Here is a 55159-nt window from a genome sequence, read left to right as displayed (position 1 = left end):
TGGCGTCAGCTCGGCGCAGCCTGAAGGCCGACGTTGACAGCCAATCTGAGACTGGTTCGCATTCGTCTGACACCACCATGAGACGGTCAGGTTCTGGTGGAACAGGTTTGGCCCGATGTTCGCCGCCGAGATCCGGCGCAAACGCATTGACCGGATGCGCGCTTTCTCCGCCTCGCGCTGGCACGTCGACGAGGTTTTCGGGAAGATCAACGGCGAACACCACTACCTATGGCGCGCCGTCGATCACGAGGGAGAGGAGCTCGAAGCCGTCGTCACCAAGCGCCGGAACAAAAAGGCGGAATTGAAATTCCTCCGGAGATTGATGCGCCGCCACGGCCGGCCGCAGGAGATTATCACCGACCGGCTCTCATCGTGCCGCGCGGCACTGCGTGAGCTCGGTGGGACAGATCTGCAGGCGACGGGACGCTGGTTGACCAACCGCGTCGAGAACTCGCACTTGCCACTGCGACGACGGGAGCATGCGATGCTGCGGTTCACACGGATGCAAACCCTGCAACTCTTCGCCGCCGTCCACGCCTCCGTCTACAACCACTTCAATCAAGAACGCAGCATCTCGAGCCGGCACATCTTCAAGGTCAACAGAACCGCCGCTCTCGAGGAGTGGCGTCAGTCGGCGCGATCTGATATCCGGCGCTCGCCGGCAAACTGAGACGAGTTCGCATTCGTCTGACACCACCGCCATAAACAATAATTTTATTATTAAGTTCAATTACTTAAAGAAACTCCGTGTCTTTTTCCCCCGAGATTTCCCCAGCACAACCTGACTAAGCGGCGTGCTGCGGATTAATGCGCGCTAGCCACGCGCCTCTTCCGTCTCGCCTGCGCCGCCGCCTTCCTGCATCTCGGCGTTCTCGCAATCCGCCACGATACGCCCATAACGATCCCGATCCACTGCGCGGCAGGTGATTGGCTTGGGCTCCACAATGGCCCGCAAAACGTCTCGGGCCTCACGTCCGCGCGGCTCGTCTATCTCTGGCGCGTGCAGCGCGTGAAGCCGGATGCGCGTGTCCCAAAGGGCCAGCGTGTCACCGTCAACCACGCGCGCCACGCCACGCAGATCGGCGGCCAGGGCAAGACTAGGAATAAAACGAGAAAAAGAATTATGAGGCGCATAGTATGCAGTTAGCACGCTAAGTGGCTCGCCACAAAGGCGCCATGCAGCTGCCCATCATTCGACATGCGGATTCGACGAAATAAGCATGCCACCATGTTGCTTGCTCCGCAGGTGGCGAGTTCTGCTCGTTTAGCGTGTTGCGGCTACCCTCGACCTACGGCAGGTTAGCCGCGCTTACGCTCTCTCACGGAGTCCTTAACGGCAGGTTAAACGACAAACGCCGCCGCTAATACCCAGCGGCGGCGTCTACGGTCTTTGTTGTGGCGTAATCCTGCGTCTGCGTCTTCGTAGCGTGTGGCGTAACTCTGCAGAGAGACAACACCTAATTCCGAAACTGGTTCCGACCGGTGAGATTTTTTCTCAGTTAACGTCTGCCGCATCAAGATCAAAGGCGGATGGAAGGCGGCCGTCCCGCGCGCTTACGCGCGAGAACAACCGCCAATTTGCCTGGTCAGCTTAACATTGAGCACGCGAAATCTGAGTTTCTCTGCTTTCTCAGAAGCCTCCGCCGATCCACGGAGGATGCGCCCCGAGGATCGAAGCCGCCCGCCCCGTCGAGCCCCGCGATGCCGGGGAGGCTCGATCTAGGGCGGCTCGGGAGTATATTTTCGAATAAAGCTCACCCGGTCGCTCAATCATCTGCCATATCTTTTTTTACGGATACTATATTACTCGACATGGCAGCAATAATCCCGCAGATTCAACGATTGCGGATTTTTTCAACAAATTCGGCGGATGATTGATATTCGCTGCGGTTCGCACGAGGGTCTCCTCCGAAGAACAGATCGGCCGTTGAGTTGTTCACCCAACGCGGCAACGTGACCTCGATCTCGCGAACGCCAGCCGGCCGTGCTGGCATTGCCCGCTGGTTCAAGGACTACAACGCCGCGCGGCCGCACTCGGCGAAAGGCGCCTGCCGATGCAGCATGTCATCGCGGCACTGCGCGGATCAGCCCAAGAGCGCGGCAGGTTCCGCCGAAGAAGACCACGATTTGAGCGTTGCCTTTCAGATACATACGAGCAGGTGCTGATGCGGACGGCTTGCCAGAGTCCAATTGCCATGTGTTTTATGTGCATTGCTGCTTCGCTCAGCATGTCATCGCAAGTCCGCAGGGGGTGGAACGGTGAGCGCAGACTTCTGGCGTTATGGACATATCGGGCTCGCGGTCTTGCTGGCCAGCGTGAGCGCGGCCGCGTTGGCGCAGGATGCTTCATCCACGGGTAGCGATTGGGACCTCGACGCCCGGCTGAGGGCAGGCGAGAAATACGACGACAACATCTTCTCGACCGAGAACGACAAGCGCGGTGACTTCATCACCGTGATCGAGCCCGAGGTGACGGTCGAAGGGGGTAACGAGACCTATCGCCTTGGCCTGACCGCCGCGGCCGACATCGGCGTCCATGCCCGCGAGTCGGGCGAGGACTACGAGGATTTCCTTCTGGGTGGCGAAGGTCGTGTGAACCTGGGCGAGGAGAGCTTCCTGTTCGGCGGCGCCGACTATGCCTGGCTGCACGAGGAGAGATCCTCGGCCGACGACGTCGACGGCACCAGGCCCACGAAGTACACCGAAGCAAGCGGCTTCGTGGGCGCCTCGCACGACTTCGGCGATGTCGGCCTGCGCGTCGGCGCGAACCTACGGCGCTTCGACTTCGGCAACGTCCCCGCCGCCGGCGGGGGCGTCATCGACAACAACGATCGCGACCGGCTGATGGGCGAGTTCGGCGCGCGCCTGAGCTATGACATCGACGACCAGCTCGAGGTCTTCCTGCAGGGCCTCTACGACCTGCGCGAATATAAACGCAGGTTCGACGATGCGGGCTTCCAGCGCAGTTCGGACGGCGTTCAGGCGGCGGTCGGCATCTCGGGCCAGCTTGGTCCGGTGCGCGGCGAGGCGCTGATCGGCGTTCTGTCGCAGGGCTATGATGACGCGCGCTTCGACCGAACGACCGCGGTGGATTTCGGCGGCAAGATCACCTGGCGCCCCGGGCGGCGCACCACCGTCACCGGGCTGGTCGAGCGCACGCTCGAGGAGACGACCATCACCGGCGCGTCGGGCTATCTCTCGACGGCGTCGGGCCTCAATGTCTCGCACCGCATCGCGCCCGACCTCTCGGCGATCGGCTATGCCTTCCTCACCAAGAACGATTATCAGGAGAGCGGCCGCACGGACTACATCACCGAAATCGGCGGCGGCCTGCGCTACCACCTGACACCGAACTTCTTCGTCGGCGGCGACTATACCTTCGAGCAGCGCAGCTCGGACGTCGCGGGCGCAGATTATGACGGCCACACCTTCATGATCAGCCTCGGCGCGGCCCTCGACCCCGCCTACACCACCGATACCGGCTTCGCGTCGGCCAGCGGCGAGGGCCTATATGGCGGCGTGCAGTTCGGGCATGGCGCGCTGGGCACGGCGCTCGAGGGGCCGCGCGGCAACCCGCAGCAGGGCGGCAGCCTCGCCGCCGACTTCGCGGGCTCGGGCGTGCTCGGCGGCGCCTTCCTCGGCTATCGCGCCGATATCGGCAGCATCCTGCTGGGCGTCGAACTCGAAGGCGACATGGGCGCGGCCGACTGGCACCACGCCTCGAACCGCAACTTCGGCGTCGAGCGCAAGGACGGCATCGGCGGCAGCGCCATCCTGGGGTTCCGCACGCGCAACGACGTCCTGCTCTACGCCCGCGCAGGCGCGGTCGGCACCAGTTTCGAGACGACCTATGCCACCGGAGGCGCGGCGGCCTCGGACACCGAGCGGCGCCTGGGACTGCGCGGCGGCGCCGGTGCGGAATTCCCGATCGGAAACGGTTTCTCGGGGCGGATGGAATACGTTCTCACCTCGTATGGCGACTACGACTTCGGTGTCAGCGCACCCGGCGACAACTTCGCCAACATGGAATCGGTCGCGCGCATCGGCCTCGTCTACAGCCTTGGCGAGCGCGAGGCGCGTGCGCCCCAGCCGGCCGACTTCACAGGCTTCTATGCCGGCGCCCGGGTCGGGCATGGCGTGATCCTGACCGACACCGCCGGCGAGCGGACCTCGGGTGCCGGGATCACCACGCTGCGCGAGAGCGGTCAGGGCAGCGGTGGCGTCTTCGGCGGCCTGATGGCTGGTTACGGCCACAGCTTCGATGCGTTCTACCTGGGCGCCGAGGTCGAGGGCGAATTCGGCACCGCCAACTGGAACATCGAGCGCGACCCCTCGGGCAGACTGTTCTCGGCCCAGAAGCGCGGCGCGGTCGGTGGCGCGGTGCGGGCGGGCTACATCGTGAACGACGCCGTCCTCGTCTATGCCAAGGCGGGCGTCGTGAACACCTGGTTCGAAGCGGACTACAACTTCGCAGGCAACGACGTGTCGAGAACGCGCACGGAGGTGGGCCTGCGGCTTGGCGGCGGCATCGAGTTCCCGGTCACGGACGATCTGCACGTGAACCTCGAATACACGCGCACAGACTACGATGCCTTCACGGTCGATTATGGCGCGGGCATCGAGAGCTTCGATCCGGCCGAGAACCAGTTCGGCGTCGGGCTGACATACAGGTTCTGACCGCCGCGTCCCGGATAAAAACCACAGGGAATATGTGGTTCTTTTGACGCTGATCAAGGAAGCACCCGCCGCGCCGGGTCTTCACTGTCGGGTGTCCGGCCGAAGCGAATCGATTCGCCGAAAGGGTGGGTATTGGCAGGAAGCCGTGACGGACATTCCAAGGGAGTAGGGCCTCATGACGATCGAACGTTTCATTCCCGGGCTGACCGGCATCCTGATGGCAGGCACCGCTGCCGTGGCGCTGTCGCTGACCGCGCCGGGCGACACGGCATTCGCCGCCGGCGGCCAGGGCGCGGGCGGGCAGCAGAAGGGCCAGGGTGGCGCTCACGGCAAGGGCGGCGCCGGCGCGGGCGAAGGCAGGGGCGGCGGCCTCGGCGGCATCTTCCGCGACATCACAGGCGCGGAGGAAGAGGATTCCGATCGGCCTGACTGGGCTGGCGAGAAGGGTGGAAAGGCGGGCGCCGGTGGCAAGCCGACGACGGCCGGCTCGAAGCGGGGCGACCTGTTCGGCGACCTGTGGGTGATCCTGCGCGACGAGGATGGCGTCCCCATCCTGACGCCCGAGGGCTTCGTCCAGCCGATCGATGCCGAGGGTAACCTGATCCCGCTGGACGAGGAAGGTGCGCCGATCGAAGAGACGCTGACCCAGGAGGTCGAGCTTGGCCGCCTCAACGTCGGCCGTGCGCCGACCAAGGTGCTCGACCGGCGCGCCGACGAGGTGATCCTGCTTCTCGAGAGCGCGACCGCGCTGGCGCTCGATCCGTCGGGCCGCCTCACCGTCACCACGCTCGTCGACGGCGTCGAGACCACCAAGACGATCGACTCGCCGCTCGAGAACCTCGCGATCTATGTCGCGCTGATGACCACCGGCAGCATCCCCGACATGACGCCCGATGACCTGGTCGGAACCGAGTTCGACTTCATGGTCGATGGTGCGCTGACGATCGAGGACCTTCAGGCGGCGCCGGCCTTCCTCGCGGCGGCGACCGACAAGACCTCGCCGTTCTCGGTCGACGAGATTGCCTATATCGACGCCTTCCTCGACATCCAGACGGTGACGGTCGGCAGCGTGACCTACACGGACATCGACTATTCGAGCTTCAGCTACGACCGCTCGGATACCTTCGGGGACGCGACGGCGACCGTGCTGATCCAGCAGACCGACGGCAGCTGGGAGGCCACTGAGGTGAACATCTACGAGACGGTCTTCGCCAGCACCGACCTGACCGCGAGCGGAACTCTCGAGGCCTTCACCGCGGCGGCCGAGGATGCCCGGCAGGTGCTCGAGTACATCCACGAATACGCCGTGCCGATCGACCAGCTGGCCGCGAACTGAGGGCGCTCTGCGCGAGAATGGGTGAGCGCGGACGGAAGCTCCGCGCCCCCTTCCGGTTCGAGCCGGGGAAGGGAGGCTCTCATGGGCATGACGGCACCGATCACACGGCGAAGGCTTGCGCGGCTGCTGGGAGGCACGGCGCTCACGGTTCTGGTCGCAACGCTCCCCGCGGAGGGAATAGCGCAGACCCACTTGGGCGGCGGCGGCGGCGGCGGCAAGGGTGGCGCCGGCGGAGGCCACCTCACCACCGGATCGCACGACACCGGCCATGACACCGATCACGCGACCGGTGACGACCACGCCGCCTCCGATGGCAAGGGCAAGGGGCCGAAATACATGGGTGGCCGCGACGGCGCCAGCGGCGGCCACGACAGCGGCGAGGATCACGACCACACCGATGGCGATGATCATGACAGTGCGGATGGCGGGCACGAGAGCGGCGGCGGCAAGGGGCCAAACTACATGGGCGGACGGGCGGCCGGCGGCCGGCTCGACCGCGGCGGCGGTCACTCGCTCGAAGAGCGGGTGTTCAGCGACGCTGGCGGATGAAGATCGAGAAATCGCCATCCGTCGGACAGGAGGGATGACCGGCCGCAGCATGCTGGTGCCCCTCACACAATACCACCGGTGGGGAGGAACCTGCCCGCCAGCAAGCGCGGACAACCACAATCCATCACCGTGCGGCCGCATTTCACTCCGCTGAGCTACGCCGGCGTCATGCCCTTGTTCATCTCCCGAACGACTTCGCGCACGACGTTCGAGACGAGCTGCTTGTGCTTCGAGACGGACCTGGTGTTGTGCTTCTCGCTCGCCTTCACGCGGCCGGTCAGCGCCTTGAGCGGATCCCGCTCGATGAGGCTACTGCTCCGTGTTTTTCGGCGACATGTCTTCCTTCTTGGCCGGGCCTGGCGCGCGGCGGCGCGGCGGGGTCCGCGCAGTGGATGAATAATCGGATCGCTTAGGGCTCACGATCCACGTGTGATCAATTTGTTGCGGTCCCCGAAGATCATCCAGCCGAAACCGAAGCCGGGGCGTCACTCTGGAGCTGTCGCGCCGACGGAGCAACGGGCGGCATACGCCGCTGGCGTCTGGCAGCCGATCACAGAACGGGCATCTCCGGGCGTCAGGTCGCCTTCTCGAGGGAACAGTTTCCGAAGCACACCCCGACCTTGATCGGGGTGATCGTGTCGTTGCCCTGGGTTCCGCCCTTGCTGCTGTTGCATCGCTTGTGCATCGGAACGAGGTTCCGCTTGTCCTGGTAGGCCGTTAGCATCGTGTCGACGAAGACGACTTCCCAGTGCACGTCGTCCTTGCAGACGGTCGCGGTCTCCAAACCGATCCGGACGTCCGCCCAAGGCGTGACGTGATCGATGCTCCGCTCGTCCTCGGCGATCGGGTCGCCGCATTTGGCGCATGGGCTGTTGGCATGCTTGCGCCAGAACCGTTTCCTGAAGGCGGGTTCGAAATCCATCCGGTCCTTGTTGGCGATCTTGCGCGCGCCGCATTTCTTGGGCGGCTTTGCCTGCCGGTCGCGCTTTTCCATGTCCTTGATGGCCTTCTTGATGGCCTTCTTCTGAAGCGCCTCGAGTTCCTCAGGGGACATGCCCTCGTTCGTCTCCCGAACGACCTCGCGCACGACGTTCGAGACGATCTGCTTGCGCTTCGAGACGGACCTGGTGTTGTGCTTTCCGCTTCCCTTCACGCGGCCGGTCAGCGCCTTGAGCGGATCCCGTTCGATGAGGGTACTGCTGCGAGTTTTCGGCGGCATGTCTTCCTCCTTGCCTGGATCGGGCGCATGGGGGCGCGGCGGCGTGGCCCTCGCGGTCGCCGCAGAATCTGATCGGCGAGGGCTCCGGATCCGCGTTGGCTCAGTTCACCCTGCCGGCTGACGACACATCGATCAATGCAACACAGTGCAAGCAGCCCGCTGTGGTGGCGGGTGGATGGTGTCTGGCCACATGGATCCAAATCTCGCTCGCGGGGCGCCGCTACACCCGCTACATCCGCAACACGCAGTACCGACGCGGGCGCCGCGGATCCGCCCGAGGCGGAGAGGGAGGACTGTGCAAATGTGCGGAACGGCGCGCCGGTCAGCACGAGTGACGGGAGACGGCGAATGCGATGTCCAATTTGAAAAGAGTCTTTCCCCCATTCCGCTGGCTCGCAGACTACCGGGCCGCGGACCTTCCCTGTGATCTGCTGGCCGGCGTGACGCTCGCGGCTTATGCCATTCCGGTCTCCCTGGCCTATGCGACGCTCGCCGGCCTGCCGCCGCAGGTGGGGATCTATGGATATCTGCTCGGCGGGCTGGGATATGCTCTCCTTGGATCCTCGCGGCAGCTCGCGGTCGGGCCGACCTCGGCAATCTCGCTGATGATCGCCAGCACCGTGGGCGCGATGGCGGGGGGTGATGCGACCCGTTACGCCCAGATTGCGAGCCTCGCCGCCTTCACCGTGGCGCTCCTTGCCCTTCTCTCATGGCTCCTGCGCCTCAGCGTGCTCGCAAAGCTCATCAGCGACAGCATTCTCGTCGGCTTCAAGGCGGGAGCGGGACTGACCATCGCCATGACACAGCTTCCCGGCCTCTTCGGCGTCGGGGGTGGAGGTCACAACTTCGTCGAGCGGGCGGTGCTCTTCGTCGGGCAACTCCCCGATTCTCGCCCCGCGGTGCTGGCTGTCGGAATCGTCTCCCTCGCGGCACTCTCTCTCGGGCAGCGCTGGCTGCCTGGAAGACCCGTGGCGCTCGGCGTCGTCGCCACTTCGATCCTGTTCGCGCCGCTGTTCGGCCTTCCGGCGCTCGGCGTGCCGATCACCGGGCACATCCCCGCCGGACTGCCAGAACTTTCCCTGCCTGGCTTGCGCCTGCGCGATGTCGAGGGGATCGTCCCGCTCGCCGCCGGATGCCTGCTGCTGGCCTACATCGAGGGAGTCTCGGCCGCGCGCAGCTTCGCAAGCAAGCACGGCTATCCGCTCGACCCGCGGCAGGAGTTCCTCGGGATCGGCGCCGCGAACCTGGCAGCCAGCCTAGGGCAGGGCTATCCGGTGGCGGGTGGCTTATCGCAGTCCGCAGTCAACGACAGTGCCGGCGCGCGGAGTCCGCTTGCCCTCGTCTTCGCTTCTGGCGCTCTCGCGGCCGGCCTCCTGCATTTGACGGGCCTCCTCGAGAACCTCCCGAAGGCCGTCCTCGCCGCCATCGTGCTGACGGCCATCGCCGGTCTCATCGACATCGGCGCCCTCTACCGGATGTGGCGGGTGAGCCGCTTCGATTTCTGGGCGGCGGTGATCGCGCTCTGCGCCGTCCTGTTCCTTGGTATCCTCCAGGGCATTCTGCTCGCCGCCCTCGCCTCTTTGGTGCTGGTCCTGATCCGTGCCTCCCGGCCGCATGTCGCGTTCCTCGGACGGATTCCCGGCACGCGGCTCTACTCCGACCTCGAGCGGCACCCCGAGAACGAGGAGCCGCCCAACGCGCTCGCCTTCCGGCCGGAGGCATCGCTTCTCTATATCAATACCGAGCACGTGCTCGCCGAGGTTCTCGAACGGATCACGGCACGTGGGACGGCGGACCTGAGGCTGGTCATCTGCGACCTTTCGGCCTCTCCATTCATCGACCTCGCCGGTGTCTCGATGCTCCATGCGCTGCAGAAGGAACTCGCAGCGCGGAACGTCCCGCTGCGGCTCGTCGGCGCGCATGGCTACGTCCGCGACGTCCTTCGTGGCGCCGGCATCATCGATGAGGTCGGCGGCGTGTCGCGCGAGGCGAGGATCGAGGAACTTCTGGGAGGTGACCGGAGTTGACTGGGCACTGCCAAAGGAGGTTCGCTTGAGGCGGGATAGCCGCGTCCCTACCCTTGCGGCATTAGCCGACGCAGGCCGCTTCCGCTACTTCGAGACGTCGCCTGAGATCATCCGTCTGGCCGTGATGCTCTACGTCCGGCTCCCGCTCTCGCTCCGGAACGTCGAGGATCTGCTGCACGAACGCGGCATCGACGTCAGCCACGAGACGGTGCGGTTCTGGTGGCACCGGTTCGGGCCGATGTTTGCCGCCGAGATCCGGCGGAGGTGCGCGGACCGGATGCGCGCCCTGGGTGGACGGAAAGATGCGGCGACCGACCACAACCCGGGTGTCGGACGGCTATGCCGCCGTCCGACATCAGCCGCATCAGGCCGCATTCGGCCGGCGCATCGTTTCGGCTCTCGCCGTCGTGCTGCGCGCCCCGGAGGTTCGCTGAAGCGGGATCACCTGCGCATGCCCGCCGGGAGCTTCGCCGCCCCTGAGTTCAGCAATCGTGAGCCCAACTTCGGGATCGGCCGTCCCACCGAGCCTGGCGACCATGCCGATCTCGTCCCGGTTCAACCCGATATCCCGAAGCGCCCGATCATCGAGCTCGGAAAGCGCCCGGTACGTTCGTCGCGTTTGCTTCGCACGGCGACAGACGTCGGTCACACCGCGAACAACCGAGGAGACGCGGCCGGCCGCAGCACGGAAGAGCGCGTAGACTACCGCGGCGCGCGCCTCGTTCGCCTTGCGCAGATGAGCCTCAAGCGCCGGATCGTTGCTCAGCCAGAGACGATGGAATCCCATGATCGGCCTCCTTCTCCCGAGACGGACATCGCCCGCCATAAGATAGATTTACTTGACCACGTCCGCTTCTCGCCAAGCGCAGCCGGTTGACACCTGGATATATCTGCTTGAACAATCGCATCTACAAACGAGATGTTCTGGCTGAACCCGATAGCTTCGCTAATTCGTCAGGGAGACTCGCCTGCACCGTCGCCTTCCCCCGCTGAACAGTCTGCGCGCCTTCGAGGCGGCAGGCCGGCACCTCAGCTTCAAGAAGGCTGCGGAAGAGCTTCACGTCACGCCGGCGGCGATCAGCCAGCAGGTCAAGGCGCTCGAGGAGTACTGTGGCGTCGAACTCTTCCGTCGCCTCACCCGAGCCCTTCAACTGACCGAAGCCGGACGAGCGGCGCTCCCCCTGCTTCGCGAGGGCTTCGACCGCCTCGCGGACGGCGCGCGGGCGCTGCAAGCCGGACGCAGGGGGGCGATCCTGACAGTGAGCGTCGCACCCTCCTTCGGCGCCAAGTGGCTGGTCCCCCGGCTTGATCGGTTTCGCGAGTCGTATCCGCAATACGACGTGCGGATCGACGCAACAGACCGCCTCGCCGACTTCTCCGGCGACGATGTCGATGTCGCGCTTCGCTATGGCCGGGGGAACTACCCGGGCCTGCGTGCCGAATGCCTTTTGACCGATGTCGTCTATCCGGTCTGCAGCCCCAAGCTGGTGAAGGGGGACAGGCCCCTGCGCCGACCCGAGGATCTGCGCCACCACACCCTGCTGCATGTCGACTGGCAGATGGAGGAGGAAGCCGCTCCGAACTGGCGGATGTGGCTGCGGGCTGCTGGTGTCGAGGGCCTTGACGCCAGCCGCGGGCCGCGGTTCAGCGCCGACAGCATGGCCGTCGAGGCCGCCGCTGAAGGCCACGGCGTGGCGCTGGCGAGCGAGGCACTGGCCGAGGGCGACCTGAAGACCGGCCGGCTCGTTCGGCCCTTCCCGCCATCGATCCGCCAGGCGACGATGTTCTGCTATTACCTCGTCTATCCCGGCGTGCGCGCCGGCGACGCCAAGGTCACCTGCTTCCGCGACTGGATTCTCGCAGAAATCGGTGGGAGCGACGCCCAACCCCGCGACCCGTCAGGCCAATCATGACCCGGCATCGCCGATTGCCCAGATGGCCGTTTACTGTTCAAACTGACCTGCTCCACGTGGGTGATCCGGTTGACCTGCCCCAATGAAGTGGTCGGATTTGAATCTTTGTGCATGACGGGTCTGGGTGCCACGGTCGGGGTAGCCAGCGAAGCGGCTCCGGATGGTGGAGCCGGCCACTGCACGACCACTGGCGGTGGCGGTCGATAACCCATCGACGAGTGTAGGCGCATCGTGTTGTAGTGCTGGCACCAGCATTCGATGACGATCTTCGCCTCGGCGAGACTGTGGAAGATCTCGCCGTTCATATTGGGTTGCGAGCGCGATGGTGAGGGCGTTCCTTGCCGAACGATTTGCGGCAATGACAGGTGTGGTTGAGCTAGGCTCAATTTCGGGGCAAGGGCGAAGCCGCTCCACGGTGCGTCCGGGATCAGGGCAGCCCAGCGATCACGCGATGCCGAACCGCTTGCGATAGGCCGTCGGGGTTTCGCCGGTGAGGCGGTGGAAGAGCTTGCGGAAGGCGGCTGGGTCGGCGTAGCCGACTTTCCAGGCGATCTGGTCCACCGGGTCGCGAGTCAGTTCCAGCGCCTCCCGGGCGCGAGCGACGCGGACCTGCTGGAGGTACTCGACTGGCCGAATCCCGGTCGCCTTCGCGAAGCGGCGCAGGAAGGTCCGCTCGCCCAGCCCGGCGATGGCGGCGAGTTCGGGTACGCCGGGCCCGTCGGCGGAGCGGGCCTGCAGGTGATGCTGGGCCTTCAGGACCGCCCCGTCACCATGATCGAAACGAGGCTGGAAGACGGCGAAGGGAAGCTGGCTGCGGCGGGGCGGATCTACGAGCAGGAACCGCGCCGTGGCCAGCATCACCGAGGGGCCCATCAGCCGCTCCACCAAGGTCAGGCCCAGGTCGGTCCACGCCAGGATGCCGCCGGCAGTCATCAGGTCGCCGTCCACCAGCACCATCCGGGACTCCGCGACCTGCACCGCTGGGAAACGTTCCGCGAGCGCCTGCGCGAAGGCCCAGTGGGTCGTCGCCCGCCGCCCATCCGCGAGACCCGTCTCGGCCAGCACGAAGGCTCCGGCGCAGACCGAGCCCAGCACCCCGCCCTCGGCGTGCCGCGCCTTCATCCAGGCGGCTGAAATGGGCATGGGCCGCATCTGGTCAGGCGCCACCAGCGAGGGCGGGGCGATCGCGTGGGTCAGCACATGCGGCGCGCCGGGATGGCTGTCCCAGGTGCACGCGACGCGGCCCTCGTCCTCCGACGCGGTCCAGTGGCTGATCCGCACGAAGGGCGCGGGCCCCTCGCCGGCCCTGCGAGACGCCCACTCGCCGGCTATCCGGAACAAATCCGTCAGCCCGTGCACCGCCGCGAGCTGGCAGTCCGGATAGATTAGCAGTCCGATCTGCGCCGCCGGCTTGTCCGCCATACCCATTTGTCAGTTCCGCCTCGAATGATGTCAGTTCCGCCAATCCCGCGCAGCGTCGGGCGCCCTTAGCTTTCTGTCCATCGGAACCGCGATGCAGAACGAGACGAAAGGAGAACCGATGACACGGACCGCTCCGACGAAATCGCCCGACCTCCCCCGGCGCGCGCTGCTCGCCGGCGCGGGCGCGGCGAGCGCCGCCCTCGCCTTCCCTATCCGGCCGCAGGACGCGGCCGCTCGCACAGGAGCTGAAACGTTGGCCACAATCGCCACCGACGACGGCGTCGAGATCTTCTACAAGGATTGGGGCCCGCGCGACGCGCAGCCCGTCGTGTTCCACCACGGCTGGCCGCTGAGCGGCGACGACTGGGACGCGCAGATGCTGTTCTTCCTCGGCCAAGGCTACCGCGTCATCGCCCATGACCGGCGCGGCCATGGCCGCTCGGCCCAGGTCTCGGACGGGCACGACATGGATCACTATGCGGCCGACGTCGCGGCGCTGGCCCGCAAGCTCGACCTGCGGAATGCGATCCATATCGGCCACTCCACTGGCGGCGGCGAGGCCGCCCGCTACATGGCCCGGGCCGAGCCCGGCCGGGTCGCCAAGGCGGTCCTGATCGGCGCAGTGCCGCCGATCATGTTGAAGACCGAGACGAACCCCGAAGGCCTGCCAATCGAAGTCTTCGACGGCTTCCGCGCCGCACTGGCCGCCAATCGCGCCCAGTTCTACCGCGACGTCGCCTCGGGGCCGTTCTACGGCTTCAACCGCGAGGGCGCGGAGATCAGCCAGGGACTGGTCGACAATTGGTGGCGCCAGGGCATGGCGGGCGGCGCGAAGGCGCAGTACGACGGGATCAGGGCTTTCTCTGAAACGAACTTTTCCGAGGACCTGACGGCGATCGAGGTTCCCGTCCTGCTGCTGCACGGCGAAGACGACCAGATCGTGCCCATCGACAATTCCGCCCGCAAGGCGATCAAGCTGCTGCGGGACGGCACCCTGAAGACCTATCCGGGCCTTTCGCGCGCTCCTTTTGCGACCCACCCCGATCTGGTGAACGCCGACCTGCTCGCCTTCGCGAAGGCTTGATCTGTTGCATCCCCGGCAGGCGGTGCGTTCCGGCCTCCGCGGCCACGCGGTCGACGAGGGCGACGGAGCTTTCGGTGTCGATCCAGCCTGGCGAGACTCTCAGAACCCGCACGCCTCGTGGCGCCGTTTCCTTGGACAAGCTCTTGGAATAGGTGGAGAGGGCCGCCTTGGCCGGGGCGTGGGCGGTGGTCGCCTCTGGCAGGGGAAGCCGGCTCTGAATCGAGGTGACGTGGATGACCACGCCCCGGCCCTGCTCCAGCATCCCCGGCAGCAGCGCCCGGTCAAGCCGCACCGCAGGCAGGAGGTTCAGCGCCAGCTCCCGGGCCCACTCAGAATCGCCGAGGGCTGCGAACCGACCGGCGGGCGAGGCGCTGCCGCCGAGGACGTGTACCAGGACGTCCACGCCGCCCAGCCGCCGGCGCACGGCGTCCGCCACGGCATTGCAGCCCTCCGGCGTTGTGAGATCGGCGGCGACGAACAGCTCCTCGGGCAGGCGCGGGGGGCGCTCCCGGGCGGTGGTCAGCACCCGCGCGCCGAGCTCGCGGAAGAGGGCTACGGTCGCGGCCCCGGCGCCGCGCGTGCCGGAGGTGATCAGCGCCCGCCGGCCCGCAAGGTCGGGAAACGCGCTCATGCCCCTATCTCCAGCCGGCGGATGCCGGTTCCCTCAAGTTCGAATGCGAAACGCAGGGTAGCGGCGCTGCCGGGGAAGTCGCCGGTCGCCCGGGCGCGGACGAGAACCCGGTCGCCTTCGTTGACCGCGTCCAGCGGCTCGTTGTCGAACTGGTATCGCGCCCTCGCCGCGCGCCACCACGCGCGGATCGCGTCCGCGCCGACACGCGTCCCGCCCTCATCCTTCACGGCGGTGCCGTCGGCGAAGCTGCCGGCGAGAGCCTCGGAGTCGCACGCAGCATCGGCGCCGAAATAGGCGGCGACGGGGGCGGAAAGTTCGGGCGAAATCTCGGCATCTCCTTTGCGTCGGGCCGCCGGCGGTAGGATGCCGCCAGCTTCAGCATCGAAATTGGCCACGCCTTTGCATCCTCATAAGCTGGATGATGCGGCACGAAATGATGAAGGACCGGGACGATGAAGAGCTTCGCCGAGATGGACGCCGCGATCGCCGGCGCCCGCCGCGGCAGCTTCCGCGCCGCCGCGGTCGATTGCGAGATGTTTACCACCGCGCTCAGCCATGCCGTCGCGTGACAAGAAGACTGCGCTGGAATTCCTCAGGAAGGCAGTGCGCGAGCACGGTCAGGTCGAAGTGATCGTGACCGACCGGCCAATGACATATGGCGCCGCGCTCAAGGCGCTTGGGGCTGAGGCGCGACAGAGAGCCGGTCGCTGGGTGAACAACAAGGGTAGAGAATTCACATCTGCCATTCCGGCGACGAGAGCGCGATGCTCCGCTTCCGGCGGATGCGAAGTTTACAGATGTTCCCCGCCGTTCATTCCTCGGTCGACAACCACTTCAACCACGAACGCAGCTCTCAAGCCGGGACGTCGTTAAGCTCAATCGCGCCCCTGTTCTTGATCAGTGGCGTCAGCTCGGCGCCGCCTGAAAGGCCCGTGCCCCGGCAGAACCGAGACTGGTTCGAGTTGATCCGACAGATCCCTCGGCGATGAAGCAGGTCCTTGCGCCGGCTCGGGGCGGCGGGAATAGTACGCCCGCATCTGAACAAGGAGACATCATGGCCCGGCCAGACCTGATCGCCATCGGCGCCTACAAGCCTTGGGACATCGAGGCGATGGAGTCCGACTACACGCTTCACCGCATCCCCGAAGCATCCGGGCTCGCCGGGCTGGCGCAGGAGCTGCGCGGGCGGGTGCGCGCGCTGGCCTATCAGGGCCACAAGGGCTTTGGCGGGGCCGAGATGGACCTTCTGCCGGAGCTGGGCGTCGTGGCCAACTATGGCGTGGGTTATGACGCGATCGACGTGGCGGCGGCCTCGGCCCGCGGGATCAAGGTGACCAACACGCCCGACGTGCTGAACGACGACGTGGCGGATCTTGCTGTCGCGCTCTTGCTGGCACAGGGGCGGCGGATCGTCCAGGGCTCGGAATGGGTGCGCTCGGGCCAGTGGGCGGCACGGGGCGAGATGGTGCTGAACCGCAAGATCAGTGGCGGGCGCGCGGGCATCCTTGGGCTGGGGCGGATCGGGCGCGAGATCGCCGACCGGCTGGCGGGGTTCAAGATGGACATCCATTACTGGGCGCGCAGCGAGAAAGAGACGCCGGGCTGGACCTATCACGCCGACCCGGTCTCGCTGGCGGGCGCGGTCGACTACCTGATCGTGGCCCTTGTGGGCGGCGCGGCGACGCGGGGCTTCGTGTCGCGCGAGGTGATCGGGGCGCTGGGCCCCGGCGGGGTGATCGTGAACATCTCGCGCGGGAGCACCGTCGACGAGGCCGCGCTCCTGGACGCGCTGGAGAGCGGCGCGATCGCGGGCGCGGGGCTGGACGTCTTTCTCAACGAGCCCAACATCGATCCGCGGTTCCTGAAGCTCGACAACGTGGTGCTGCAGCCGCATCAGGGCTCGGGCACGGTCGACACGCGCAAGGCGATGGGCCAGCTGCAGCGCGACAACATCGCGGCGTTCCTTGCCGGGCGGGCGCTGCTGACGCCGGTGAACTGAGGCGGGCGGCGGCGCGGGACGGGCGCGGCGCGGCGCGGGGCCTGACGCGTCCGGTGAGGCCCCGGGTCGAGCCCGGGGCAGCGAAGGGTGGCGCGCGCGGTCAGTATTGCGCCGCCTGCCCTTCGAAAAGATCGGGCGCGAGCGCGCCGCGCTTGCCGATCACGCGCGCGGCGAGCGTCATGGCGCGGGTCGCGGCCTCGTCGAGCGTGGCGCCGGTCAGCAGCGCCGCCAGCAGCCCCGCGTCGAAGCTGTCGCCGGCCGCGGTGCTGTCGACCACTTCGGCCACGTGGGGCGGAGTGAAGATGCGCGCGCCCTCGCGCGCCGACCAGAGATGCGCCGGCGCCTGGCCGTTCTTGACCGCGACGAGCGTGGCGCCGAGGTCGCGGTAGCGGGCAACCGTCTCCTCGGGCCGCGCGTCGCCGAAGAGGCCGGTCTCCTCGTCGAACGAGGGCAGCACGATGTCGGCGACCGCGGCCGCATGGGTCAGGCCCGCGCGCATCGCGGCTTCGCTCTCCCACAGCCGCGGCCTGAGATTGGTGTCTAAGGCAACCTGCGCGCCCAAGGCCCGGGCGCGCCCGAGCGCCGCCACCAGCGTGGCGCGCCCCTCGGGGCCCAGGATCGCCATGGTGATGCCCGAGAAAAACAGCAGGTCGCGGCCCGAGAGGATGCGGTCGAGCCAGTCGGCGTCATCGGCCAGCGCGCGCGCCGCCGACTGCCCGCGCCAGTAGGAGAAGCTGCGCTCGCCCTGCTCGAGCCGGATCATGTAGAGGCCCACGGTGCGCCCGGGGATGCGGCGCACGGTGCCGGTGTCGATCCCCTCGCCGCCCATGAATTCGAGCATCGCGCGCGAGACCGCGTCGTCGCCCACCGCCGTGGCATAGCCCACCGTCCATTCGGCGGGCAGCAGGCGGCGGGCATACCAGGCGGTGTTGAAGGTGTCGCCCGCGAAGCCCATGCGAAAAAGCCCGCCGGGCGCGGGCGCCATCTCGACCATGCACTCGCCGATGGCGAGGAAGCTGGGTCCGGGCATGCCGCCCCCCGCGCCGCCCGCGCCGCCCGCGCCTGCGCCCGCCCCTGCCCCCGCGCTCACAGCAGCCCTCGGCCCGCGAGGTTGCGCATCAAGGCCGCGGTGCCGAAGCGCCATTCGGGGCATTCGGTCGAGAGGCGCACGGTGTTGACCAGGGCGCCAAGGCGGGCTTCCGCGATCGTCACCACGTCGCCCGGCTTGTGGGTGAAGCCCTGCCCCGGCGCGTCGCGGTCCTGGATGGGCGCAAACAGCGTGCCGAGGAACAGCAGGAACCCGTCGGGATACTGGTGATGCCGCCCGATGGTCTGGGCGACGATATCCGCCGGGCGCCGGCTGATCTGGCGCATCGAGGAATCGCCGTCGAGCACGAAGCCGTCGAGCCCCTCGACCCGCAACGTCAGTTCGGCCGCCTCGACATCGGCCATGGAATAGCCGTCGTCGAACAGGCGCAGGAAGGGGCCGATGGCGCAGGAGGCGTTATTGTCCTTGGCCTTGGGCAGCAGGAGCGCCGAGCGCCCCTCGATATCGCGCAGGTTCACGTCGTTCCCCAGGGTCGCGCCAAGGATGCGGCCGCGGCTGTTCACCGCCAGCACGATCTCGGGCTCGGGGTTGTTCCAGGTGGAATCGGGGTGCAGGCCTACGGCCGCGCCCCAGCCCACCGCGCTCATCGGCTGGGCCTTGGTGAAGACCTCGGCGTCGGGGCCGATGCCGACTTCGAGATACTGCGACCAGAGCCCCTCGGCCTGGAGCGCGGCCTTGACGCGCGCGGCGCGGTCCGAGCCCGGCTCGATCCCCGCGAGGCTGCCGCCGATCGCGCCCTGCACGCGCCTGCGCACCTCGTCGGCACGGCTCGGGTCGCCCATCGCCTGTTCTTCGATCACGCGCTCGACCATGCTTTCGGCGAAGGTGACGCCGCTTGCCTTGATCGCCTGCAAATCGGCGGGCGCGAGCAGGCGGGGCGCGTCGTCGTCCGCGGCCGCTTCGGTCGAGGCGGCGGCGAGATCGGCGAGCGTGCCCAGATCCTCGCCGGGTGCTACGCGCGCGCGATCGGCCGCGTCGTCGCATTCAAGCAGGTCGCGCAGGGTCGGCGACTCGGCGCAGGTGATGTCGACGAGGCGCTCGCCGCGCACGGCGACCAGCGCCGGGCCGATGCCGGTGCGCCACACGCGGCCGACGAGGGCGGCGCCGGGTTCGGGGTTCGAGAGGGGAAGCATCGCGGTCCTCCGTCAATGCCCGGGGGTGGGCAGCATCTTGCCTGGATTGAGAATGCCGTTGGGGTCGAAAGCGGCCTTGATCGCCTGCATCCACGCCAGCGCGTGCCCGTGCTGGGCCTGCATGTAGCCGATCTTGCCAAGACCGATGCCGTGCTCGCCGGTGATCGTGCCGCCGAGGCTGAGCGCAGTCTTCGCGAGGGTTGCCGCGAACTCCTCGACGCGGGCGCGCTCGGCCGCGTCGTCGGGGTCGAAGCGCAGGCCGCAGTGGAAGTTGCCGTCACCGACATGGCCGAGGATCGCGGTGATGAGGCCCAGCCTGCGGCTTTCGGCCTGCGCGGTGGTCACGGCCTCGGCCAGCCGCGAGATCGGGACGCAGACATCGGTCGCGAGCGTCCGTTTGACGGGGTTGAGCCGGCTGATCGCATAATGCGCGTCGTGGCGCATGCGCCAGAGCGCGCGGCACTCATCGGCGCGGTCGGTCCAGCGGAAGCCGGTGGCGCCGAACTCGGCCGCGATCGCGCCGAAGGCCGCGGCCTGCTCGGCCACGGTCGCGGGCGAGCCGTGGAATTCGAGGAAGAGATGCGGCTTTTCCGGCAGGTCGGCGCCCGCGTGCAGGTTGAAGCCACGGGCCATCATCTCGTCGACGAGCTCGATGCGCACCACGGGAATGCCGGACTGGATGGTGAGGATGACGGCATTCACCGCGTCCTCGACCGTCTCGAAGCGGCAGGTGGCGGCCGAGACCGCCTCGGGCAGGCCGTGCAGACGCAAGGTGAGCTCGGTGATGATCCAAAGCGTGCCCTCCGAGCCGATCAGCAGATGCGTGAGGTCGTAGCCGGCCGCGCTCTTGCGCGCGGCGGTACCGGTGCGGATCACCGTGCCGTCGGCCATCACCGCCTCGAGCGCGAGCACGTTCTCGCGCATCGTGCCATAGCGCACCGCCGTGGTGCCCGAGGCGCGCGTTCCCGCCATGCCGCCCAGCGAGGCGTTGGCACCGGGATCGACCGAGAAGAAGAGACCGCTGTCGCGCAGAGCCTCGTTCAGCCCCTCGCGCGTGCAGCCGGGCTGGGCGACGGCGACCATGTCCTCCGCGCGGATCTCGAGCACACGCGCCATACGGCTCATGTCGAGCGAGATGCCGCCGGAGGTGGCCAGGTGCTGCCCTTCCAGCGACGTGCCCGCGCCGAAGGCTACGACCGGGCAGCGATGCAGGTTGCAGGCCCGGACGATTGCGGCCACGTCTGCGGTCGATTCCGGGAAGGCCACGGCATCGGGCAGGGCGCGCGGGAAATGCGCCTCGTTGTGCGCGTGCTGCTCGCGTGCCGCGGCGGCAGTGGTGAGCTTGTCGCCAAGGACAGGCGAGAGGTCCGCGATGGCGCCTTCGACCGGCATCACTTGCCCCAGCGCAGGACGAGCGGGTCGAGCGGGCGCAGGAGCTCGAGCAGCATCGACCGCGTGTCGGGGTGCAGCGGCGCGATCGGATGGCGGCAGAAGTCCGAGCCGATCACCCCGCCCGCCACCATCGCGGCCTTGGCGGCGCGGAACCCGCACTGGCGGTTCTCGTGGTTGACTGCCGGCAGGACGCGGGCATAGCCCTCGACCGCCGCCTGCCGCCGCCCGGCGAGGAAGTCGCGCACGACCGGACCGATCAGGTCCGGGATCATCGCGCTTGTCATGGTGCCGGTGGCGCCGGCGTCGAGATCGGCAAGGAGCGTGATCGCCTCCTCGCCATCGAATGGCCCCTCGATGGCATCGCCCCCCTCGGCGATCAGATCCCTGAGCTTGGCCGCGGCCTGCGGGCACTCGATCTTGAAGAGCTTGAGCATCTCGATCTCGCGCGCCATGCGCACCAGCAGGGCCACGGGCAGGTCGACGCCCGAGAGCGGCGCGTCCTGGAGCATGATGGGGATGCCGGCCTCGCCCACCCGTGCGAATTGCTGATAGGTCTGCCCGGCCGTGCCCTTCAGGAGCGCGCCGTGATAGGGCGGCATCATCATCACGATGTCGGCGCCCATCGCCTTGGCCCGCCGCGCGCGGGCGACCACGATTGGCGTGGCGAAATGGCTGATGGTCACGATCACCGGCACGCGGCCCGCGACATGTTCGAGCGAGAGGCGGGTCAGCGTCTCGCGCTCGGCATCCGAGATCAGGAACTGCTCGGAGAAATTGGCGAGGATGCAGATTCCGTCCACCCCCTGATCGATCATGCAGTCGAGCACACGCTTCATGCCCTCGAGATCGAGGCTGCCGTCGTCGTGGAACGGCGTGGGCGCGACCGGCCAGATACCGGAGTAGGGTCTTTCGGTCATTTCTTCAGGTCGTCCTTGCGGGGTCGGAAGTCGGGCCGCGCCGCGCGGCGTCGCGGCCACGGCAGGGCGGGCGCCGCGTTCAGCCGGCGGCGAAGTCGAGTTGCACCTTCATCGCCCGGCTGCGGTCGAGCGCGGTCCGGAACGCCGTCTCGTGCTCGGCCAGCGGGAAGCTGTGGGTGACGAGCGCGCGCACATCGATCAGCCCCGCGCGCATCATCGCTACGGCGGTGGGGAATTCCTCGTGGAAGCGGAACGAGCCGCGCAGATCGAGCTCCTTGGCCGTGATCTGCATCATCGGCAGCGCCATGTCGCCCGAAAGGCCAAGCTGCACGATGATGGCCCGCGGCCGCAGCGCCGCGATGCCGCCAACAAGCGCGGGCGCCGCGCCGGAGCACTCGATCATGAGATCGAAGCTCCCCTTGCCCGCGCAGTCGGGCCTCAGGGCCTCGGGGTCGGCGGCGGTGTTGAGAACGCGGTCTGCCCCCGCGGCCCGGGCATAGGCGAGCACCCCGTCGGCGATATCGGTCGCCACGATCTCGGCCGCGCCAGCCCGGCGCGCCGCCATGATCGCGAGCACCCCGATCGGGCCACAGCCGGTGACGAGGACACGGCGCCCAAGCACCGGGCCCGCGCGCTGGATGGCGTGGAGGGCTACCGAGAGCGGCTCGGCCATCGCGGCCTCGGCGGCGCTGAGGCCCCCGGCCTTGACGCATTGACTGGCCTCGGCCACCAGCTCCTCGCGGAAGGCGCCCTGGATATGGGGGAAGGGCATGGCCGAGCCGTAGAAGGCCATGTTCTCGCAATGGTTGGGCAGGCCGCGCAGGCAATACTGGCAGGCGCCGCAGGGCCGCGACGGCGAGACCGCGACGAGATCGCCCTCGGAAAAGCCCGTGACCCCTGCCCCGACGCCGATCACATGGCCCGAGACCTCGTGGCCCAGGATCATCGGCTCGCGCAGGCGCACCGTGCCGAATCCGCCATGGGCATAGTAATGCAGGTCCGAGCCGCAGATCCCGCCGCGCGCCATGCGGATGCGGAGCTGGCCAGCCCCCGGCTCGGCGGACGCGCAGGCGTCGAGCCGCAGGTCCTTCGCACCGTGGACGTAGAGCGCCTTCATCGTTGCCTCCCCAAGCGGGCATGTCAGTGACCCGGCCGCGCAGGCGCCCGAAGGCGCCAAAGCGCTCTTGCATGCCGGCGCAAATGGTATACCATTTTACGCCAGCATCAAGACGCACGTGCCGCCGCGCGGCAACGCGACACCGCGAACGCGATGCCGGGAGCACGGCGCAGGGGAGGTTCATGCAGCTCTTCGACCTTGGCGGGAAGACCGCGCTTGTCACCGGCTCGTCCACCGGCATCGGCTTCACGCTGGCGCGGGGCCTTGCCGAGCATGGCGCGCGCATCGTGCTGAACGCGCGCAACGCGGCGCGGCTGGCCGAGGCGGCAGCGCGCCTTCGCACGCAGGGTCACGAGGTGCTGGAACTGCCCTTCGACGTGACCGACAACGCCGCGGTGCGCGCGGCCATCGACGGTTTCGAGGCGGCGCATGGCCCGATCGACATCCTGGTGAACAACGCCGGCATGACCCACCGCGCGCCGCTCGAGGACTTCCCGCCGGAGAAGTTCGAGCAGATCATGGCGACGAATGTCGGCTCGATCTTCAATGTGAGCCAGGCGGTGGCGCGGCACATGATCGCTCGCGGGCGCGGCAAGATGATCAACATCGCCAGCGTGCAGACCGCGCTGTCGCGCCCAGGGATCGCGCCCTATTGCGCCTCGAAGGGCGCGGTCGCGAACTTCACCAAGGGCATGGCGACCGACTGGGCGCCGAAGGGGCTCAACTGCAACGCGCTGGCGCCCGGCTATTTCGAGACCGAGCTGACCGCGCCCCTCGTTGCGGATGCCGAGTTCTCGGGCTGGCTGCGCAAGCGCACGCCTGCGGGGCGCTGGGGCAAGGTCGATGACCTGATCGGCGCCTGCGTCTTTCTCGCCGCGCCGGCGTCCGATTTCGTGAACGGACATACGCTGTTCGTCGATGGCGGCATCACCGCCTGCCTGTGACCGCAACGGGAGCGAAAAGATGAGCGACAAGCCTGTCATCGGCTTCATCGGCGTGGGCCCCATGGGGCATGGCATGGCCGCCAACATCCTCAAGCACGGCTATGCGCTGCATGTGAAGGGCGGGCGCAGCCGCGCGCCGGTCGAGGATCTGGTGGCGCGCGGGGCGGTCGAAGCGCCGAGCCCGCGCGTTATGGCCGAGGCCTGCGACATCATCCACCTGTGCCTGCCGAACTCGTCGCAGGTCGAGGCGGTGATCCGGGGCGAGGACGGCATCATCGCCGCCGGCCGCAAGGGCCTGATCGTGATCGACGCGACCACCGCCGACCCGGTCTCGACCGTGGCGCTGGCGGCGGACCTTGCGGCCGCGGGGATGCACATGGCCGACGCCCCCCTGGGCCGCACGCCGAAGGAGGCCGAGGCCGGGACGCTGGACGCCATGGTGGGCGCGGACGACGCCGTCTTCGCCCGCATCCGTCCGGTGATCGACTGCTGGGCCGGCAGCGTCACGCATATCGGCCCGGTGGGTTCGGCCCACCGCATGAAGCTGATCATGAACTTCATCGGCATGGGCTATGCCGCGCTCTATGCCGAAGCCGTGGTGCTGGGCAGCAAGGTGGGCCTCGCGCCGCAGACCGTGCGGCAGGTGATTGGCGGCTCGCGGCTGACGAACGGCTTCTTCGAGACCTTCATGAAATACACCGTCGACCGCGACCGCGAGGCGCATCGCTTCTCGATCGCCAATGCCTCGAAGGACGTGCGCTATGTCGCGAGCATGGCCGCGGATGCGGGCGTCGTGAACATCATGGGCGCCGCGATCAAGCACTATTTCACCCATGTCGAGGCAATCGGCAGGGGCGAGGATTTCGTGCCCATGCTGGCCGACCATGTCGGCCGCCTGAACGGCATCGACATGGCCGAGGCGGTGCGCAGGGGGTCGGGCGATGCTGAGCGCTGACGAGAGGGCGTTCTACGCCGAGCACGGCTACCTGATGGTCGAGAACGCGGTGACGCCGGATCAGCTGGCGTGCGCGCAGGCGATCACGCGCGAGCTGATCGAGCGCTCGCGCCATGTGACCGAGAGCAACGATGCCTATGACCTCGACGCGGGCCACAGCCCCGCGACGCCGCGGCTGACGCGGATCAAGCTGCCGCACAAGCGCGACCCGTTCTTCTGGGATCTGCTGCGCAACTCGCGCATCACCGAGGTGCTGACCGACCTGCTGGGGCCCGACACCACGCTCCTGACCTCGAAGCTCAACACCAAGGCGCCGGGCGGGGGGGCGGCGGTCGAGTGGCATCAGGACTGGGCCTTCTATCCGCACACCAATGACGACCTTCTGGCCTTCGGCCTGATGCTCGAGGACGTGACCGAGGAAAACGGGCCGCTTATGGTGATCCCCGGCACGCATCGCGGGCCGATCCTCGACCACCGCGTCAACGGCGTCTTCTGCGGCGCGATCGACCCGAGCGACCCGCTTTTCGAGCGCAATCGGGCGGTGACGCTGACCGGCAAGGCGGGCAGCATGACGGTGCACCATGCGCGCCTCCTGCACGGCTCGGCCCCGAACCGCAGCGACCGTGCGCGGATGATCCTGTTCTACGAGATCGCCCGCGCCGACGCCTGGCCGATCCTGGGCTCGAATTCATATTTTCACGCCTTGGGGCAGCGGCGCTTCTGGGACGATCTGCAGGAGCGCACCATCACCGGCAGCCCCTGCCTGACGCCGCGGCTGGAGAAGGTACCGGTGAGCATGCCCCTGCCGCCCGCGCCCGACACCTCGTCGATCTTCCGGATGCAGGGCTCGGCGGGGGCGAAGAGCGCCTTCGGGTGACACGGGGCGCGGCACGCGAACGCGCACCCTGAAGACTGACACATGGCCACGAGATGACGGCCCGGGAGGACCTGACGACATGAGCAACACGCGGGCTGGCAAGAAATTCCGCTCACAGGAATGGTTCGACAACCCCAACAATCCGGGGATGACCGCGCTCTATGTCGAGCGCTACCAGAACCAGGCCTACACGCGCGGCGAGATCCAGGGCGAGCGCCCGATCATCGGCATCGCCCAGACCGGCTCCGACATCGCGCCCTGCAACAAAATCCACGTCTTCCTCGTGGACCGGGTGAAGGCGGGCATCCGCGACGCGGGTGGGATTCCGATGGAGTTTCCGGTCCACCCGATCCAGGAAACCGGCAAGCGGCCGACGGCGGCGCTCGATCGCAACCTCACCTATCTCAGCCTCGTCGAGGTGCTGCACGGCTATCCCATCGACGGCGTTGTGCTGACCACCGGCTGCGACAAGACCACGCCCGCCTTGCTGATGGGAGCCGCAACCGTCGATCTGCCCGCCATCGCGCTCAATGGCGGGCCGATGCTGGATGGCTGGTGGAAGGGCCGGCGGGCGGGCTCGGGCACCATCGTGTGGGAAAGCCGCCGGCTGCTGGCCGAGGGGCAGATCGACTACGACGAGTTCATGGACCGGGTCTGCGCCTCGGCGCCGTCGCTGGGGCACTGCAACACCATGGGCACGGCCAGCACGATGAACGCCATGGCCGAAGCGCTGGGCATGACGCTGACCGGTAACTCGGCGATCCCCGCGCCCTTCCGCGAGCGCATGGCGATGGCCTACGAGACCGGCAGGCGCATCGTCGCCATGGTGCACGAGGACCTCAAGCCCTCGGACATCCTGACGCGCGCGGCCTTCGAGAACGCGATCGTCACCAACTCGGCCATCGGCGGCTCGACCAACGCGCCGCCGCACCTTCAGGCGATCGCCCGCCATGCGGGGGTCGAGCTGAACGTGAAGGACTGGGAGACGGTGGGCTTCGAGGTGCCGCTTCTGGTCAACATGCAGCCGGCGGGCGCCTACCTGGGCGAGAGCTTCTTCCGCGCGGGCGGTGTGCCCGCCGTGATGGGCGAGCTGCGCAAGGCGGGACTGATCCGCGACGGCGCGATGACCGCCACAGGTCGGACGATGGGCGAGAACCTCGCGGGCTGGGAGAGCCGCGATACCGACGTGATTGCGCCTGTCGCGAGGCCCTTGCGCGAGAAGGCCGGGTTCCTCGTGCTCTCGGGTAACCTGTTCGACTCGGCGCTGATGAAGACCAGCGTGATCTCGGCCGATTTCCGCAAGCGCTTCCTGTCCGAGCCCGGGCGCGAGGGCGTGTTCGAGGCCCGCGCCGTGGTTTTCGAGGGCCCCGAGGACTATCACGACCGGATCAACGATCCGGCGCTGGGGATTGACGAGCGCACGATCCTGTTCATCCGCGGCGTGGGCTGCGTGGGCTATCCGGGCTCGGCCGAGGTGGTGAACATGCAGCCGCCCGACGCGATCATCCGCCAGGGCATCAACCACCTGCCGACGGTCGGCGACGGACGCCAGTCGGGTACGTCCGAGAGCCCCTCGATCCTCAACGCCTCGCCCGAGGCGGTGGTGGGCGGCGGGCTCGCGCATCTCAGGACCGGCGACTTGGTGCGGCTCGACCTCAACGCGCGCACGCTCGACGCGCTGGTCGCGCCCGCCGAGTGGCAGGCGCGCAAGGACGCCTGGGAGCCGCCCGTGATCGAGAGCCAGACACCCTGGCAGGAGATCTACCGCACCCATGTCGGCCAGCTTGCCGATGGCGGCTGCCTCGAGCTCGCCACCGCCTACCGCCGCGTGGTGCGGCAACTTCCCCGCGACAACCACTGAGGAGGCCCGCCATGCAGTCGATCATCGTGACGGGCGCGGGCAGCGGCATCGGCCGGGCGACCGCGCGCGCCTTCCTCGCCGCCGGCTGGCAGGTGGGCCTCGTCGGCCGGCGCGAGGCCCAGCTTGCCGAGAGCGCAGCAGGCCACGCCGCAGCGCTGATCCTGCCCTGCGACGTGACCGACGAGGCGGCGGTCGATGCCGCCTTCGGCCGTGCGGCGGGCGTCTGGGGGCGGCTCGACGCGCTGTTCAACAACGCGGGGGTGAACGTGCCCGGCGCGCCGATCGACGAGATCCCGGTCGCGGACTGGCGCCATGTGATCGAGGTCAACCTCACGGGCGCCTTCGTCGCCGCCCGCGCGGCGTTCCGGATCATGCGCGCGCAGGATCCGCAGGGCGGGCGGATCATCAACAACGGCTCGATCTCGGCCCATGCGCCGCGCTGGGGCTCGACGCCCTATACCGCCTCGAAACACGCGATCACCGGGCTCACCAAGTCGATAGCGCTAGACGGGCGGCCCTTCTCCATCGCCTGCGGGCAGATCGACATCGGCAACGCGCTGACCGACATGGCAGCGAAGATGACCAAGGGTGTGCCGCAGGCCGATGGCTCGATCGCCATCGAGCCGGTGATGGACGTTGCCCATGTCGCAAGCTCGGTCCTGCACATGGCCTCGTTGCCGCTGGACGCGAACGTGCAGTTCATCACGGTGATGGCGACCAACATGCCCTTCGTCGGGCGGGGCTGAGGCCCCGCCTCAACGCGCCTGCGCCCGGGCGCGATACCGCTCGCGGTGCCAGATGTAGAGCCCGGCCCCCGCGATGATCAGCCCGCCGCCTAGCGTCCAGACCGTGGGCCAGGTGTCGAACACCAGAACGCCCGCGACCGCGGCCAGCAGGATCTGGATGTAGATCACCGGCGCGAGGATCGAGGCATCCGCAAGCCGGTGCGCCGAGGTGGCCGCGATGTGCCCCAGCGCCCCGAACACGCCGATCAGCGCCAGCGCCACCAGGTCTATCCCGCCCGCGGGCCAGACCCACAGCGGCAGCGCGAAGGGCGCGAGACACACGGCCGCGAGGCCCGAGGACCAGAGCTGGCTGGTCGCGTTCGATTCCACCCCCGCCAGCATCCGGGTGAGGATGAAATAGAGCGACGCCATCGTGAGCGCGCCGAGCGAAAGGAACATCTCGGGCTGGAACGCCGCGCCCCAGGGCTGCATCACCACCAAGACCCCAATGAACCCCACGCAGACGGCAGCGATGCGGTGCTGGCCCACCCGCTCGCCCAGCATCGGGATGGCGAGCAGCGTGACCACGATGGGCCCGGCGAACATGATGGTCGTGGTCACGGTGATCGGCAGGTATTTCAGCGCGGTGAAGTTGAGCGCGGTGCTGGCGAACAGGAAGAACGAGCGAAAGAACTGCTTGACGGGCGCGTTCGAGCGGAAGGCCGCGCGCCCCTCGCGCGGCAGGAACATCGCCAGCGCGAAGATGAAATGCCCGGCATAGCGCACGAACACGACCTGAAGCGCCGGCAGCCCCGCCAGCAGCAGCCACTTGGCCGAGGTGTCGATCATCGTGAAGAAGCACACCGCCAGGGCCATGACGCCGAGGCCGAGGGCGGCGCGCTCCTCGCGCGGGGCGATGCCGGCGGAGTGCACCATCAGCCGGTGGCCCAGCCGCCATCGACGACATGCGCCTGTCCCGTGGTGAACGCGCTCTCGTCCGAGCCGAGATGGACGGCGAGGCTCGCGATTTCCTCGGCCCGGCCGATCCGGCCCATGGGCTGCCGGGCGATGAAGGCGGCCATCGCGCCCTCGTAGTCCCCGGTCGCGCGCAGCCGGTCGTGCAGCGAGGGGCTGTCGACCGTGCCCGGGCAGATGCAGTTGCAGCGCACCCCCTTGGTCACGTGGTCGAGCGCCACCGACTTCGTCATGCCGATCACCGCGGCCTTGGTCATGCCGTAGATGAAGCGGTTGGGTGCTGCGATGATCGACGAGGCGACCGAGGCGATGTTGACGATCGAGCCGCCGCCCCGCGCGATCATGCCGGGGATCGCCGCCTGCATCGCGTGGAACTGCGACCGGACGTTGAGGTTCATGGCAAAATCGAACTCGGCGTCGGTCGCCTCGGCAATGGTGCCGGCGTGCACGAAGCCCGCGCAGTTGACCAGGATGTCGGGCGCGGCCCGCCTGACTGCCTCCTGAAGCGCGGCCTTGTCGGTGACGTCGAGCGCGAAGCCCTCGGCCACGCCGAGCCCGTGGAGCGGCGCGGCGTGCAGGTCGGTCGCAACCACATGGGCGCCCTCGGCCGCGTAAGCCTCAGCGATGGCACGGCCGATCCCCTGCCCCGCGGCGGTGACGAAGGCTCGCTTGCCGGCAAGTCTCATGTGCTCAATCCTTCAGCCGGGCCGCGAGGTAGTCGATCATCTCGGGCACCATCTTGTCGCCGAAACCGCTGTCGCGGGCCTCCCGCAGCAATGCGTCCGCCGCCCCCGACATGCGCGAGCGGGTGCCAAGCTCCTCTGCCATGCGCCGGTAGTACCCCACGTCCTTGGCCGCGTTCGCGACCGAGAAGGCGAGGTCGATCTTGCCCTCGGCCGCGTAGTTGCGGATGAAGTCCATCATCCCCGAGCGCAGCGGCCCCGCGGACATCACGCCGTAGAGCGTCTCGCGCCCGATCCCGGCGGCGTCGGCCATCGCAAAGGCCTCCGACATCGCGCAGGCGGTGGTCATGGCGAAGAAGTTGTTGATCAGCTTGATCGTGTGCCCCGCCCCGGATGCTCCGAGATGGAAGACGTTCTCGCCCAGATCGGCGAGCACCGGGCGCACGCGCGCGAACGCATCCTCGTCGCCCGCACACATGATGTTGAGGAGCCCGTCCACGGCATGAGCCGGCGTGCGGCCCAGCGGCGCATCGAGATACTGCGCTCCCTTCGCGGCCATGTCGGCCGCGATCTTTCGGGTCGAGCCGGGCAGCGAGGTGCCGAAGTCGATCACCACCTGACCCGGTCGCACGCCCGCGAGCACGCCGTCATCGCCGTAGACCCGGGCCTCGACATGGTCCGAGGTGCCCATGCAGAACATCACGATGTCGCTGCGCGCGGCGATCTCGCGGGCGTTCGCCGCCTCGGTCGCGCCGCGGGCAACCGCCGCTTCGACGCCGCTGCGGTCGCGGTGGCCGAGGACATGCAGCGCATAGCCCTTGTTCTGGAGCCTGCTCACCATCGCCCGGCCCATGAGGCCAAGGCCGATGAATCCGATCGCGGGTTTCGTCATGGTCATTCTCTCCGCCTGCCCGTCCCCCCCCGGGGGCCGGTCACATCACCGCGCCGATCTGCCAGGGGACGAACTCGTAGTCGCCAAGGCCCTGCGCCTCGGACTTGGTCTTTTCGCCCGAGGCGACACGGAGCCACGTCTGGTAGATCTCGCGTCCCACCTCCTCGACGCTGGCGCCATGTGTGAGGATGCGCCCGGCGTTGATGTCCATGTCCTCGGTGAGGCGCTCGTACATCTCGGTATTGGTGGCGATCTTCAGCGACGGCGAGGGCTTGGCGCCGAAGGCCGAGCCGCGCCCGGTCGTGAAGGCCACAAGGTTGCAGCCCGACGCGATCTGGCCGGTCACGCTGGCAGGGTCGTAGCCGGGGCTGTCCATGAAGACAAAGCCCCGCGCCGTCACCGGCTCGGCGTACTTGTAGACGCCGGTCAGTGGTGTCGTGCCGCCCTTGGCGGCGGCGCCGAGGCTCTTTTCCAGGATCGTGGTGAGCCCGCCCTTCTTGTTGCCGGGCGAGGGGTTGTTGTCCATCGAGCCGCGGTTGCGGGCGGTGTAGTCCTCCCACCAGCGGATCAGGCCGATCAGCTTGTCGCCCACCTCGCGGCTGACGGCACGGGCGGTCAGCAGGTGCTCGGCGCCGTAGATCTCGGGCGTCTCCGCGAGCACTCCCGTCCCCCCTTGGGCGACGAGCAGATCGCAGGCATGGCCCAGCGCGGGGTTCGCGGTGATGCCAGACCACGCGTCCGAGCCGCCGCACTGGAGGGCCACCATGAGCTCGGAGGCCGGGCATTCCTCGCGCTCGGAGGCGTTCACGAGGGGCAGCATCGCCTCGATCTTGCGGACGCCAAGCTCGACGGTCCGCCGCAAGCCGCCCACGTCCTGGATGTTCATCGTCTGGAACAGCGGCCCCGGCGTCAGGCCAAAGGCCTCGATCAGCCAGTCGATCTGGTTCATCTCGCAGCCCAACCCCGCCATCAAGACGCCGCCGACATTGGGGTTGCGGGCATAGCCCCACATCACGCGCTGCAGCGCCTCGAACCCGTCACCCGAGCCCGCCATGCCGCAGCCGGTGCCATGCACGAAGGCCGCGACCCCGTCGACATTGGGATAGGGCGCGAGGCGTTCGGGCGTGAAGTGGGCGGAGATCATGCGCGCGGCGGTGGCCGAGCAGTTCACCGAGGTGATTACCGCGATGTAGTTGCGCGTGCCGACGCGCCCGGTTGGGCGGCGGAAGCCCATGAAGCTGTCACGCGTCCGGGCCGGGGCTGCGGGGCGTAGATTGGTCGAGAACTCGTACTCGGCCTCGACGTTGCGAAAATCGAGGTTGTGGGTGTGGACATGGGCGCCGGGGGCGATGTCCTCCGCCGCGTAGCCGATGAGCTGGGCGTATTTGCGGACCGGCGAGCCCTTTGCGATCGCCTCGGTCGCCATCTTGTGGCCCCGGGGAATCAGCTGGATCGCGCCCTCGTCGCCCACTGCAAGCGGCGAGATCGCGGTGACGACATTGTCGGCCTCGGCCAGACGGACGATTTTCATGGTTCTACCTTAGGCACAGGCGGGGCTGTCGGCCCGCCAGCGATGGATCGGGACATGCGGCTGCCCGGCAAGACCCGCGCGCGCCGCAACCCAAAGCGCGCGCCACTCGCGCCAGTCCGAGAGCACGGCTCGCGGATCGGCGCGCGAGCGCGCGACGAAGGATGGGAAATGCGCCCGTCCCGTCGGCTGGCCGGTGACATTGTAGCGGATGTCGAAGGACCAGCGGAACCGCCCGGAGCGGTTCGGCAGCGATGCGTGCGGCGTGAGCGGGTGCAGGATCACGGCGCCCCCTGCCCCGACCGGCAGCGGCCGGGCCTCGCGCGGGTCGATGAAGCCCTCCGCGATGGCGGTCTGCCTGCGCGGGCAGTGCGGATACATGCGCGGCGTGCCGGGGATGACCTGCAGGCAGCCGTTCTCCTCGGTCGCGTCCGTGATGGCTAGCCAGACGGTGACCATCCGGGTCGCGTCGGCCTCGGCATGGGCCACCGCGCGGTCCTGGTGCCAGTCGGTCGCGGTGATATGGGCGCGGGCCTCGTCGCCCCTCAGCACGTCCGCGGGCGGCTTGAGGCGGACATGCTGGATCGGGTTCGAGGTGATCTCGGGCCCGATGAGGCACTCGACAAGGTCGAGCAGGCGCGGCGCCGTCACCATGTCGAACACCGCCGGGCCGAAATGGAACGGCGTGTCGGGCCGGATCTCGTCGCCCGGCAGCGAGATGTCCATCGGCTGGAACCAGTCGCAGCCCGCCCGGTAGCTGACCAGCAGCTTGTCCCAGAAGTCGAGCCCCGCGCCCGCCGGAACGCGGCCCTGCGCCTGCCAGCCGGCATGGAGGCGGTCGATCAGCGCCGCATATTCGGCACGAATGCGCGCGATGAGCCCAGGATCCAGCACGCCGGGCACGACGAGGACGCCGTCGGCGTGGAAGCGGGCGATCTGCTCGGGGCTCAGCATGAGCCGTCTCCGTCTGTCGCAGGTGGTTGCGGACGGCCGGGGGAGGCGCCCGGACTTGCGGGCGCGCCCCCAGCCCCTTCCTGCCCTAGCCGAGGAACAGCGTGACGATGGGCGGCCAGATCAGCAGGACCGAAAGCGCAAGCAACTGGATGCCGATGAAGGGCAGGAAGCCCCGGAAGATGTCGGTCAGCGAGATCTGCGGCGGGGCCACCGACTTCAGGTAGAATGCCGCCGGGCCGAAGGGCGGCGACAGGAAGCTCACCTGCATGTTCATGCAGAACACCACGCCGAACCAGATCGCCACGTATTTGGGGTCGATCGAGCCGACGAAGCCCAGTTCCTCGGGCGGCAGCTTGAGCACGATCGGCAGGAAGACCGGCATGATCAGCAGAACGATGCCGACCCAGTCCATGAACATGCCCATGATCAGGAAGATCAGCATCATCACCAGGATGATTCCCATGGTCGGCAGCTCGGCGCCGACGATCATGTTGGCGACATAGGTCGGCCCGCCCGCGAGCGTGTAGGCGGCCGCCAGCGCGGCGGCGCCGATCGTCACCCAGATGATCGTGCCGGTCGACCTGAGCGTGCGCATCAGCGCGTCCCACACGATCTCGAAGGTCATCTCGCGCCGCACGAGGCCGATCACGAAGACCGCGATCACGCCCATGCCGGCGGCTTCGGTGATGCCGGTGATGCCGCCATAGATCGAGCCCAGCACCACGCCGATCACGATGATCGGCGCGATCAGGCCCTTGCCCATCTCCCAGCCGCGCGCGGCGCGCTCGCGGCCGATGACGAACTGGACGAGCGCCAGTGCCAGCACGAAGCCGCCCGCGAGCCAAGGGATGTCCGAGGCCATGCCGAGCGGGATCGCGTCGACGCCCTCGGTCACGGCGTTGAAGCCCGTCGCCGTGAAGAAGACCGCGCGCAGCAGCAGTACCGCCGTCGCCCACATCGCAAAGCGGGAAAGGAAGCCCAGGAACATCAGCGCCTTCTCGGCCCCCGGAGGGTCGTTCGGATCGGGCGGCGGCAGCGGCGCCTGATCGGGATCGAGCTGCGTGCGGATCACAATATAGATAATGAAGAACGAGGCGAGCATGAAGCCCGGCAGGAACGAGGCGGTGAACAGCGCCTTGATCGAGGTCTCGGTCACCAGCCCGTAGAAGATCAGCACGATCGAGGGCGGGATCATCGTGCCGAGGCTGCCGCTTGCGCAGATCGTGCCGATGGCGAGGTTCTGATTGTAACCCAGCCGCAGCATCTGCGGCAGCGCGATCAGGCCGAGCAGAACCACCTCGCCGCCGATGATGCCGGACATCGCCGCCATGATGACCGCCATGATCGAGGTGACGATCGCGATGCCGCCCCGGGTGCGCGACAGCCACACGTTGAGCGAGCTGTACATGCTCTGCGCGATGCCCGATCGCTCGAGCAGCGAGGCCATGAATATGAACAGCGGCACCGATATCAGGACGTAGTTCGTCATCTGGCGGTAGACCGCCTGCCCCAGCACTGACAGCGGCCCGCGGCCGAAGTCGCGGAACAGAATGTCCGGCCCGAACTTCATCACCAGTGTCGCGACCGCAAGGAAGGCGGACGCGAAGCCCAGCGGCATGCCCATCGCCAGCAGCACGAACATGCCGACGAGGAGCACGAGGCTGATCGTTCCGATGTCCATCTCAGTTGTCCCCCAGCGTGCGGCGGATGTTCTCGATCTCGGCCTCGTCGATCTCGTCGGCGGGGGTGTGGATCTCGGGCGCCTTGTTCCAGTCGGCGATCAGGTTCGAGAGCGCCTGAAGCGCGACGAGGCAGACCACGATCAGGATCGCAGGCTTGATGGTTGCGGGCAGCGGGGGGTCCCAGGCGGTGCCGAAGGTCTCGAGGCGCAGGAGCTTGTCGCGCGCCTCGTTGAAGCCGCCCCAGACGAGGGCGGCGGCAAAGGCCCAGATCAGCGCGACCGACATGCAGTCCGCAAGCTTCTGCATCCAGCGGGGCATGATGTCGTAGATGATGTAGATGCGGATGTGCGAGCGCTGCTGCATCGCGTACTGCCCGGCGAACAGCAGCACGAAGCCCGCGATCCACAGCGAGAGCTCGTTGGCCCAGAGCGTGGGCTTCTCGAACACGTAGCGCGCCACGACCTCGTAGAACATCACGATGACGATGGCCGCGGTCCCGATCATCGCCACGCGCGCCAGCACGAGCGAGACGAGATCCATGGGCCCGGTGCGCTGCGGCTCGATCGCGCCGGCGGTGTCGGAGAGGTAGACTGAGGCGAGGGCGAGCGTCCCGAACAACGAGAACAGCATCGCATAGGCCATCGGCCGTCCGGCGGGGCGCAGCATCTCGTACATCGACACGCCGCCGGCTCCGGTCACCTGTCCCACGATCAGGATCGCGGCGATCGCGAGCGTCAGCGCCCCGAGGCAGATCGCGGCAAGTCTCACGGGCCGCCTCAGCCGCCCAAGCCAAACGCTCTGGTCCTGCATGGCCTCCCCCACAATTCTCGCGCGCCGCCGCGTCCCGCTGCCGCCGGGAAGACGGGGCGGTCCCGCAAGGGCCCGCCCCGATCGGCGTCAGACTGCCGTCATGCAGGGCAGGTCAATTGGCCAGGAGGCCGAGTTCCTTGAGATAGGCGCGATGGCTCTCGACCAGGGCCTTGGCCTCGGGCGACTTCTGGGCCCAGACATCCCACTGGGTCTGCGCGGCCTCGCGGAACTTCATGCGTTCCTCGCGCGACCAGTTGTGCAGGCTCACGCCCTGGGCCTCGAGCTGAGCGGCAGCCGCGGCATTGGCGCGCTCGAAGGTCAGCGCGGTCTGCAGCGACAGCTTCTGCATCGCGGTGTCGATGATGCGGCGCTGCGCATCGGTCAACCCGTCCCACACCGCCTTGTTGCAGGCGAGATGGTCCGAGGGCATCGAGTGGAAGCCCGGGAAGGTCGCGTGCTTGGAGATGTCGTAGAGCCCCATGCCCTTGTTGTTCGCAAGACCCGAGGCATCGGCGCCGTCGATGATCTTGGTCTCGAGCGCGGTGAAGATCTCGGTGAAGTCCATCACGATCGGCGAGGCGCCGAGCGAGGCGAAGATGTCGGTCTCGAGCCCCGGAGGCGAGCGGAACTTCCAGTCCTTGAGGTCGGCCACGCCGGTGAGTGGCTTGTTCGAGGCGAAGGATTCCTGGCCGTAGATCCACCAGCCGATCAGCTGCATGCCCTGGGCGTTGTAAAGCTGCTGGGCCGCGTCGTAGCCGCCGCCGTGATAGAGCCACGAGAGCTGCTGATAGGGCGTGTCATAGCCGCCCATGATGTCGCCGACGAACTGGAAGCCCGCGTTCTTGCCGGTCTGATAGGCGCCGCCGGTCATGTCGCAGTCGAGGATGCCGTTGGCGGCCGCATCGAAGGTCTCGACGGTCGCGACGACCGAGGACGAGTAGAACATCTCGATCTTGATGTCGCCGCCCGACATGGTCTGCACGTCATCGACGAACTGGCCGGCGAGCTTGCCCGAGACCGTCTCGGGCGCGTAGTGCGTCTGGATGCGCAGCGTCACGCTTTGCGCGGCCGCCGGGGCGACAAGCAGGGCCGCAGCCGCGACCGAGACCAGGAAACCCTTGAACTTCATCGTCTTCCTCCCTGTTCGGCGATACGTTCCGCCGTTTCTCTCGAGCAGGCCCACCGGCCGGCAGGCTAGAATGGTATACCATTCAGTTGACCGTATAAACGGCAGAGTCTCGACAATCAACGAAAAATGGTATACCAAATTCGTGGGCTCGCCCGATGTCCTCCCTGCAGTGCGGGCCTTCCGCGGGGCGCGGCGCAGACCCGGAATCAGAGATGGAGCGAGCGTGGCACGGGAAGCCCTGTCCGTCGACATCGCCGATCAGTTGAGGCGTGACATTCTGCGCGGAAAGCTTGCGCCCGGCGCGCCGATCAAGGAGCGCGTGCTGGCCGAGGAGATGGATGTCAGCCGCACGCCGATGCGCGAGGCGATCCGCATCCTCGCCAAGGAGGGGCTGGTGCAACTGCGCCCCGCGCGCAGCCCGATCGTCGCGAACCCGTGCTTCCGCGAGATCGCCGAGTCGGTCGAGGTGCTGCGCGCGCTCGAGCTCTTGTCGGGCGAGTTGGCCTGCCGGCATGCGAGCGACGCCGAGATCGCGCGGATCCGCGCCCTGCACGAGCAGATCGCGGACGCCTATGACCGCGTGGACACGCTCGACCTGTTCGAGATCGACATGCAATTCCACATCGCCATCGCCCGGGCATCGCACAACCGGGCGCTGTGGGAGACCCACATGGGTTTCCTCGCGCGGCTGTGGCGCGCGCGCTATCTCTCGGCCAAGCAGCGCCGCAGCCGCGACCGCGTGCTGCGCCAGCATGGGGCGATCGTTGCGGCGCTGGAGGCGCGCGACCCGCACCGGGTCAAGGTCGAGATCGAAGCCCATCTCGAGGCGCTGCTCGACAATATCCGCCGCTACCTTGCCGGGGAGACCGCCGAGGAGCCCCCTGCCCCCGAGCCCGAGTCCGAGGCGGCCGCCGCGCGGCACGCGGGTGCCGCGCTCTGACGCCCCGGCAGCGCCGGGGCGGGCGGGGCGCGCCACCTGCCTCACTGCAGATCCGCGGGCAGGAGCGCGGCCGGCATGTTCTGGAAGCAGACCGGCCGCAGGAATCGCCGGATCGCCAGCGTGCCGACCGAAGTCGCGCCGAAATTGGTCGAGGCCGGATAGGGCCCGCCATGCACCATGGCATCGCCGACCTCGACCCCGGTGGGAAAGCCGTTGGCGAGGACGCGTCCCGCCTTTCGCTCGAGCACCGGCATCAGGCGCCGCGCAAGCCCAGTGTCGCCGTCGTCGAGATGGAGCGTGCAGGTGAGCTGCCCATGCAGATGGCGGGCGACGGCGAGCATCTCATCGGCATCCGCCACCCGCACCACCAGCCCGAGCGGGCCGAACACCTCGGCGGCCAACCCCTCGTCGGCGAGCCAGGCCCGCCCGGTGGTGGCATAGAGGCAGGGCGCGGCGTTGCGGCCCTCGCAAGCGGTGCTCAGAACCGGCTCGACGCCCGGCGCGGAACCGACACGCCCCGCCCCCTCGCGATAGGCGGCGGCGATCCCGTTGGTCAGCATGGTCTGGGCCGCCACCGATGCGAGCGCGCCGCGCGCCGCCTCGACGAAGGCGTCGAGGCCGGGGCCGTCGATCGCGACTGCGATGCCGGGATTGGTGCAGAACTGCCCCACTCCCATGGTCAGCGAGCCCGCCCAACCCCCGGCGATCCCTGCCCCGCGCGCACCCAGCGCCGCCGGCAGCACAAACATCGGGTTGACCGAGCCGAGCTCGCCGAAGAACGGGATCGGCTCGGGCCGCGCGGCGCAGAGGTCGAACAACGCCCGCCCGCCACGCAGCGAGCCGGTGAACCCCACCGCCCGGATAAGGGGATGGCGGACCAGTGCCTCGCCCACCTCGCGCGCGCCGCCATGGATGAAGCTGAACACGCCCGCCGGCATGCCGCAGCGGGCGATGGCCGCCGCGATCGCCTCGGCCACGATCTCGCCGGTTCCGGGGTGCGCCTCGTGTCCCTTCACGACGACCGGGCAGCCCGCCGCGAGCGCCGAGGCGGTGTCGCCACCCGCGGTCGAGAAGGCCAGCGGGAAGTTCGAGGCGCCGAACACCGCGACAGGCCCGATGGGCCGCTGGATCAGGCGCAGATCCGGGCGGGGCGCCGGCTGACGGTCGGGCAGCGCCGCATCGTGGCGCCGGTCGAGATACTCGCCCTTCAGGATATGCGCGGCAAAGAGACGAAGCTGCCCCGTGGTGCGCCCGCGCTCGCCTTCGAGCCGCGCCGCCGGCAATCCGGTCTCGCGCGTGCCGATCTCGGTGATCGCGGGCTCGCGGGCGTCGATCTCGCCGGCGATTGCGTCCAGCAGCGCCGCCCGCTCGGCGCGCGAGGTGAAGCCGAAGGTCTCGAAGGCATCCTCCGCCGCCCGGCAGGCGCGGTCGACGAGGTCGGGCGAACCCATGGGGAAGTCCCGCGCGGGCCCCTCGACCGGACTCGACGCGAAGCTCGGGCCGCCTGAGACGGCCTCTCCCGCGATCAGATGGTGTCCCATGGGCATGCGTCTCACTCCTCGTGGATCGGCTCGGCGGTGAAAGCGCCGCCCTGATAGACGGCGCGCGGGTCGTCCTTGTCGGGCAGCGGGACGCTCGCCGCAATCTTCCCGGCGAAGGCGGCGGCGTTGTGCCGGGGACGCCAGCCCAGATGAGCCGCGCCGGCATTGTCCCACCACGAGGCATCGTTGTCAGAGACCCCGTAGACCACCGGACAGCCCAGGCGCGGCACGGCGAAGACACATTCTGCCAGCGCCACGAAATCCTCGGGCGCGAACCATGTCGCGAGCATCCTGTGGTCCTTCGGCTCGGCAAAGCACGAGCCGATGCGGACCAGCGCGCTCTCCTGCCCGAACTTGTGGAAATACATCAGCGCCACCGCCTCGCCGAAGGACTTCGAGACGCCATACCAGCCATCGGGCCTGTGCGGGGCATCGGTGTCGATGCGCTCGTCCTGGCGGTAGAAGCCGACGACGTGATTGGAACTGGCGAAGAAGATCCGCGGCCGGCCGTGGCGGCGCGCGGCCTCGTAGAGATTGTGCACGCCCACGATGTTGGCATTCAGGATCCGGCCGAAGCTGTTCTCGGTCGAGATGCCACCCAGATGCAGGATGCCGTCACAGCCCTCGACCAGCCCGTCCACCGCATCGGCGTCGCCGAGGTCGCAGCGTACCCACTCGGCCGTCTCGCCCGCGGGCGCGGCGGCGATGTCGCTAAGCCGCAGGGCGAGCGCAAGCCGGCCGAGTTCGGGGCGGATCATTCGGGCAAGCCCGCCCGCAGCACCGGTGACGAGAAGGCGTTCGAGCATCTCAGCCCCCCTGCAGCAGGCCCGGCAGGGTCAGCGAGACCGCGGGCAGATAGGTCGTCAGCGCCAGCGCCACCAGCACCGCGAGGTAGAAGGGCCAGATCGTGCGCAGGACGCTCTCGATCCGCACCTTGGCGATCGAGCAACCCACGAACAGACAGGCCCCCACGGGCGGCGTCGTCAAGCCCAGACCGAGGTTCATCATCAGCACGATGCCGAACTGCACCGGGTCCATGCCGATCTCGCGCACCACGGGCAGGAAGATCGGCGTGCAGATCAGGATCAGCGCGCCCATGTCCATGAAGGTGCCCAGCACCAGCAGCGAGAGGTTGATCAGCAGCAGGATCACCAGCGGGTTGTCGGACACCCCAAGCAGCGCGTCGAGGATCAGCGCCGGCACCTCGTAGAGCGCGAGGAAATAGGCGAAGGAAGTGGCCGTGCCGATCAGGATCATCACCATCGCCGTGGTGCGGATCGACTGGACCACGCTCTCCCAGAAGGCGCGCAGGCCCAGCGAGCGGTAGACGACGCCGGTGACCAGAAGCGCGTAGATCACGCCCACGGCGGCGGATTCGGTCACCGTGAAGATGCCCGAGATCACCCCGCCGATGATCACCACCGCCGTCAGCAGCCCCGGGATCGCCACCAGCCCTGCCATCGCCACCGCCCGCCAGCCGGGGAAGGCCTCGGAGGGATAGCCACGGCGCACCGCCACCGCGTAGGTCGCGATGCCGAGGCACAGGCACATGAGTGCCCCGGGCACGACGCCGGCGAGGAACAGCCCCGAGATCGAGATCCCCCCACCCGCCGCGAGCGAGTAGAGGATCATGTTGTGGCTGGGCGGCACCACGACGCCCGCGATCGACGACGTCACGGTGACGTTGACCGAGAAGTCGTCGTCATAGCCGCGCGCCCGCATCATCGGGATGAGCACCGAGCCGAGCGCCGAGGTATCCGCCACCGCCGAGCCCGAGATGCCGCCGAACAGCATCGAGGAGAGCACGTTGACCAGCCCGAGCCCGCCGCGCATCCGCCCCACCACGGCCTGCGCGAATTGCACCAGCCGGAGCGCGATACCACCGCGCATCATCAGCTCGCCCGCGAAGATGAAGAAGGGGATCGCCAGCAGCGAGAACACGTTCATCCCCGCGATCATGCGCTGGAACACGATGATCTGCGGCACGCCCTCGTGGAAGGCGGCAAGCAGGGCCGCGAGCCCCAGCGCGAAGGCAATCGGCATCCCGATCAGCATGCCCAGGATGAAACAGCCGAGCAGGATCGCGAGACCCATCAGTCGGCCCCCTCGCCGGTGCCGCGCGCGCCCGCAGCGATCTGGAACCACAGGCGCTCGGCCATGAAGGTCACGATCAGGACGCCGGTGACGACCAGCGGCAGATACTGGTAGGCCTGCGGCACGCCGAGCAGCGGGATGTTGCGGTTCCAGGTGCCCTCGACCAGCCGCCACGAATAGACCGCCATCGCGAGGCCAAACGCCGCGAGCAGCACCGTCACCAGCACCTCGAGCGCGTTGCGGGCGCGCCGCGGCAGCATGTCGGCGAAGAACGAGATGCCGAGATGGATGTTCTCGCGCAGTCCCACCGCCGAGAGCGGCAGCGCCACGACGAGGATGAGCAGGAGCGAGAGCCGCTCGGCCCAGGTCGGCGTGTCGTTCAGCACGTAACGGCCCCAGACCTGCCAGCCGGTCACGCCGACCAGCAGCACCAGCGCCACGCCGCCCATGGCGACGACGAGGTTGACGAGATGGTCGAGAACCCTGAATCGCATGACCGAGGCTCCGGCACCTGGGAACACGGGGCACCCGGCCGCGCCCGAAGGCACCGGCCGGGCGATGGCTGCGCGGGTTATTCGGTCGCCTGGATGCGCGCGAGCAGGTCGCGCAGCTTGTCGCTGGTCACGAACTTGTCGTAGACTGGCTTCATCTTCTCGATGAACGGGGTCTTGTCCTCGAGCTCGACGATGGTATTGCCGGCAGCGCGCACGATCGCCTCGGACTTGGCTTCGCGCTCCGCCCACAGCCTGCGCTGGAGCCCGGCGCTCTCGATCGCGGCCTGACGCACGATCGCCTGGTCGTCGGCGGTCATCTTGTCCCAGGTGGTCTTCGCCACCGCGAAGATCTCGGGCACGATGGTGTGCTGGTCGAGGATGTAGTGGCGCGCGACCTCGAAATGGGCGGTCGACTCGTAGGACGGCCAGTTGTTCTCGGCGCCATCGACCACGCCGGACTGGATCGAGGTGTAGACCTCGCCGAACGGGATCGGCGTCGCGTTGGCGCCCAGCGCCTCGACCATCGCCACGTTCACGTCCGAGTTCTGCACGCGGATCTTCAGCCCCTTGAGGTCTTCCACCGAGGCGAGCGGCGTCTTGGCATAGAACGAGCGCGCGCCGCTGTCGTACCAGGCCAGGCCGACCATGTTGACCTGCTCCATGGCGGCGGCGATCTCGGCGCCGATCGGGCCGTCGACCACGCGGTGCATCTGATCGACCGAGCGGAAGGCGTAAGGAAGCGTAGTCACCTGCGTCTCGGGCACGAGGTTGTTGAGCGGCGTCAGGTTGAAGACGGCGTAGTCGATGCCGCCGAACTGCATCTGCTCGATCGCCTGGTCCTGCTCGCCAAGCTGGGCCGAGTGATAGGTCTTGGGCGTGATCCGTCCGCCGGTGCGCTCGGCCACGAGCGCCGCGAAATGGTCCATGGCCACCGAGACCGGGTAGTCCGGCGCATGCGTGTTCCAGCCGCGGATCTCCTGCGCGCCGGCCGAGGCCGTGAACAGGGCCGCCGCGCATCCGGCGAGCAGTGCGGCGCGAATGGTCGAGACGATGGTCATCCTTGTTTCCCTCCCCGGATGCAGCAGCGTTGGCGCCGCTGTCTTCGATGGCGGGACGATAAAGATATATGACAAGTTGTCAATATTCATATTGCAGATCCGTGCGGGCGCCCTAACATGCTGGAAATCGCACCGGACGCGCGGCGGTGAGCGAGGCCTCGAGAATGGACGGAACGCAGGACGACCCTACCGGTGCGGATGCGGGCACGCGCCCCAACCTCGTGGTCCGGCTCGCCAGCGACCTGAGGGAGGCGATCGTCTCGGGCCGGATCGAGGTCGGCGAGAAACTGCCGAGCGAGGCCGCGCTGACCTCGCGCTACGGCGTCTCGCGCACCGTGGTCCGCGAGGCGGTGGCCGCCCTGCGCGCCGACGGCCTGGTGCAGCCGCGCCAGGGTGCGGGAGTGTTCGTGATCCGGGCCCGGCCCGAGGACACGAACCCCTTTCAGAACATTGATACGAAAAAGATTTCCGACATAGTCGAGCTGCTGGAACTGCGGACCGCGGTGGAATGCGAGGCGGCGGGACTGGCGGCGCTGCGCCGCTCGCCGGCGCAGGAGGAGGCGATCTACGAGGCGTTCGGCGATGTCGAGCGGGCGATCGGGGCCGGCCAGTCCGCGGCGGCGGCGGACCTCGCCTTCCATCTCTCCATCGCGCGGGCGGCGAACAATCCACGCTTCGTGGATTTCCTGGAAATGCTTGGGCGGGACGCGATCCCGCGCGCGCGCCTGGCGCAGGGCGAGGCGGCGCGCGGCGCCGACTATCTCGCGCTTCTGCAGGCCGAACATCGCCGAATCGCGGACGCCATCGCGGCGGGCGACGAGGACGGGGCGCGCGCCGCGATGCGCGCGCATCTCAAGGGCTCGCAGGTGCGCTATCGCCGGATGATGCGGGGTGAATGACCAACTTGTCATATGACTTCTTGACATGTCGCGGGGGCCGCGCTAGCCCTCGGCCGGACCACCACCCGAGAAGGACGCGATGCGCATGACCGATCCGCAGGAGATCAAGGCCGCCCTGGGCGCGGGCCTTCTTTCGTTTCCCGTGACGCCGTTCGGCGCCGACGGGGCGTTCGCCCCGGCGCCCTATCGCGAGCATGTCTCATGGCTCTCGGGCTTCGGCGCGACGGTGCTGTTCGCGGCGGGCGGAACGGGCGAGTTCTTCTCGCTCGCGCCGGCCGAAATTCCGGCCATCGTGCGCGCGGCCAAGGAGGCGGCCGGCAACACGCCGATCGTCGCGGGCTGCGGCTATGGCACGCGCATGGCGGTCGAGATCGCGCAGGCGGCGGAAGCGGCGGGCGCCGACGGCATCCTGCTGCTGCCGCATTACCTGATCGACGCGCCGCAGGCGGGAATGGTCACCCATGTGAAGGCGGTCTGCGATGCGGTCGACATCGGCGTAATGGTCTACAACCGCGACAACGCCATCCTGCAGGCCGACAGCATCGAGCGGCTGTGCGACGCCTGCCCCAACCTGATCGGCTTCAAGGACGGCTCGGGCGATATCGGGCTGGTGCGCCAGATCACGGCGCGGATGGGCGACCGGCTGACCTATCTGGGCGGGATGCCGACGGCCGAACTGTTCGCCGAGGCCTATCTGGGCGCGGGCTTCACCACCTATTCCTCGGCGGTGTTCAACTTCGTGCCAGCGCTGGCGGTCGACTTCTACACCGCGCTGCGACGCGGCGACCGGGCGCGCTGCGAGCGGATCCTGACCAGTTTCTTCTATCCCTTCATGGCGATCCGCAACCGCAACAAGGGCTATGCTGTGGCGGCCATCAAGGCGGGCGTGCGGCTGGCGGGGTTCGCCGCGGGGCCTGTGCGCCCACCGCTCACCGACCTGACCGACGAGGAGACCGCGATGCTTGCCGACCTCGTCGCCAGCGCGGGCCGGCCCTGAGGCGCCGATGAAGATCGAAGCGGTTCGCACCCATCTGCTCGACCACGCCCTCGACACTGCCTTCGAGAGCGCCTCGATGCGCTTCACGCGGCGCCAACACGTGCTGGTCGAGATCACCTGCGACGACGGCACCACCGGCTGGGGCGAGTGCCTTGGCCCCGCCCGTCCCAATGCCGCGGTGGTCGCCGCCTATGCCGAGCGGCTGATCGGGCGCGACCCGCTCGAGACGGAAATCCTGTGGCAGGAGCTCTACAACCTGCTGCGTGACCAGGGGCAGCGCGGGCTCGCGGTGACGGCGCTGTCGGGCATCGACGTGGCGCTGTGGGACATCAAGGGCAGGCATTTCGGCGTGCCCGTCTCGGTCCTTCTGGGCGGACGGGTACGCGAGCGCGTGCGCGCCTATGCGACCGGGTCGTTCCGCCGCGACGGGGTCGACCGGGTGTCCGACAACGCCGCGGAATGCGCGGCGCATGTGGCGGCGGGCTTTCACGCGGTCAAGATCAAGATCGGCTTCGGCGTGGCCGCGGACCTTGCCGTCATCCGTGCCGTGCGCGAGGCGATCGGCCCGCAGGCGCGGCTGATGATCGACGCGAACCACGGCTATGACGTGCGCGAGGCGATCACGCTGGGCCGGGCCGCGGCCGAGCTTGACATCGACTGGTTCGAGGAACCGGTGCTCCCCGAGCAGCTCGACGCCTATCGCGCCGTGCGCGCGGGCCAGCCGATCCCCGTCGCCGGAGGCGAGACCTGGCACGGCCGCTTCGGCTTCCGGGAGCCGCTCGAGACCCGCGCCATCGACATCGCGCAGCCCGACCTCTGCGGCACGGGCGGGTTCACCGAAATGCGCCGCATCGCCGACATGGCCGCGCTGCACGGCGTGCGGCTGGTTCCGCATGTCTGGGGCACCGGGGTGCAGATCGCCGCGAGCCTGCAATTCATGGCGGCGCTGCTGCCCGACCCGCCGCGGCGCGACCCGATCGCCCCGATCCTGGAATTCGACCGCACGCCGAACCCGTTCCGGCAGGCGATCCTCAAGGCCCCGATCGAGCACGACCGCGGCTGGGTCGCGATTCCCGACGGCCCCGGCCTCGGCATCGAGATCGACCGCGACGCGCTGGCCGAATACGCGCCCCGGAGCTGACCATGCTGGAACGCCGCTACACCGGGCCGAAGCCCCGCACCGCCCTGCCCCAGGGCACGGTGGACACGCAGACGCATCTCTACCTGCCGGGCTACCCTGCGCGGCCGGGCGGCCCGCCGCTGCCGGCGGGCCTGCCGGGGCCCCAGGAATACCGCCGGGTGATGGACTGGCTGGGGATCGCACGCGTCGTGATCACCCAGGGCAACGCGCACCAGCACGACAATGGCAACCTGCTGGCGGCACTGGCCGCGATGGGCGAGGTTGCGCGCGGCGTGGCCGTGATCACCGGCGCCACACCCGATGACGAGATCGCGCGGCTCCATGCCGCCGGCATCCGCGGCGCGCGCATCATGGACCTGCCCGGCGGCGCCGTGGGCCTCGATGCGCTGGAGGAGGTCGATGCCCGCGCGGCCGCGGCGGGATGGATGCTGGCGGTGCAGTTCGACGGCTCGGACATCGCGCAGCATTTCGGGCGCCTCTCGCGCCTTCGCGCGCGCTGGGTGCTGGACCATCACGGCAAGTTCTTCCGGGGCGCCGAGCCCGACGGCCCCGAGGTCGCGCTGGTCAAGCGCCTGATCGACGGCGGCAATTGCTGGTTCAAGTTCGCGGGCTGCTACGAGTCCTCGCGCACCGGCGGGCCCGAATTTGTCGACACCGCGGCTCTGTCGCGCGCGATCGCCGCTCATGCGACCGAGCGCATCGTCTGGGGCACCAATTTCCCGCACAACCTCGCCCAGCGGACCGAGGATTACCCCGATGACGCAGCCCTTCTCGACACCGTGCTGGGCTGGCTTCCGGACGAGGCTGCGCGACAGCTCGTGCTCGTCGAGAACCCGGTGGAGCTCTACGGCTTCTGAACCGGCCCACCCGGCGGAGTCACTGGCACGGGATGCGGAGTTGCGTTCACGCCAAGGGCGCCGCAATCTCGCGGCACGTCGCGGGCGCGACCCCCGCCCGCCGCAGGAGAAATCCCGATGCATGTCATGATCATTGGCGCGGCCGGAATGCTTGGGCGCAAGCTCGCCGAACGGCTCGCCGTGACGGGCGCGCTTGGCGGCCGCCACATCGCGGGCATGACGCTTACGGACATCTTCGAGCCAGCTGTGCCAGCGGGCTTCCGCGGGCAGGTCGATGCCTTCGCCGCCGATTTCGCGGACCCGCAGGTGAGCCGGACGTTGGCCGCGCGGCGCGCGGACGTGATCTATCACCTCGCCGCCGTGGTCTCGGGCGAGGCGGAGCAAGATTTCGACAAGGGTTACCGGGTCAATCTCGATGCCACGCGCTTCCTGCTCGATGCGATCCGCGCCGTGGGGCGCGAGGCGCCCTACCGGCCCCGGCTGGTCTTCACCTCCTCGCTCGCGGTGTTCGGCGCGCCGTTCCCGGAGCGGATCGGGGACAGCTACTTCTGCACGCCGCAGACCAGCTATGGCACGCAGAAGGCGATGTGCGAGCTGTTGCTCGAGGACTATACCCGCCGCGGGATCGTCGACGGGATCGGCCTGCGGCTGCCGACGATCTGCATCCGCCCCGGCGCGCCGAACAAGGCCGCATCGGGCTTCTTCTCCAACATTCTGCGCGAGCCGCTGGCCGGCAGGGAGGCGATCCTGCCGGTGGGCGAGGATGTGCGCCACTGGTTCGCCGGCCCGCGCTCGGCCATGGGCTTCCTCGAACATGCTGGCTCCATCGACCTCGCGCCGCTGGGGCACAGGCGCGTGCTGAACATGCCGGGGCTATCCGCCACCGTCGGCGACGAGCTTGCGGCATTGCGCGAGGTGGCGGGGCCGCAGGTGATGCGCCTGATCCGCCGCGAGCCCGACCCGCTGATCAGCCGCATCGTCGCCGGCTGGCCTAGTGACTTCCTGCCTCGGCGGGCGCTCGACTTCGGCTTCCGGGCGGAAACGTCGTTCCGCGAGATCATCGAGGCGCATATCGCCGACGAGCTGGGCGGCACCCTGCCCTGAGCCGATGCGCGAAAGGCATCGCGCGCGGCTCGGGCTGAGCGCCTCGACGCCTTACCCGCGGTCGCGCTACTCGGCGGCCTCGATTGCGACACCGGTCGCTCCGGCGAGAAGGCGTCCGAGGTGGAAGCTCGACAGGGCGTCCTCGTCGAACTGGCCGACCACCGACGCGAAGGCCCGCTTGGCGTCCGGGTCGCCTCCCTCGAGCAGCGCGAAGGCCTTGCGGTAGTGATCGACGGCCGGGGAGCCGGCGCGCTCGACGGGTAGCGGCTCGTGGCAGCGGATCGCTTGCGTCTTGCCCTTGAGAAGCACCGTGCCGATCGGCCGCCCCGAGAAGTCCGGGATCTGCGCCACCGTGCTCTCGCCGACGCAGATGCGGGTGCCGACCACCTTGTTCGCCTGCTCGAGCCGCGCCGCGACGTTCACCGCGTCGCCATAGGCCGTATAGTCGAAATAGCGGCTGCCGCCGAAGTTGCCGATGATCGCATCGCCCGAGTTCACGCCGATGCGGGTCGCGCCAAGCTCGACGCCCTGCTGCCGCATCGTCTCGCGGAAGCCCTGCGAGAACGCGTCGAGCGCCAGCGCGCACTTGACCGCGTGGCGGGCATGCACGGGGTCCTCGACCGGCGCGCCGAAGATCGCTTGGACAGCGTCGCCGACGATCTTCATGACGGTCCCGCCGTGCTCGAAGATCGTGTTGGTCATGCCTTCGAGATACTCGTTGAGGATGGTGACGACTAGGTCGGATCGCGAGGTTTCGACCAGCGGCGTGAAGTTCGCGAGATCGGTGAACAGGAAGGTGGCGGCGCGGCGCTCGCCGCTCGGCTCGATGGCCTCCGGGTCGCAGGACAGCGCCTCGACCACCGTCGGCGAGAAATAGCGTGACAGGGTGGCGCGGACACGTTCGGCCTCGTCGCGCGCCTCGCGGAGCTGACGGAACAGCGTCAGGTGCTGCAGGGTCTTGGCGATGGTGCGCTCGAGGTCGTCGAACTCGATCGGCTTGGTGACGAAGTCGAAGGCGCCGCGGTTCATGGCCGTGCGGATATTGCCCATGTCACCGTAGGCCGAGACCATGACGGTCTTGAGGTCGCGCTCGATATCGTTCAGGCGATCGAGCAGCGTCAACCCGTCCATCCTCGGCATGTTGATGTCCGAGAGCACGATCTCGACGGCCGGGTTCTGCTTCAGCACCTCGAGCGCGTGCTGCCCGTCGCGAGCGAAGACAAACCCGATCTCGCCCTTGCGCATCTTGCGGCGGAAGTTCTGGGTGATCAGCGCCTCGACATCCGGCTCGTCGTCGACGACGAGGATCAGCGGCGCCGCCATCATGCGCTCGGTCATGGCCCCGCTCCCGCTGCGCGCACCGGCACCGAGACGACGAAGCTCGTGTGCTCTCCCGGCGCGCTCTCGACCGTCAGTGTGCCTCCATGCTGCTTCACCACGATATCATAGCTGAGCGAAAGCCCAAGGCCCGTGCCCTCGCCCGCCGGCTTGGTGGTGAAGAACGGCAGGAAGATCTTCTCCCGAAGCTCCGGCGGGATGCCGGCGCCATTGTCGCGGATCTCGACCTCCACCCTCTCGCCAATTGCACGGGTGGCCAGCGAGATCGCCGGCGAAAAGCCGCCGCCCTCGGCCGCGCGCCGCTTGCTGGCGGCGTAGATCCCGTTGCTGACGAGGTTCAGGAAGACGCGCATCAGGTCCTGGGGGTGGCACTCGACCTCTCCGACAGCGGGGTCGATCGAGGTGCTCATATCGATGTTGAAGCCTGGATCCTCTGCCCGCGCGCCGTGATAGGCGAGGTTCAGAGCCTCCTGCACCAGCGGGTTCAGCGCGACCCTCTGCGCCTTGCTCGGGCCCTCGCGCGAATGCAGCAGCATGTTCCTGACGATCGCATCGGCCCGCCGGCCGTGCTCGTTGATCTTGTCGAGATTGCCGCGGACGGTCCCGAGCAGGTCCTCGACCTCGTCGCGGTCGTCCTCCGGCAGCGCGGCGATCGGGGCTTCCAAGAGCTCCTGCAGCTCACCGAGCATGTCGCCCGACAGCCTGGCAAAGTTGTTGACGAAGTTGAGCGGGTTCTTGATCTCGTGCGCGATCCCGGCGGTGAGCTGGCCGAGGCTGGCCATCTTCTCGGACTGGATCAGCCGCTCCTGCGCCCTCTGCAAGTCGGCCAGCGCCGTCTCCGCCGCGTCGCGGGCGCCGGCGATCTCGGCTTCGCGCTGCTTCAGCTCGGTGATGTCGAAATAGGTCAGCATGCGCCCGCCATCGGGCAGCGCGACGCACTGGTATCTCAGAACCTTGCCGTCGCCGCGGATGAACTCGCCGGGCGCGATGTCGCCCGCGCTGATCGCCCGCACCCGCTCGGCGACCCAGCGGTCCCAGTTCTCGGGCGCGACCGCATAGACACCTGTGCCACGGTTGTACTCGATCAGCTCCTGGATTGTCGGGTGCTGGTCGATATAATCCTGCGGGATGTTCCAGATCCGCCCGAAGGCGCGGTTGACGATGCGGGCGCGCAGGTCGGGTCCCATGAAAAGGACGCCGTAATCGATGCTGTCGAGGACTGCGTTGAACTCGGCCAGAGCGGCTGTCAGCGCCTGATAGGCGCGTTTTCGCTCGGTGATGTCGGTGTAGGTAGAGACGAAGCCGCCGCCCTCGATCGGATTGCCGACGATCTCGATCACCTTGCCGTCCGGGCGAATGCGCTCGAACTTGTGAGGCTGGAATTCCGCAGCCAGCGCAAGCCGCTGGCGGACCTGCTGGTCAATGTCGCCGGGGCCGTATTCGCCGCGCTCGGCGTTGAAGCGGAACGCCTGCTCCATGGTGAAGCCGCGGCGGAACTGCTCCGGCGGGAACTCCATCAACTCGAGGAACTTCTGGTTCAGCGCGATCGTCCGCAGCTCCCGGTCAACCAGCGTGATACCCTGGACCATGTTCTCGAGTGTCAGCTCAAGGATCGCCGACTGCTTCTCGAACTCGATCTGGCGTGTCTTGAGCTCGGTGACGTCGGTATAGATCGAGACGATGCCGCCCTCGCCGGTTCGGTGGTCGGTGATCTGAAGCCACTTGCCCCCGATGAACTGCTCGCGCGGCTCGCCGCTGGCCTGCAACCGCTTCTCGGCGATCCCCGCCAGGTAGGCGTCGACATCGCTCGTGGCGAGCGGGAAGTAGCCGCGCTCGATGCCGACGCGGATGATCTCATCGAACGCCGCCCCCGGCCTCACCATGTCGGCGAGATCGATGAAGAACTCGCGATACCGCGTGTTGCTGATCACGAGGCGGTCGTCGGCGTCCCACAGCGCGAAGCCCGACGAGATCGCCTCGATCGCCTCCTCGAAGCGCTCGCGCGCCGCCTGTGCCTCGGCCTCGCGGCGCTTCAGGGCGGTGATGTCGCTGTAGACCGAGATGCGCCCGCCGTCGCGCATCCGCCGCTCGTTGAGCAGGATCCAAGTGCCGTTCGAGAGCTCGAGCTCCCAGTTCGCGCGCGGCTTCTCCCAAGCCTCGCGACGCGCGGCGATCCATCCGTCGGCGCCTTCGGGATGCGGCTTGAACATGCCCATCTCGTAGCCGCCCCGGATCATCTCGAAAAAGTCCCGGCCCCTGACCACGAGGTCCGAGAGGTCCGCGCCCCCGGCGGCCGCGGAGAAGATCTCGACATAACGGTCGTTGAATAGCTCGATCCGGTTTTCGGCGTCGACCAGCAGGATGCCGTCGGCGATGGTACTCATCGCGCCGGCGAGGCGCCCCTCCACCCGGTCGATCGCGGCGCGCGCCTCGCGTATCTCGGTGATGTCGCGGATCGCTCCGACGAGGCGGGTGACACGCCCGTCCGCGCCCCGCACGCCGACGCCGCGGTCGTGCACCCAGCGATAGCCCCCGCCGCGGGCGCGCAGCCGATAATCGCACTCGACGGCATCGGTCCGGCCTTTGAAATGTGCGACCAGCGCCTCGAAATAGGCGTCGTAGTCCTCGGGGTGGATCTGCTCGGCCCAGAGCCGCGACGATTGCCGAGCCAGATCGAGGTTCAGCAGCCCGGTGAGGTTTTCCGAGACGTAGAGCACATCGTCGGCGACGTTCCAGTCATAGATGCCGTCGGACGTCGCACGGGTCACCAGTGCATGGCGCTCCTCGCTCGCGCGCAGCGCCCGCTCGGCTAGGCGCTCGGCCGTCCGATCCTCGAAGGTCACCATCAGGCCGCCCGACGAGGTCCGGCGATAGCGGATAAGCAGGATCTGGCCGTCAGCCATCTCGCGCTCGAGCTCGCGCTCCGCCGCCGTGCCGATCTCGGCGATCCGCTCGGCGACCTGAGCCTCGATGTCCCCCGGCCCGAAATCGCCGCGCTCGGCATTGTAGCGGAGCAGGGCGTCGAGCCCGACGCCATCCCGGCAGAGAGACTCGGGATACCGGCGGAGCCTGCGAAAGGCCGGATTGCAATACGAGAATTTCAGGTCGCGATCAAAGATCCCGACGCCGATGTCGAGAACCTCGAGGCCCTCTTTCGAGCGGTCCTCCGCCCCGAGCATCCCGACCTCCCCATCGAACGCGAGGGAAATCCGAGCGTGACAGTCGTCACGAGGCGAGTCAACGACGGCCCCGATGTTGCGGGGAGGACTGCAAGCGTGTGTGAAGATGCTGCCGTTGACGGGTGCAGAGGGCCCGCTCAGCTTGTGCGACCCGATGCCGGCAATGTCGAAGGACGTGGTCGTGGATGCGATCGACGCGGGCCACAGCCCCAGGGCGACGGCGACCCGGTTCGGCATCGCTCCCTCGGCCGTGAAATCAGACTCGCCGCGACCGTCATCTGGCACTGTCAAAGGAACTTGGCTTGAGGCGGGTCAGCCGCTTCCTAACCCTCGCGGCATGAGCGGACGCAGCCCCTTCCGGTACTTCCAGACGAGCCCCGAGATCATCTTCCTCGCGCTGACGCTTTACATCCGCTTCCCGCTCTCGCTCCGCAACGTCGAGAACCTCCTCCACGAGCGCGGGATCGATGCGAGCCACAAGACCGTGCGGTTCTGGTGGCACCGGTTCGGGCCGATGTTTGCCGCCGAGATCCGTCGCAAGCGCATCGACAAGTTGCGCGCCTTCTCGACCTGGCGATGGCACCTCGTTGAGATATTCGTGCAGGTCAACGGCGAGCGCCACTACCTGTGGCGGGCCGTCGATCACGAAGGCGAGGTTCTCGAGGCCGTCGTCACTGGCCAGTCTCAATGTTTCCGATCACCCTGCAGTGCACGACAACCCGGGCGCAGGCCTATATCCGACAATCATTCCCTCTGAACGACCAATCGACCACCACGCCACCATCGATGGTGAAATTCGTCGTGCATTGCAGGTCCCGAAGGATTGGGCTGCCGGGGGCATAGACGACGCCACCGTGATCCGTGACGCCAACATAGGGCGCTGTCGTCGTCGTGAATTGCATTCGTGATTTATAGGTCAGCACCCTCTGACCACTTTCAGTGTCGTAAACCAGATCAGGCGCGCCCCAGGCGGACACCAGCGCGGTCTCCGGCTTGCCGAGCCAGCTTGCCACCTCCGCCCGGTATGCCTCTTCAGTCGCGCACGACGCCAGAAGCAGGAGTGAAATCGCGAGCAATCTCTTCATCACCCAACACCCTTCTTCCGCGGTCTCGGGAGAAACCAAGACATCGGCGGCGCCATAGTATCCGGGGTTTCTCCGCCGAGAACAGGTGCGGATCAGGATGGAATCGGCGGCAGGCCCAACCATGCCGCCGCCCTCGCTGACTGTCACGACCTTCTCACGGCATGAGGGGAAGCGGCACTGTCCTTCCGGAGACTGGTTCGCGCTTGTCTGGCAGCACCCTCGGGCATACTGCGACTGGTCCGCATTCGTCTGCCAGCACCGGTTTCTCTGCCACGCTCTCGGGTCAAGATCAACCTATGCGGTATTTCATATGCTATTCAATACAATCTCTGATTGTATTCCTTGTTGCGGCACGACCGCGAAGAACGCATGATCGTTGCGCGTCCACCGCAGCATCGCGGCGACCGGCCACGGGCGGAACCTGAGTGATCAGTGCTTCCAATTTTCGGAAGCGGGAGGGGCTGGCGTGCAGAGCTTCACCTTCCAGATCGGTGGCGAGCTGATCGAGGCATCCCTCCTGACCGCGTTCAACGTCGGCGGAGGGGCGTATGCCTCCTCGGAACTCGGCCCCGTCTTCGATGCCGATCCGGGGATCACGTCCGGGAAGATCCAGACCCGGAACAGAAGCGGCCTGGCGATCGGGGGCACCGAGGACGACGCGCTCTACCAGACCTACGGCTTCGGCGACTTCTCGTACGATCTCGCGATGCCCGAAGCCGGAGACTACATCGTCGAGTTGCGGTTCGTCGAACCGTGGTTCAGCGCTCCCGGCAAGAGAGTGTTCGATGTCGCGCTCGAAGGCGCGGTGCCGAGCGAACTCGACGACCTCGACCTCTTCGCGCTGAAGGGCACGTTGGCCGAGGCGATAACCCTGACGACGATCGTCACGGTGGACGATGGAATCCTCGATATGGATTTCATCTCGCTGGTCAATTCGGCGATCGTGAGCGCAATCGCATCTACCAGATCCTGCCACCCAGCACCGCCGCCGCGGACGACAGCGCCGCGACGGCCGAGGATCAGTCGGTCAGCATCGACGTCCTAGCGAATGACCCCCTCGGGGCGGTGGTTCAAAGCGCCGGCACGCCCGCGCATGGCAGCACGGCCATCAAGGCTGGCGAGATCGTCTATACACCCGATCCGAACTTCAACGGGACCGACAGCTTCGCCTACACGATCCTCGCACCCGATGGCACAACCTCGACCGCCGAAGTGAGCGTGACGGTGACGGCCGTCAACGATGCGCCCGAGGGCATCGCCATCGACGGTACCACGGTATCGGAACTGGCATTGCCGGGCACGGTGATCGGGACGCTCTCGGCGACCGACGTCGACGGCGATGCGATCGGCTTCTCGATCGACGACGCACGCTTCGAGATCGATGCGCTTGGCCGTCTGATCGTCGCGGCGGGGGCGGACCTGTCGGTTGACGCCGACGCCGTGGTCCCGGTCGTCATCACGGCTTCGGACGGCAAGGGCGGGACGGCCACGCTCTCGACCGGCCTCACGATCGAAGACGTCCCTGCCATTGACCTCGCGGCCGACGACAATGCCGTCGTGGCCGAGGATGGTTCAATCCTGATCGACGTGCTGGCCAACGACACGGCCGGCCTCGAGATCACCGGCTTCACGCAGGGCGCGATGGGCAGCGTCTCGGTCGAGGACGGGCGCCTGCGCTACACGCCCGCCCCCGATCGCAACGGATCGGACAGCTTCATCTACACGGTCATCGGCGCGCTCGGCTTCGATCAGGCAACCGTCAGCGTCACCGTCACGGCCGTCAACGACGCGCCTCGCGATCTCGCCTTCAGCGGCACCACCCTCGCCGAGGACGCCGCGGCGGGAACAGTGATAGGCGTCGTCTCCGCGACCGATCCTGACGGCGACCCGATC

The 55159-nt window shown here is 68.0% G+C and carries 47 protein-coding genes and 5 pseudogenes (1 of these 52 only partly in view); 24 read left to right on the top strand and 28 right to left on the bottom strand.

The features are described 5' to 3' along the window. Nucleotides 1-76: 76 nt before the first annotated feature. Nucleotides 77-670, top strand: a pseudogene (locus M1105_RS14185) (IS6 family transposase); the annotation flags it as partial. A 144-nt stretch (nucleotides 671-814) separates the two neighbouring features. Here the strand turns inward: M1105_RS14185 and M1105_RS14180 are convergent. Continuing rightward, on the bottom strand, nucleotides 815-1150 hold the full coding sequence (locus tag M1105_RS14180) for a thermonuclease family protein (protein WP_249581025.1): 336 nt from the start codon (nucleotides 1148-1150) through the stop codon (nucleotides 815-817). Between the two features lie 1109 nt (nucleotides 1151-2259). Between M1105_RS14180 and M1105_RS14175 the strand changes: the two genes are divergently transcribed. The 3 genes from M1105_RS14175 (at nucleotide 2260) to M1105_RS14165 (ending at nucleotide 6562) form a co-directional block, all read left to right on the top strand. Continuing rightward, nucleotides 2260-4677: an outer membrane beta-barrel protein gene (locus tag M1105_RS14175; protein ID WP_249581024.1), complete on the top strand. Its 2418-nt coding sequence runs from the start codon at nucleotides 2260-2262 to the stop codon at nucleotides 4675-4677. A gap of 175 nt (nucleotides 4678-4852) precedes the next feature. Beyond that, on the top strand, nucleotides 4853-6013 hold the full coding sequence (locus M1105_RS14170) for a hypothetical protein (protein WP_249581023.1): 1161 nt from the start codon (nucleotides 4853-4855) through the stop codon (nucleotides 6011-6013). 87 nt (nucleotides 6014-6100) lie between these two features. Beyond that, entirely contained in the window at nucleotides 6101-6562 is a 462-nt protein-coding gene (locus M1105_RS14165) for a hypothetical protein (RefSeq protein WP_249581022.1), read from the top strand. 574 nt (nucleotides 6563-7136) lie between these two features. On the opposite strand, the gene M1105_RS14160 is transcribed toward M1105_RS14165, so the two are convergent. Further along, nucleotides 7137-7781, bottom strand: a complete 645-nt coding sequence (locus M1105_RS14160) for an HNH endonuclease (RefSeq protein WP_249581021.1) — start codon at nucleotides 7779-7781, stop codon at nucleotides 7137-7139. A gap of 353 nt (nucleotides 7782-8134) precedes the next feature. On the opposite strand from M1105_RS14160, the gene M1105_RS14155 reads away from it, so the two are divergent. Together M1105_RS14155 and M1105_RS14150 are read left to right on the top strand one after the other, a co-directional pair. After that, nucleotides 8135-9808: a SulP family inorganic anion transporter gene (locus M1105_RS14155; RefSeq protein ID WP_264759634.1), complete on the top strand. Its 1674-nt coding sequence runs from the start codon at nucleotides 8135-8137 to the stop codon at nucleotides 9806-9808. A 124-nt stretch (nucleotides 9809-9932) separates the two neighbouring features. After that, nucleotides 9933-10067, top strand: a pseudogene (locus M1105_RS14150) (IS6 family transposase); the annotation flags it as partial. A gap of 105 nt (nucleotides 10068-10172) precedes the next feature. Here the strand turns inward: M1105_RS14150 and M1105_RS20985 are convergent. After that, complete coding sequence (locus tag M1105_RS20985) at nucleotides 10173-10595, bottom strand: DUF1127 domain-containing protein (protein ID WP_406600627.1); 423 nt, start codon at nucleotides 10593-10595, stop codon at nucleotides 10173-10175. A 181-nt stretch (nucleotides 10596-10776) separates the two neighbouring features. Between M1105_RS20985 and M1105_RS14145 the strand changes: the two genes are divergently transcribed. Then, complete coding sequence (locus M1105_RS14145) at nucleotides 10777-11721, top strand: transcriptional regulator GcvA (RefSeq protein ID WP_264759649.1); 945 nt, start codon at nucleotides 10777-10779, stop codon at nucleotides 11719-11721. Between the two features lie 107 nt (nucleotides 11722-11828). Here the strand turns inward: M1105_RS14145 and M1105_RS14140 are convergent. Together M1105_RS14140 and M1105_RS14135 are read right to left on the bottom strand one after the other, a co-directional pair. After that, nucleotides 11829-12026, bottom strand: a pseudogene (locus tag M1105_RS14140) (integrase core domain-containing protein); the annotation flags it as partial. Between the two features lie 139 nt (nucleotides 12027-12165). After that, the gene (locus M1105_RS14135; protein ID WP_249581019.1) at nucleotides 12166-13143 is read right to left on the bottom strand and encodes a GlxA family transcriptional regulator; all 978 of its coding nucleotides are present in this window, start codon (nucleotides 13141-13143) and stop codon (nucleotides 12166-12168) included. 91 nt (nucleotides 13144-13234) lie between these two features. Here M1105_RS14135 and M1105_RS14130 point away from each other — a divergent pair, with 91 nt between their 5' ends. Then, complete coding sequence (locus M1105_RS14130; protein ID WP_249581018.1) at nucleotides 13235-14227, top strand: alpha/beta fold hydrolase; 993 nt, start codon at nucleotides 13235-13237, stop codon at nucleotides 14225-14227. Here the strand turns inward: M1105_RS14130 and M1105_RS14125 are convergent. Both M1105_RS14125 and M1105_RS14120 read right to left on the bottom strand, forming a co-directional pair. After that, complete coding sequence (locus M1105_RS14125; protein WP_249581017.1) at nucleotides 14115-14858, bottom strand: SDR family oxidoreductase; 744 nt, start codon at nucleotides 14856-14858, stop codon at nucleotides 14115-14117. The two genes, M1105_RS14130 and M1105_RS14125, sit on opposite strands and share 113 nt — an antisense overlap. After that, complete coding sequence (locus tag M1105_RS14120) at nucleotides 14855-15253, bottom strand: nuclear transport factor 2 family protein (protein ID WP_249581016.1); 399 nt, start codon at nucleotides 15251-15253, stop codon at nucleotides 14855-14857. The genes M1105_RS14125 and M1105_RS14120 overlap by 4 nt, the downstream gene beginning before the upstream one ends. Before the next feature lie 169 nt (nucleotides 15254-15422). Here M1105_RS14120 and M1105_RS14115 point away from each other — a divergent pair. Together M1105_RS14115 and M1105_RS14110 are read left to right on the top strand one after the other, a co-directional pair. Next, nucleotides 15423-15783 (top strand): annotated as a pseudogene (locus M1105_RS14115) (DDE-type integrase/transposase/recombinase); the annotation flags it as partial. A 129-nt stretch (nucleotides 15784-15912) separates the two neighbouring features. Continuing rightward, on the top strand, nucleotides 15913-16857 hold the full coding sequence (locus M1105_RS14110; protein ID WP_249581015.1) for a 2-hydroxyacid dehydrogenase: 945 nt from the start codon (nucleotides 15913-15915) through the stop codon (nucleotides 16855-16857). A 100-nt stretch (nucleotides 16858-16957) separates the two neighbouring features. Here M1105_RS14110 and M1105_RS14105 read toward each other — a convergent pair whose 3' ends face one another. The 5 genes from M1105_RS14105 to M1105_RS14085 all read right to left on the bottom strand — a co-directional run bounded on the left by M1105_RS14105 (nucleotide 16958) and on the right by M1105_RS14085 (nucleotide 22524). After that, the gene (locus tag M1105_RS14105; RefSeq protein WP_249581014.1) at nucleotides 16958-17887 is read right to left on the bottom strand and encodes a sugar kinase; all 930 of its coding nucleotides are present in this window, start codon (nucleotides 17885-17887) and stop codon (nucleotides 16958-16960) included. A gap of 56 nt (nucleotides 17888-17943) precedes the next feature. Further along, nucleotides 17944-19098, bottom strand: coding sequence for a fumarylacetoacetate hydrolase family protein (locus tag M1105_RS14100; RefSeq protein WP_249581013.1), 1155 nt, complete (start codon nucleotides 19096-19098; stop codon nucleotides 17944-17946). 12 nt (nucleotides 19099-19110) lie between these two features. After that, on the bottom strand, nucleotides 19111-20490 hold the full coding sequence (locus tag M1105_RS14095) for an FAD-binding oxidoreductase (protein ID WP_249581012.1): 1380 nt from the start codon (nucleotides 20488-20490) through the stop codon (nucleotides 19111-19113). Beyond that, nucleotides 20490-21407 carry a dihydrodipicolinate synthase family protein gene (locus M1105_RS14090; protein ID WP_249581011.1) on the bottom strand — a complete coding sequence of 306 codons (918 nt, stop codon included), beginning with the start codon at nucleotides 21405-21407 and terminating at the stop codon, nucleotides 20490-20492. The genes M1105_RS14095 and M1105_RS14090 overlap by 1 nt, the downstream gene beginning before the upstream one ends. A gap of 79 nt (nucleotides 21408-21486) precedes the next feature. Further along, nucleotides 21487-22524 carry an L-idonate 5-dehydrogenase gene (locus M1105_RS14085; RefSeq protein WP_249581010.1) on the bottom strand — a complete coding sequence of 346 codons (1038 nt, stop codon included), beginning with the start codon at nucleotides 22522-22524 and terminating at the stop codon, nucleotides 21487-21489. Between the two features lie 182 nt (nucleotides 22525-22706). On the opposite strand from M1105_RS14085, the gene M1105_RS14080 reads away from it, so the two are divergent. From M1105_RS14080 to M1105_RS14060, 5 genes are all read left to right on the top strand, one after another. After that, entirely contained in the window at nucleotides 22707-23468 is a 762-nt protein-coding gene (locus M1105_RS14080) for an SDR family oxidoreductase (RefSeq protein ID WP_249581009.1), read from the top strand. Nucleotides 23469-23487: 19 nt separating this feature from the next. Next, entirely contained in the window at nucleotides 23488-24423 is a 936-nt protein-coding gene (locus M1105_RS14075; RefSeq protein ID WP_249581008.1) for an NAD(P)-dependent oxidoreductase, read from the top strand. Next, nucleotides 24410-25300, top strand: a complete 891-nt coding sequence (locus M1105_RS14070) for a phytanoyl-CoA dioxygenase family protein (RefSeq protein ID WP_249581007.1) — start codon at nucleotides 24410-24412, stop codon at nucleotides 25298-25300. The genes M1105_RS14075 and M1105_RS14070 overlap by 14 nt, the downstream gene beginning before the upstream one ends. A 79-nt stretch (nucleotides 25301-25379) precedes the next feature. Continuing rightward, on the top strand, nucleotides 25380-27161 hold the full coding sequence (locus M1105_RS14065; RefSeq protein ID WP_249581006.1) for an IlvD/Edd family dehydratase: 1782 nt from the start codon (nucleotides 25380-25382) through the stop codon (nucleotides 27159-27161). A gap of 11 nt (nucleotides 27162-27172) precedes the next feature. Further along, entirely contained in the window at nucleotides 27173-27907 is a 735-nt protein-coding gene (locus M1105_RS14060; protein ID WP_249581005.1) for an SDR family oxidoreductase, read from the top strand. A 9-nt stretch (nucleotides 27908-27916) separates the two neighbouring features. Here the strand turns inward: M1105_RS14060 and M1105_RS14055 are convergent, their stop codons facing one another. The 8 genes from M1105_RS14055 to M1105_RS14020 form a co-directional block, all read right to left on the bottom strand. Beyond that, entirely contained in the window at nucleotides 27917-28822 is a 906-nt protein-coding gene (locus M1105_RS14055) for a DMT family transporter (RefSeq protein WP_249581004.1), read from the bottom strand. Continuing rightward, complete coding sequence (locus M1105_RS14050) at nucleotides 28822-29547, bottom strand: SDR family oxidoreductase (RefSeq protein WP_249581003.1); 726 nt, start codon at nucleotides 29545-29547, stop codon at nucleotides 28822-28824. The genes M1105_RS14055 and M1105_RS14050 overlap by 1 nt, the downstream gene beginning before the upstream one ends. 4 nt (nucleotides 29548-29551) lie before the next feature. Further along, the gene (locus tag M1105_RS14045) at nucleotides 29552-30436 is read right to left on the bottom strand and encodes an NAD(P)-dependent oxidoreductase (protein WP_249581002.1); all 885 of its coding nucleotides are present in this window, start codon (nucleotides 30434-30436) and stop codon (nucleotides 29552-29554) included. Between the two features lie 40 nt (nucleotides 30437-30476). Next, entirely contained in the window at nucleotides 30477-31967 is a 1491-nt protein-coding gene (locus M1105_RS14040; RefSeq protein ID WP_249581001.1) for a UxaA family hydrolase, read from the bottom strand. A gap of 9 nt (nucleotides 31968-31976) precedes the next feature. Beyond that, nucleotides 31977-32918, bottom strand: coding sequence for a phytanoyl-CoA dioxygenase family protein (locus tag M1105_RS14035; protein ID WP_249581000.1), 942 nt, complete (start codon nucleotides 32916-32918; stop codon nucleotides 31977-31979). An 85-nt stretch (nucleotides 32919-33003) separates the two neighbouring features. Then, a complete protein-coding gene (locus M1105_RS14030) occupies nucleotides 33004-34599 on the bottom strand; it encodes a TRAP transporter large permease (RefSeq protein WP_249580999.1) in 1596 nt (531 codons plus the stop codon). Nucleotide 34600: 1 nt separating this feature from the next. After that, a complete protein-coding gene (locus tag M1105_RS14025; protein WP_249580998.1) occupies nucleotides 34601-35410 on the bottom strand; it encodes a TRAP transporter small permease subunit in 810 nt (269 codons plus the stop codon). 112 nt (nucleotides 35411-35522) lie between these two features. Beyond that, nucleotides 35523-36539: a TRAP transporter substrate-binding protein gene (locus tag M1105_RS14020; RefSeq protein WP_249580997.1), complete on the bottom strand. Its 1017-nt coding sequence runs from the start codon at nucleotides 36537-36539 to the stop codon at nucleotides 35523-35525. A 223-nt stretch (nucleotides 36540-36762) separates the two neighbouring features. On the opposite strand from M1105_RS14020, the gene M1105_RS14015 reads away from it, so the two are divergent. Continuing rightward, nucleotides 36763-37479 (top strand): GntR family transcriptional regulator, encoded by a 717-nt coding sequence (locus tag M1105_RS14015; protein WP_249580996.1) that lies wholly within the window; start codon nucleotides 36763-36765, stop codon nucleotides 37477-37479. Between the two features lie 41 nt (nucleotides 37480-37520). Here M1105_RS14015 and M1105_RS14010 read toward each other — a convergent pair whose 3' ends face one another. The 5 genes from M1105_RS14010 to M1105_RS13990 all read right to left on the bottom strand — a co-directional run bounded on the left by M1105_RS14010 (nucleotide 37521) and on the right by M1105_RS13990 (nucleotide 42666). After that, entirely contained in the window at nucleotides 37521-39026 is a 1506-nt protein-coding gene (locus M1105_RS14010; protein ID WP_249580995.1) for an aldehyde dehydrogenase (NADP(+)), read from the bottom strand. A gap of 5 nt (nucleotides 39027-39031) precedes the next feature. After that, complete coding sequence (locus tag M1105_RS14005) at nucleotides 39032-39826, bottom strand: NAD-dependent epimerase/dehydratase family protein (protein WP_249580994.1); 795 nt, start codon at nucleotides 39824-39826, stop codon at nucleotides 39032-39034. Nucleotide 39827: 1 nt separating this feature from the next. Then, the gene (locus M1105_RS14000; RefSeq protein ID WP_249580993.1) at nucleotides 39828-41114 is read right to left on the bottom strand and encodes a TRAP transporter large permease; all 1287 of its coding nucleotides are present in this window, start codon (nucleotides 41112-41114) and stop codon (nucleotides 39828-39830) included. Continuing rightward, a complete protein-coding gene (locus M1105_RS13995) occupies nucleotides 41114-41608 on the bottom strand; it encodes a TRAP transporter small permease (RefSeq protein WP_249580992.1) in 495 nt (164 codons plus the stop codon). Before M1105_RS13995 ends, M1105_RS14000 begins: the two co-directional genes overlap by 1 nt. Before the next feature lie 77 nt (nucleotides 41609-41685). After that, entirely contained in the window at nucleotides 41686-42666 is a 981-nt protein-coding gene (locus tag M1105_RS13990; RefSeq protein WP_249580991.1) for a TRAP transporter substrate-binding protein, read from the bottom strand. A gap of 164 nt (nucleotides 42667-42830) precedes the next feature. On the opposite strand from M1105_RS13990, the gene M1105_RS13985 reads away from it, so the two are divergent. The 5 genes from M1105_RS13985 (at nucleotide 42831) to denD (ending at nucleotide 47664) form a co-directional block, all read left to right on the top strand. Further along, nucleotides 42831-43565, top strand: coding sequence for a FadR/GntR family transcriptional regulator (locus tag M1105_RS13985; RefSeq protein ID WP_249580990.1), 735 nt, complete (start codon nucleotides 42831-42833; stop codon nucleotides 43563-43565). 85 nt (nucleotides 43566-43650) lie between these two features. Then, on the top strand, nucleotides 43651-44562 hold the full coding sequence (gene kdgD / locus M1105_RS13980; RefSeq protein WP_249580989.1) for a 5-dehydro-4-deoxyglucarate dehydratase: 912 nt from the start codon (nucleotides 43651-43653) through the stop codon (nucleotides 44560-44562). A 7-nt stretch (nucleotides 44563-44569) separates the two neighbouring features. After that, a complete protein-coding gene (locus tag M1105_RS13975; protein WP_249580988.1) occupies nucleotides 44570-45703 on the top strand; it encodes a mandelate racemase/muconate lactonizing enzyme family protein in 1134 nt (377 codons plus the stop codon). Between the two features lie 2 nt (nucleotides 45704-45705). Beyond that, nucleotides 45706-46560, top strand: coding sequence for an amidohydrolase family protein (locus tag M1105_RS13970; RefSeq protein WP_319936797.1), 855 nt, complete (start codon nucleotides 45706-45708; stop codon nucleotides 46558-46560). Between the two features lie 117 nt (nucleotides 46561-46677). After that, a complete protein-coding gene (denD, locus tag M1105_RS13965) occupies nucleotides 46678-47664 on the top strand; it encodes a D-erythronate dehydrogenase (RefSeq protein ID WP_249580987.1) in 987 nt (328 codons plus the stop codon). 66 nt (nucleotides 47665-47730) lie between these two features. On the opposite strand, the gene M1105_RS13960 is transcribed toward denD, so the two are convergent. Together M1105_RS13960 and M1105_RS13955 are read right to left on the bottom strand one after the other, a co-directional pair. After that, complete coding sequence (locus M1105_RS13960; protein WP_249580986.1) at nucleotides 47731-49002, bottom strand: adenylate/guanylate cyclase domain-containing protein; 1272 nt, start codon at nucleotides 49000-49002, stop codon at nucleotides 47731-47733. Then, nucleotides 48999-52181, bottom strand: a complete 3183-nt coding sequence (locus M1105_RS13955; protein WP_249580985.1) for a PAS-domain containing protein — start codon at nucleotides 52179-52181, stop codon at nucleotides 48999-49001. Before M1105_RS13955 ends, M1105_RS13960 begins: the two co-directional genes overlap by 4 nt. Nucleotides 52182-52518: 337 nt before the next feature. Between M1105_RS13955 and M1105_RS13950 the strand changes: the two are divergent. Beyond that, nucleotides 52519-52857, top strand: a pseudogene (locus M1105_RS13950) (IS6 family transposase); the annotation flags it as partial. A 55-nt stretch (nucleotides 52858-52912) separates the two neighbouring features. On the opposite strand, the gene M1105_RS13945 reads toward M1105_RS13950, so the two are convergent. Further along, entirely contained in the window at nucleotides 52913-53413 is a 501-nt protein-coding gene (locus tag M1105_RS13945; RefSeq protein WP_249580984.1) for a hypothetical protein, read from the bottom strand. Nucleotides 53414-53732: 319 nt separating this feature from the next. Here M1105_RS13945 and M1105_RS13940 point away from each other — a divergent pair, with 319 nt between their 5' ends. Beyond that, nucleotides 53733-54311 (top strand): malectin domain-containing carbohydrate-binding protein, encoded by a 579-nt coding sequence (locus M1105_RS13940; protein ID WP_249580983.1) that lies wholly within the window; start codon nucleotides 53733-53735, stop codon nucleotides 54309-54311. After that, a protein-coding gene (locus M1105_RS13935) for an Ig-like domain-containing protein (RefSeq protein WP_249581032.1) crosses the window boundary here: on the top strand, nucleotides 54224-55159 show its start. The gene runs 3081 nt beyond the window's last position; 936 of the gene's 4017 nt are visible here — the first part of the coding sequence; the start codon lies at nucleotides 54224-54226; its stop codon lies beyond the right edge, outside the window. Before M1105_RS13940 ends, M1105_RS13935 begins: the two co-directional genes overlap by 88 nt.

It is taken from the genome of Thermohalobaculum sediminis (assembly GCF_023487995.1).
Taxonomy (GTDB): domain Bacteria; phylum Pseudomonadota; class Alphaproteobacteria; order Rhodobacterales; family Rhodobacteraceae; genus Thermohalobaculum; species Thermohalobaculum sediminis.
Note: the sequence above shows the minus strand (reverse complement) of the source record. Positions and strands in the feature narration are given on the sequence as shown.

Coding starts and splice junctions, on each gene's coding strand:
- M1105_RS14105 (WP_249581014.1), bottom strand. CDS start 17,887: ATGCCCGGACCCAGCTTCCTCGCCATCGGCGAGTGCATGGTCGAGATG.
- M1105_RS14030 (WP_249580999.1), bottom strand. CDS start 34,599: ATGGACATCGGAACGATCAGCCTCGTGCTCCTCGTCGGCATGTTCGTG.
- M1105_RS14135 (WP_249581019.1), bottom strand. CDS start 13,143: ATGGCGGACAAGCCGGCGGCGCAGATCGGACTGCTAATCTATCCGGAC.
- M1105_RS14155 (WP_264759634.1), top strand. CDS start 8,135: ATGTCCAATTTGAAAAGAGTCTTTCCCCCATTCCGCTGGCTCGCAGAC.
- M1105_RS14035 (WP_249581000.1), bottom strand. CDS start 32,918: ATGCTGAGCCCCGAGCAGATCGCCCGCTTCCACGCCGACGGCGTCCTC.
- M1105_RS14165 (WP_249581022.1), top strand. CDS start 6,101: ATGACGGCACCGATCACACGGCGAAGGCTTGCGCGGCTGCTGGGAGGC.
- M1105_RS13970 (WP_319936797.1), top strand. CDS start 45,706: ATGCTGGAACGCCGCTACACCGGGCCGAAGCCCCGCACCGCCCTGCCC.
- M1105_RS13960 (WP_249580986.1), bottom strand. CDS start 49,002: ATGACCGAGCGCATGATGGCGGCGCCGCTGATCCTCGTCGTCGACGAC.
- M1105_RS14010 (WP_249580995.1), bottom strand. CDS start 39,026: ATGCCCATGGGACACCATCTGATCGCGGGAGAGGCCGTCTCAGGCGGC.
- M1105_RS14060 (WP_249581005.1), top strand. CDS start 27,173: ATGCAGTCGATCATCGTGACGGGCGCGGGCAGCGGCATCGGCCGGGCG.
- M1105_RS13975 (WP_249580988.1), top strand. CDS start 44,570: ATGAAGATCGAAGCGGTTCGCACCCATCTGCTCGACCACGCCCTCGAC.
- M1105_RS14085 (WP_249581010.1), bottom strand. CDS start 22,524: ATGAAGGCGCTCTACGTCCACGGTGCGAAGGACCTGCGGCTCGACGCC.
- M1105_RS14075 (WP_249581008.1), top strand. CDS start 23,488: ATGAGCGACAAGCCTGTCATCGGCTTCATCGGCGTGGGCCCCATGGGG.
- M1105_RS13955 (WP_249580985.1), bottom strand. CDS start 52,181: ATGCTCGGGGCGGAGGACCGCTCGAAAGAGGGCCTCGAGGTTCTCGAC.
- M1105_RS13995 (WP_249580992.1), bottom strand. CDS start 41,608: ATGCGATTCAGGGTTCTCGACCATCTCGTCAACCTCGTCGTCGCCATG.
- M1105_RS14045 (WP_249581002.1), bottom strand. CDS start 30,436: ATGACGAAACCCGCGATCGGATTCATCGGCCTTGGCCTCATGGGCCGG.
- M1105_RS14090 (WP_249581011.1), bottom strand. CDS start 21,407: ATGACCGAAAGACCCTACTCCGGTATCTGGCCGGTCGCGCCCACGCCG.
- M1105_RS14125 (WP_249581017.1), bottom strand. CDS start 14,858: ATGAGCGCGTTTCCCGACCTTGCGGGCCGGCGGGCGCTGATCACCTCC.
- M1105_RS14160 (WP_249581021.1), bottom strand. CDS start 7,781: ATGCCGCCGAAAACTCGCAGCAGTACCCTCATCGAACGGGATCCGCTC.
- kdgD (WP_249580989.1), top strand. CDS start 43,651: ATGACCGATCCGCAGGAGATCAAGGCCGCCCTGGGCGCGGGCCTTCTT.
- M1105_RS13985 (WP_249580990.1), top strand. CDS start 42,831: ATGGACGGAACGCAGGACGACCCTACCGGTGCGGATGCGGGCACGCGC.
- M1105_RS14070 (WP_249581007.1), top strand. CDS start 24,410: ATGCTGAGCGCTGACGAGAGGGCGTTCTACGCCGAGCACGGCTACCTG.
- M1105_RS14055 (WP_249581004.1), bottom strand. CDS start 28,822: ATGGTGCACTCCGCCGGCATCGCCCCGCGCGAGGAGCGCGCCGCCCTC.
- M1105_RS14000 (WP_249580993.1), bottom strand. CDS start 41,114: ATGGGTCTCGCGATCCTGCTCGGCTGTTTCATCCTGGGCATGCTGATC.
- M1105_RS14050 (WP_249581003.1), bottom strand. CDS start 29,547: ATGAGACTTGCCGGCAAGCGAGCCTTCGTCACCGCCGCGGGGCAGGGG.
- M1105_RS13990 (WP_249580991.1), bottom strand. CDS start 42,666: ATGACCATCGTCTCGACCATTCGCGCCGCACTGCTCGCCGGATGCGCG.
- M1105_RS14095 (WP_249581012.1), bottom strand. CDS start 20,490: ATGCCGGTCGAAGGCGCCATCGCGGACCTCTCGCCTGTCCTTGGCGAC.
- M1105_RS14005 (WP_249580994.1), bottom strand. CDS start 39,826: ATGCTCGAACGCCTTCTCGTCACCGGTGCTGCGGGCGGGCTTGCCCGA.
- M1105_RS14020 (WP_249580997.1), bottom strand. CDS start 36,539: ATGAAGTTCAAGGGTTTCCTGGTCTCGGTCGCGGCTGCGGCCCTGCTT.
- M1105_RS14110 (WP_249581015.1), top strand. CDS start 15,913: ATGGCCCGGCCAGACCTGATCGCCATCGGCGCCTACAAGCCTTGGGAC.
- M1105_RS14130 (WP_249581018.1), top strand. CDS start 13,235: ATGCAGAACGAGACGAAAGGAGAACCGATGACACGGACCGCTCCGACG.
- denD (WP_249580987.1), top strand. CDS start 46,678: ATGCATGTCATGATCATTGGCGCGGCCGGAATGCTTGGGCGCAAGCTC.
- M1105_RS14100 (WP_249581013.1), bottom strand. CDS start 19,098: ATGCTTCCCCTCTCGAACCCCGAACCCGGCGCCGCCCTCGTCGGCCGC.
- M1105_RS14065 (WP_249581006.1), top strand. CDS start 25,380: ATGAGCAACACGCGGGCTGGCAAGAAATTCCGCTCACAGGAATGGTTC.
- M1105_RS14170 (WP_249581023.1), top strand. CDS start 4,853: ATGACGATCGAACGTTTCATTCCCGGGCTGACCGGCATCCTGATGGCA.
- M1105_RS14080 (WP_249581009.1), top strand. CDS start 22,707: ATGCAGCTCTTCGACCTTGGCGGGAAGACCGCGCTTGTCACCGGCTCG.
- M1105_RS14025 (WP_249580998.1), bottom strand. CDS start 35,410: ATGCAGGACCAGAGCGTTTGGCTTGGGCGGCTGAGGCGGCCCGTGAGA.
- M1105_RS14040 (WP_249581001.1), bottom strand. CDS start 31,967: ATGAAAATCGTCCGTCTGGCCGAGGCCGACAATGTCGTCACCGCGATC.
- M1105_RS20985 (WP_406600627.1), bottom strand. CDS start 10,595: ATGGGATTCCATCGTCTCTGGCTGAGCAACGATCCGGCGCTTGAGGCT.